Source organism: Vreelandella lionensis (assembly GCF_044543515.1).
GTDB lineage: Bacteria > Pseudomonadota > Gammaproteobacteria > Pseudomonadales > Halomonadaceae > Vreelandella > Vreelandella lionensis.
The window spans coordinates 113,677-171,347 of sequence record NZ_JBITWC010000005.1; the positions used below are offsets into that span (position 1 = coordinate 113,677).

A 57,671-nucleotide genomic window follows, 5' to 3' on the forward strand; every position below is an offset into this window, starting at 1 on the left:
CATGGGCTGAGAGCCCGTGGCCACGAAAATCGATCGCCACGATTCGAATATCCAGCGCGTTCACCAACTGCGGGGCTAAGCGTGAAAAGCTGGCGGCGTTATCCAGCCAGCCATGCAGCGCTAGCCATGTGGGCGCGTCACTACGCCCCCAGCTCAGCGCCGCTAGCCGCCCATCAGACAAGGAAAGCGGCTGAGGGGTCGTGCCCGCTCGGGAAGAGTCATTCATAAATGGTTATCTCACAGCGAAAATCCGGCGCGTCAGATGACGCTCTTAGGCGCAAACGTTACCATGCTCAGCGCAGCGCTTGTGCTGCTTTTACGCGGCCATGGGCCACAACGCTTTTCTTATTCTGATTGGAGAGATTGCCATGAAACCTCACCGCGATACCCGCGCCCGCAACCTTGTGTTCTTTATTACTGTCGTGAGCGCCCTAGTCGTGGGGCTATGGTTAGCCCGCTGAGGGCAGCGCTTGCAATTTCTCCCCCATGAATAAATACTGTTTAAATATACTGTACATAAACACACTATTTATTCATGAGGATGCCGACGATGCCGTCTCAACCCATCCATCTTGCAACAACCGTGGTTGCGACAGCCTTGCCGTTAACTTCTCAGCCGCTGCCTTTTCCTCTGCTCACAGGCCGTGCAGGTTTTAGCGGCTTTCCCTCTCCTGCCCAAGATTACGAGCCGCGCACTCTCGACCTCAATGCGCGGCTGATCAAGCACCCTACCCAAACGTTTTACCTCACCGCGACAGGGGACAGCATGGAGGGTTGGGGCATCTTTGACGGTGATTTACTGGTCGTCGACCGCAGCGTCACGCCGCGCCTAGGGCATATTTTGGTCGCCATGCTGGATGAAGAAGTGCTAATCAAACGCTATGCGCTGCATCGCGGCACGCCGCACCTCTGCTCGGCCCATCCCCACTATCCGCCGCTGCCCCTGGAAGGTACCGACTGCCAGCTATGGGGCGTGGTGCGCGCGGTGATTCACGAGTATCTGCCGTGATCGGGCTGGTGGATGCCAATAATTTTTACGTCTCCTGTGAGCGGGTGTTCAATCCGGCGTTGGAAGGCAAACCCGTTGGTGTGATGTCGAATAACGACGGCTGCGTGATTGCACGCTCGGCCGAGATGAAAACCATGGAGATCGCCATGGGCACGCCCGCATACCAGTTAGAGGGGCTACGCCGCCGCGGGGTAATCCACCTGCTCTCTTCTAACTACGAGCTGTACGGCGATATGTCAGCGAGGCTTGCCCAGCTGCTGCGCGATGCGTGCCCCGAAGTGGCCCCCTACTCGATTGATGAGATGTTTATTTATCTGGATGGCCTCAGTGATACCCAGTGCCAAGCGCTGGGCACAGCACTGCGCCGCCGCATTCGTCGCTATTTGGGGCTTCCGGTGTGTATCGGGCTGGCCCCTACGCATACGCTGGCGAAGCTCGCCAATCACCTAGCCAAAAAACAGCCTCACTACGCAGGAGTGTGTTTACTCCACGGTGAAAGCGCTACCACCCAGGCAGTGCTGAAACAGCTGCCGGTAAGCGATGTGTGGGGAGTGGGCAGGCGCCTTGCCGAACGATTAGCGGTCAGCGGCATTCGCACCGCCTGGGATTTGCGGGAGCACGACCCCAAACGGCTACGCAAACGCTTCTCGGTGGTTCTAGCCCGCACCGCCTTAGAGCTGCGCGGTACGCCCTGCCTAGAGTTGAATGCCGTTGAGCAACCCCGCCAGCGCATCATGACCTCACGCTCGTTTGGTAAAACCACCGGCGTGAAAGAGGAGCTTCACGCGGCGCTGCGCCGCCACACCCAGCGCAGTGCCGAAAAATTGCGCCAGCAAGGCAGCCTTGCCCGCGCCGTCCTACTGTTTTTAAACACCAACCGCCACCGCAAGGACCAACCCCAGCTGTCGCCTAGCGCGATGATTCCGCTTGAAGCGCCCACCGACGATACTCGCGTCATTCTGGAAGCCGTTCGCGAAGGGCTCGACCAGATGTATCGCCCTGGCTTTCAGTTTATGAAGGCAGGCGTGATGCTGCTGGACTTGGTGGATGCACAGCAGTATCAGCTCTCTCTGCTACAGCCAACCACCAAGGCGCACCCTCACTTGATGAAGGCGGTAGACGAGATTAATCAGAAGATGGGGCAAGGCACGCTGCGCTTTGGGATGACTGACGCCGACGCGCCTTGGCAGCTGCGCTGTGAGCACCGCTCAAGACGCTACACCACCTGTTGGGATGAGTTAATGGAGGCAGGCACTCACCCTGGCGCGCTTGCCGCCGCCAGGGTGAAGCGTGAACAGCAGCGCTTAGCGGGCGGAAAGCGCTTGGCGAAGGCGCGGGCTAATGGCTTCGCCCACCACTGCCACCAGGACCAGCAGCGCTAGCAGCACCGGCCAGTGGGCAGCAAAAGAGACTTGGTACAGGCCAAGGGCATCGATAAAAATCACCAAAATACCCAGCGGACTCACGTAGCGCACCATGGCTAGCCACAGCGTATAGGGCAGCGGCGCCAGCCCCAGCTCGTCGCGAAAGGTTTCGCTTTTCAGCACAAAACCGGCCAGTAGTACCATGCCCAGGCCACCCAGCGGCATCATCCAACGGGAGGTGAGGTAGTCCAGCCAATCAAAGAAGTTCTTGCCTGCCAGCGTCCAATCAGCGCCCAGGTTGAACGACAGCATCGCCAGCGTGCTGATCAGCCACAGCACAATACCGGTGGCCCACGAGGCGGATTTACGGCTCATGCCTTTGTTATCGCACAACCAAGAGACCGTTGCTTCCACCATGGAAATTGAGGAGGTTAGTGCGGCCATGGAGAGCATTAAGAAGAACAGCGCTCCGAACAGCGTGCCCAACGGCATCGCTTGGAACGCTAACGGCAGGCTCATAAACAGTAGCCCTGGGCCTTCACCGGGGTCCATGCCGTTGGCAAAAATCACTGGAAAAATCGCCAGCCCTGCCATCAGCGCTACCACGGTGTCCGCCACGGCCACGCTCAGCGTCGTGCGGCCAATGGAGGCACCTTTAGGCAGGTAGCTGCCGTAAGTCAGGATGGCACCCGACGCCAATGAGAGCGTAAAGAAAGCGTGGCCCAAGGCCGCCAGCATCCCTTCACTAGAGAGGCTGCCCGCCTTAAAAGAGAACAGGAAATCAACCGCGTCGCCGAAACCGCCGGAAAACATGCCGAATCCAATCAGCAACACCAGCATGAGGACCAGCCCCGGCATCATCCAGCTAACGCTTTTCTCGATGCCTTCTTGAACGCCTTTGCCGACAATGACCATGGTCAGCAGCGTGACCAGGGTACTCCAGCCCCCCAGCGTGATGGGGTTAGCGTTATTGGCCCCAAACACAGCAGCCATATCGTCAACGCTGGTGCCCGCCAAACCACCGGAGAGCATTTTCCATAAGTAAGAGAAGGACCAGCCGGCCACCACGACGTAAAACGATAGCACCATAAAGCCACACAGCATGGCCATCCAGCCAATCAGCGACCACATAGAGGAGCGGCCAGACTCATTCACTACACGGCGAATAGCATCAATGGGGCTACCACGCCCCCGGCGACCAAACGCAATTTCGGTCATCATTACCGGTACGCCCACCGCTAAGATGCACGCTAAATAGACCAGTACGAAGGCACCACCGCCATACTCCCCAGTGATATAAGGGAATTTCCAAATATTGCCTAGCCCCACCGCCGAGCCGGTGGCTGCCAACATAAAGCCCCAGCGGCCTAGCCACTGAATGCGAGGTTGCCCAGAAGACGCCATGACCTTCCACCCTGTCAGAAAAAAGCGCCTATCCTAGTGGATTTTGCTGCGAAAGCCCACGTATCACGGCGTGGCATAGCTTGCTTTTGCCTCGGCATCTAGCCGCTGGGCGGTTTGATCCACTCTGCGCAACCACGCCAACAGCAGCGCCCCGGCCCCTACAAAGCCACCAGCCAGCCATAGGCCCACATAATAATGACCAGAGGCTTCCGCGAGCATGCCGGTGAGCGCAGGAGCCACAATCTGCGCTGCGCCGTAGGCCAACGTCATTTGTCCCATCAAGCGGGCGGGGCTGGCGGGGTACAGCCTACCCGCCATGGTCAGCACTAAACTGACGCAGCCCAGGAACGTGCCGCCGTAGAGCACCGCGCTAATCAACACGCCCGGCAGCGTTGGGCTGATCGCAGGCAGCACAATGCCTACTACCTGCACCAGCATGGCCACAATCAGCGCGCCTAAGTAACCAATCCGCCGCGCGATTAAATCCCATAGCATCACGGCGGGTGCTGCGGCCAGCCCCACCAACGCAAAGGCCCAGTTTCCAGCTCCGGCCAGCAGCGGTTCGCGCTCCACAATCGCGACCAAAAACGTTGCGCTGATCACATAGCCATAGCCCGCACAAAAGTAGGCGGGCAGCATAAGACGCATAAAGGTGCGGCTAGGCGGCGTTGCAGGTGCTTGATGACTGGCAGCGCTGCCTACCACCGGTTTCACCGGGCGCGGTAACCAGCACCAGGCAGGCACCAGCAGCACCGCCCCCAACGCGCTAAAGCCCCACCACTGCGCTTGCCAGTTCATTGCCAGCACCAGCATCAGTTCTACCGCTAAAGCCGCCACCACAATGCCAATTCCGACACCTGCAAAGTGGATGCCCAGCTCGCCCCGCTGACGGTGCTGAATCAGCCAGTGCAAAATCAGCCCTGATGCCAACAGCATCGAGCCACTGCTGGAAAGCCCCGCCAAAAAGCGCAGCCCCGCCCATACCCAAAAGTGCTCGGTCAGCGCCATACCGCGGTGGTTAATACGGCCAGCACTAAGCCAATGCGAAACAGCGTGTCTTTGAGATAAATCGTGCGAATCGAGGCCGCCAGCACCGCTCCTAGCATATAGCCTGCGTAGTTCAACGCCGCTAGCCAGCCGCCATCGGCGTCGCTAATCCAGCTCTGCTGCTGCATCACCGGCAGTAGCGGCGTATAGGCAAACCGCGCAATGCCGATACATAAAATTTGGCTAAATACCCCCGCCAACAGCACTTTAAAGCGCTGGGCCTGAACGCTTGCAGTAGGCATGGACACTCCCTCGTCGTCACTATTTTTGTTGTGGTAGTGTGGCTTCAATGGATAGCCAGCTATCTTCCATCATACGCGGAAACCAGCGCCGTACTATCGGCTAAACGTGGCATGTGGAAGCAGCGCATTAGTGCTCGGAATCTGGCAGACTAACTCTCACGTTTCACCACCGTCATAAGCGAGTAAGCACGATGAGCGATACTGCAAAACCCTGGACGCAACCGATGCCCGACGCGCAGTTCAAACTGATGCGCGATATTTTGGCGGCCCCCAGCCCTGTTGGCCTGGAAGGAGCGATGACCTACGGCGTGCTGAAGCCCTACTTCGAGAGCTTCGCTCCCAGCGACTGGCATTTGCACCAGTTTAAAGGCAATGCGGGCGTGGTGCTGGATACCCACCCAGGCCGCGATGATATGTTCAAGCTAATGATCATCGGCCATGCGGACAAAATCCGCATGCAGGTTCGCTCGATTGGTGAAGATGGCAAAATCTGGATCAACACCGATTCCTTCCTGCCCGGCGTATTGATCGGCCATGAAGTCACGCTGTTCAGCGAAGACCCGGAAGCCCCCGGCAGCTACCGCAGCATTGAAGGCGGCACGGTGGAAGCGCTGGGTGCTATCCACTTTTCTGACCCCGCCCAGCGCGATGGCAGCAAAGGCATTAAGAAAGAGCAGATCTATCTCGACCTGCAAATTCACGGCGAGAACAAGAAGCAGCAGGTGCTGAACCTGGGCGTGCGTCCGGGCGACTCGATCATCTTCAACCGCCCCATTCGCCCTGGCTTTAGCCCGAACACCTTCTACGGCGCGTATCTGGATAACGGCCTGGGATGCTTTGTGACGGCGGAAGTCGCGCGCTTGATCGCCGAAGCGGGCGGTACCGAAAAAGTGCGGGTGATGTTTGCCATTGCCAGCTACGAAGAGATTGGCCGCTTCGGCAGCCGCGTGCTGGCCGGTGAACTCAAGCCCGATGCGCTGATTGGCGTGGATGTAAATCACGACTACGTCGCCGCCCCTGGCATTGGCGACAAGCGCATGCAATCGCTGGAGATGGGCAAAGGCTTTACGCTGTCGGTGGGTTCTATTGCCAGCGAGCAGCTCAACCGCATCATCGCCAGCGCCGCGAAAACGCAGGACATCCCCATGCAGCGAGACATTGTGGGTGTGGATACCGGCACCGACGGCATGGCTGGCGTGCTGGCCTCCATTGATAGCGCAGCAACCTCCATGGGTTTCCCGATCCGCAACATGCACACCATTTCGGAAACCGGTAACACCCAGGACGTGCTGGCTGCCGTTCATGCGTTGCACCACACCATTCAAGCGCTGGACGCCGTGCCGGATCTCAAACGGGAGTTCTTGGATAACCACCCCCGTTTAGACCAAGCCAGCCCACTTGCCCACCAAGGCAGCGACAAGCCCGAAAGCGACGAAGAAGCCTCCGCTTAAACGGCATAAAAAAACCCCGGCCATGCTTGGCCGGGGTAGTAGTAACTCCTCCGTAATCCTTCTTCACGAACCTCCTGTTCGTGCATCCCTGGTCTTGCAAGCGTTCCGTGCTTGCTCCTGCTCCTTAACACCTCTCCTTGTGTTACTACCCACCTTGAACCTTATATGTGTCAAATACATTAACCTGAGATAGAAATAGCAGCACTTTGATTAATTTTTTTGGTCTGTGCATTTTCAAGGGAAAACACCACCCAGGGATGCTTTTTGTAGCGCTCTGCTAGGTTGCTGCCTATACTTTTTTGGCACCCATAGTGATGCATTTCTACACGGACGTTACCACGCCTGAACCCATTCACCCCCTAGCGGTAGGAGGTCAGCGTGCGACATATCATGATTAGCTCGACAGTCCATGGTGTGGATATTATGTGCCGCCACTGCGGTAATGCAGAATCAGCCACCACACCATACTTAAATCGGTTTCGTCTTGAAGGCACCGGTAAAGACAGCGTGGTGCTGCGCTGTTTAAGTTGCCAAACGTCGGTATCGGCCCCCATGAGCCAGCTAAGCGCCCTGTTCTATCACCACGCCTGTTAATGGCCCTTGTCAACGCAGCAGAGAGTGCTCCGCTTGCCCATAAAAAAACCCCGGCCACTGCTGGCCGGGGTTTCATCAGGTCCTCCATAATCCTACTTCACGAACTTCCTGTTCATGCTTCCTTGTGCGCCGCAAGCACTCCCTGCTTGCACTTCCTTGTAACGCCGTCCCTGCGTTATGTGCACACAGTGCGCCCTATAGCCGTTGAGTTATCTAACATAGGATATGAAACGCTAAAAGTTTTTGCTTTATCGGCGGATAAACACACGACACCTTGCAGTTGCTTCAATCAAAAACATACAATCATGCACGTTTGCAACTTATAAGGACATACCCGTGACGACGAGCCACTCCCCTTTGACAACCACCACGGCAAAACGCCTCGCCCCCTGGCTAGCGGCTGCGCTGGGCATCGCCTTGGCCACACCAGCGTTAGCTGATAACTGGGAAGGCACCTTTGGTGCTGGCGCCACCTACGCCCCGGATTACCTGGGTAGCGACGATTACGATATCCAAGCGCTGCCAGTGCTCAACCTTACCTACGGTGACCAGCTCTCCATCAACCTGCGCGACGGTATTGCTTGGCACGCAATTCGCCAGGGCAACTGGACCGCTTCTCCGTTTATCGGCTATACCTTCGGGCGCGATAACGAAGGCGACATCAGCCGCTTTGAGAAAGTCGATGGCGGTGCCACTCTTGGCCTGCGCTTGAGCTATCAACAAGGCCTTTGGCGTTACAGCGTCTCGGGCAGTACGGCGGTGACGGGGGATGTCGAAGGCGCTAACTTCACAGGTGAAGCAGCCCTGCGCCTGCCCATGAGCGAACGCACGCTCTTCACTCTGACACCGAGTGTGAGCTACTCCAATGAAAAATGGACAGAATCGTTCTTTGGCGTCTCGGCACAAGACAGCGCCCGCAGCGGCATAGCGGCTTACACACCTGATGGCGGCTACTGGCGGGCAGGCATTAACGCAACGCTTAGCTACGCGTTAACGCCGGAATGGACCGCCACAGGATTTGTGGGCACCACTTATCTCACCGGCAACGCCTCTGATAGCCCGATTGTGGAAGACCTAGGCAGCGATTGGCAGGCATTAACCGGCGTATCGTTGACCTACCGCTTCTAAGTTGCAATATAAGGTGGCAAAACGGCGGGCCCACCACCCGCCGTTTTTACTATCGAGCCGCTCGTTTAGCGTGTCAGCCACGCCATCAGCGCTTCAGCTGTAGGTGCTGAAGAAGGCGGGTTCTGGCCGGTAATTAGCTGGCCATCTTCACGTACATAGGGCGTAAAGATACCGGCTTTGCTATAGATACCGCCACACTTCTGCAGCGCATCTTCTACCAAGTGCGGCACCACATCCGTGAGGCCGACAGCATCTTCTTCACCGTTGGTGAAGCCAGTAACTTGACGACCTTTCACCAGCGGTTCGCCGTTACTGTCTTTGGCATTTACTAGCACGATTGGCGCGTGACAAACAGACGCCACCGGCTTGCCCTGGGCAATGAAGGTTTCAATCAGTTTGATGGAGTCTTTGTCATCCACTAAATCCCACAGCGGACCGTGGCCTCCGGGGTAGAAGACTGCATCGAAATCGTCCGCTTTCATCTCGCTCAGCAGGTGCGTATTGGCAAGCTCTGCTTGGGCGGCATCGTCTTGCTTAAAACGACGCGTTTCGTCGGTTTGGCTATCTTCTGCATCGCTTTTAGGGTCCAGCGGCGGCTGGCCGCCTTTCGGTGATGCCAGCGTGACCACAGCTCCCGCGTCTTTAAACACGTAGTAAGGCGCTGCAAACTCTTCCAACCAGAAACCGGTCTTCTCGCCAGTATCGCCTAGCTGATCATGTGAGGTTAGTACCACTAGAATACGCTTGCTCATCTCGATGCTCCTGATAGTGAAGAGTGGGATAGCGTTGTGCGTTACTTTAATTACTTTGGGGCGCTCATCTAAGGTTACAAGCCCTATCTACCATCCGTGTATAAAAAACAATATTCTTTAGATTCATCGTTAACTCTTTGTTTTAATATGGGTAGTTAACATAAACCATCATTTACGTACTATTTAAGTACAATAAACATACAATATTATCTTGTACATCATTTAACCCTACCCTATAGTTAAAAAGGTTCGCGGCAGGGATACCGCGTCACAAGGGAATGTACGCTAAGGATCAGCGAATATTACCCACGGAAGGAGTCAGCTCAGGATGAGCGACGTGACACCACGGAAGGCTAGGTACTAGAAGCATTGGTGCTTAAAAAAGCGTCCTCATTTATGAGGGCGCTTTTTCATGGGTGCAAGGCTGGCTCATCACACCTTGGCCGCGTATCACAAGGCCATTCATGCAGACAGCAATAGGTAGAGAGTGAGTTTTCACGAACGAACATTTTTCCGCAACGGCCCTGCGCACCGCTTGGAATCGGCCAGCAGTTTTGGCTTGATTCGTCGCCAATTTGATTTTCGCTCCATCGAGATTGGCCGCTGGGTGACGAGCGCCGAGCGAGACCGAGCAGCGGAGCTATTTCACGATGCGTTTTGCGACCTAATGCTAATTCTCCAAGGTACCGAAACGCTGATTTCACTAAGGGGCTCTCTCGCGCTGCAATACGGTACTGGTGGCAGACCCGGTGTTTCCGCCCACTACGACCCTAGCCAGCGTAGCTTCGCGCTGGCCAAAAACGCAGGCCCTGGCAGTATTGCCCATGAGTGGTTTCACGCCTTCGACCACTACATTGCGCCCAAATGTTTTCACGCCGTACCTAACAGCGCCTTTGCTTCCGCTGCCTGGTTGGCCGACGCCAAGCCTATTCACCACACGTTAAATCAGCGGTTAATCGCCTGCTTTCGGGCCATTATGCTTCAGCCAGATGGCCAGCAGCCCAGCCCTCTGTTTCACCACTCTGCGGCGATGGATAAAGTGTTAGGCCAGCTCTACTACAGCAAGCCAGAAGAGCTATGCGCCCGAGCCTTTGAGGCTTTTGTGCAGGATGCCCCGCTCAAAAATCACTTTTTGGTGAAAGGCACCAAAAGCTCGCCAGAAGCCGAACGCGGCTTATACCCACAAGGGGAACAACGCGAACAAATTAATAGCGCGTTTAGCGACTACTTCACAGCGCTAGGCACAGCGCTGAACCACGCACGCGGATAAAAATGTGCGAAACCGCTAGCCAGCAGCTAGGCTTAAGGTACACTTATTTCTCAGAGGAAGAGAACATGCCGTCTACCACTACCATTGTTGTTGTCGTTGTTGTGATTGCCGTGGCAATTTTTGGCTTTAGCGGCGGGCTACCGTTTTAAAAGTTACCGTTTTAAAGTCAGTAGCTTTACTAACGCGAACGACGCCTTTTCATTCGGTACATTTTCACGTCTGCATAATTCAGTAGCGTATCGGCATCTTTGCCGTCTTCTGGGTAGGTGGCCACACCCACACTGCAAGACGGCATGCCGATACCGAGCATATTTCCCCCTCCCACCTCCGCCGCGAGCGGTTCAGAGAGCACCTCTAGTATTTGGGCAGCCTTTTCGATGGCGGCCTCTTTAGAGTGAACGTCGGTTAATATCACCGTAAATTCATCGCCCCCCATACGTGCCACCGTATCAGTCTCACGCACGCAGCCACTCAAACGGCGAGCTACCTCGCAAAGCACCGCATCTCCCACCGCGTGGCCATGCACATCGTTAATTCGTTTGAAGTCGTTTACATCTAAAAACAGCAGCGCAAAACGGTTTTGATAGCGCCTTGCCGTACTTAACGCCGCCTCCAAACGATCGTAAAACAGTGAACGATTGGTCAGTTTGGTGAGCGGATCGTGATGTGCCAGAAAGCGCAGGTCGTCTTCCGCTTGCATCTGTGCGGTTACATCTCGAGCAACGCCAATTCGTACTTGCTCTTCATCCGACCAACGGGCCGACCAAAGCACATGCACCACGCTGCCGTTCTTATGTAGGTAGCGGTTACGAAAATCGAGATGGGGCTGCCCATTCATCACCCGCTTAATGGAGGCTTTGGTTATAGCCAAATCTTCCGGGTGCATATAGTGAGTAATTAGCGTGCCTACCAGCTCATCGGCACGGTAGCCCAGCAGCGATTCGCAGGCATCGCTGATAAAAAGAATCTGATGATCCGCATCCACGACGAACACAGTGTCGAGCATCAAGTGAATCAGCTTAGGATAGAGCGCCTGCAAATCAACGGACATGGACAGCCTAGTTGGGTGGCTTTTCTCGAGTATAGACGGATCGTGGGTCGTCAGGGCAACTCTTGTGTTGGTGGGGGAGGCATTCTGCACGCTAAGGCATGAGCGCTGTTTGTTTATTCGCGAAAATCTCAGACACAAAAAAGCCCGCTGATTGCTCAGCGGGCTTTTTTAAATTCTGTGGCGGAGAGGGAGGGATTCGAACCCTCGAAGCCTTTCGACTTACACACTTTCCAGGCGTGCTCCTTCGACCACTCGGACACCTCTCCACATTTTAGCTCTGCTGTTAGGCGCTGCCTTTCTCAACAGAACGGCGCATATTCTATGGTCTAAGCCGTGAAATAGCAAGCCTTTTTCCTGCCTAGGCGTTTGGCAGCACGGCGTAGCGGCCTGTGGCTTCTAGGCAGAGCGAATCACCGCAGTAGAGCTGATGCGTTAGCTCGATGCTGCCTTTGCCTCGTTCGCTGAGTTTTACAGCAAGCTGTGCAGGGCCATCCGGATGGCTGGGGGCACAGGTCATGCGGTAGTCACCCGTGACCGGGGCAAGAAAGCGTTGGCTGGCCTCCGCGACCACCACATCCTGTGCCCTGCCCTGCTGGCGTAGCCAGAGGGTGACCCAGCACCAGCCTTGTAGCGTGGCTTGTGCACTTAGGGCGCCGCCAAAGCCGGTGCCTTTGTCGTTGAGGTTAGGTGTAATCGCTAGTTGCCACGTGAGCGCGCCGTTTGCTTGGCTCATGCAAGTAATGCCCAGCGCCTCTACCATAGGAATGGCTGCCTCCAGCCAATGCTGAAAAGCAGCCAGATCTTCCTCATCTTCCGGCAGCGGTAGGCGAGGATGTGGAATACCTAGTTGGCGAGGCTGGTTCATGGCGAACTCCTTGGCATCACAATTGGCAGTCGCTTAATCCCAGCGCTCGACAAAATCAGCGCTATTGTGGGTCGCAACCGATTTGTGGCGGCCCGCTAGGCTGCCCAGGTAGATAAACGCCACCACTTCATCGTCTTCTTCTAACCCTAACCCTTTGCGCACGACAGGATCAAACGCGTATTTTCCGCTGCGCCACATTGCCCCGAGGCCTAGCGCGTGGGCAGCCAGCAAAATGCCGTGAGCGGCACAGCCAGCGGAAATCACCTGCTCGATTTTAGGCACTTTGGGAAGGTCCGGCGTCACCTTGGCAATCACCGCGATAATCATCGGTGCGCGCAGGGGCTTTTTGCGCGCGGAGTTTAGCGTGTCGTCGCTGGCGTGGGGATCTTCCTGGAACTCAGCTTCGGCAAACAGCTCACCCAGGCGCTCCCGGCCTTCGCCGGAGAACTCGATAAAGCGCCACGGGCGCAGCTCTTTGTGATCGGGCGCGCGCAGGGCCGCTTGGTATATGGCGCTGAGCTGGTCGGCGCTGGGGGCAGGCTCAGCGAGCTTGCCCATGGAGCTACGTTCGTGAAGCAGCGTGAGGGCGTCCATGGTGACTCCTTATCCGTTATGGTGAGCGTTACTGGCGCGCCAGGCGCAGCGGGCTAGGGGGTGCTAAGCCCGGTGTGGCACGCCAAGGGCTGATGTCCAAGCCGCCACGGCGAACGTAGCGCGCCAACACCAGCAACTCTTCCGGCTTCGCTTGCTGCATTATGTCAGTAAAAATATGCTCGACGCAGTGCTCGTGAAAATCCTGGTGCTGGCGGTAGCCAATCAGGTAGCGCAGTAGCCCTTCTCGGTCGAGCTTGGGGCCTTTATAGCGAATCAAGACGCTTCCCCAATCCGGCTGACCGGTCACCGGGCAGTTGGATTTTAGCAGATGCGAATGCAGCGTCTCTTCGACGATCTCATCACTGGCAGTAAGGTGCGTGGCACTTGGCGTGTAGTCGCTAACCTCGATATCCAGGTCGTCTAAGCACTCTCCTGGCAGGCGCTGAGGGGCCAGTTCACTATCGTCCACCCCCAGCAGCTCAACGCTTACGCTGGCACCGGCAGCGCCGCTGAGGTCGCGCACTAGCGTCTCTTCTACCTCAGTTTGGCTGGCAAAGCGGGTTTGGTTGAGGCTGTTGAGGTAGAGCTTCCAAGATTTGGATTCAATCAAATGCGGGGAGCTGGCTGGCAGACGGAAGCGTGCCACGGCGACGATCGGTTTACCGCGGCCGTTGAGCCAGGACACCTCAAACGCGTGCCACTCGTCTTCGCCGACAAACGGCAGCGCGCCCTCTTCAATACCAAGCGGCGCGCGGTTGGCAGCACGGGGAATCGGATACAACAACCCCGCATCGTACTGCTCTGGGTAAGCGGAATCGCGCCCCAGGGGCGCGTGTTCTAAAGTGTCGGGGCGATGTGCCATGGAAACTCTCTCAGTCGTGCTAGTTCAATAAGCGCATTGCAGTCAGGCCATGAATCAGCTGCGAATGCCTTTGCCGCGTTCCAGCATGGTCAGTGCAACCATAAACAGTACGACGATAAAGGCGAAAATAGCCGCTAATGCCCAGCCTACCGGAATATCAGAAACGCCCAAAAAGCCGTAGCGGAAGACGTTCACCATATACAGAATCGGGTTGAGCATCGAGACGCCCTGCCAGAAATCCGGCAGCATCGAAATCGAGTAGAACACACCGCCCAAGTAGGTCAGCGGGGTCAGAATGAACGTCGGCACAATGGAGATATCGTCAAACTTATTCGCCAGCAGCGCGTTGATAAAGCCGCCGATGGAGAATAGCGCCGAAGTCAGCACCACTACCAATATCGTGAGCAGCGGATGCTCGATCGTTAAGCGGGTGAAGAACAGCGATACCAGCGTCACGATCAGCCCGACGCCTAAGCCTCGTGCCATGCCACCCAGAATAAATCCGGAAAGGATCACGCCATTGGGCATGGGTGACACCATCATCTCTTCGATGGAGCGCTGAAACTTATTGGAGAAGAAGCTGGACGCCACGTTGGAGTAACTGTTGGTGATCACCGACATCATGATCAGCCCTGGCACGATAAAGTCCATGTAGCTGAAGCCGTCCATATCACCAATGCGCGACCCAATCAGGTTGCCAAAAATGATGAAATACATGGCCATGGTGATGGACGGCGGTAGCAGGGTTTGCGGCCAGATTCGGGTGAAGCGCTTAATTTCTTTGAGCACCAGCGTCCATAAAGCCACGAGGGTTTGCATTGCATTCATGCGCGGGCCTCCTGCTTTTCACGCTGGTCGATGGCCTGCTGACTGCTCTCTACCATGGAAACAAACATCTCCTCTAAGCGGTTGGCACGGTTACGCATGGATACCACCTGAATACCCTGCGCGCTTAACGCACTAAACACATCGTTCAACTGCTGGCCACGGTGAATCACCAGCGCCAGCTGAGAGGGCTCGATTTGCTGCAGCTCAAAGCCTTCAATCACAGGCACTTGCGCAACCGGCTCGGCGAGATCCAGCAGGAAGGTTTCGGTATCCAGCTCCGCCAGCAGCTCGCGCACGCTGGTGTTCCGCACGATTTCACCATGGTTGATAATGGCGATATTACGGCAAAGGCTCTCGGCTTCTTCGAGGTAGTGCGTGGTCAGAATGATCGTGGTGCCTTCATCCTGATTAATACGCCGCATGTACTCCCACATGCTGCGGCGGAGCTCGATATCGACCCCCGCGGTAGGCTCGTCGAGAATCAGCAGCTTGGGGCGGTGCATCAGCGCGCGAGCTATCATTAGGCGGCGCTTCATGCCGCCTGAGAGCATCCGCGCACTGCCGTTGCGCTTTTCCCACAGCCCTAAATCGGTTAGCAGCTGTTTGGCGCGAGGCAGCGCTTCGCTGCGCTTCATGCCGTAGTAACCCGCCTGAGCCAGCACGATATCCAGCACTTTCTCAAACTGGTTGAAGTTGAATTCCTGCGGCACCACGCCGAGCTGATATTTCGCTTTGGCGAAGTCTTTATCAATATCGATACCGAAGATGGAGACTTTGCCCGCCGTTTTCTGCACTAACGAGCACACAACGCCCAGGGTGGTGGACTTTCCTGCGCCGTTGGGGCCCAACAGCGCAAAAAAATCGCCCTGCTGGACGTCTAAATCAATACCTTTTAACGCTTGGAAGCCGTTGCCATACACCTTGGTAAGGCCACGGATCGACAATGCCGGTTCGGCCATGAATATGTCCTGTCAGCAAGTGGGGAGCACAAAGAGCTAGAAAGGAGGATATCGGGGCAGGCGCATATTTTTTCAAGTTAGCGGCTTATAACGCTTGAACACCTACCGCCATGCCCCTAATTTCCCTCTATTTCGCACTACATTAAGTGACACTTTGCCACGCTATTACTGAGGCAACTCACCATTTAATACTTTAGTATTAGTTGCGCACCGCTCCTCCCCCTCCTCCTAGCGGCACCCCAAGAAGCACCCTTTTTAATAAGAGAACTCAATCAATAATGAGCACTACTACTATTACTCCGTCTTTAGGCATGAATGCCTATACCTCAACGCCATCTTCATCAGGAAATGCTCATAAAGGGCTTGCCGCTTTGCCACTGCGCCGACAGCGGCTGCTAGGCATCGCCATCTTGTGGCTGATCCTTGCCGTTATGATCGCGATCAACGCGTTTCAAAGCCGTGCGCTGCTCTACACCGAACGCGAACAGCGCATGGTGACCGCTGTCGATATCGCCATCTCAACCCTGGAGCACTTTCACCAGCTAGCCGAACAAGGCCAGCTCTCCAACCAGGAAGCACAGCGACAAGCCTTTAACACGCTGCGCGACGTGCGTTTTGGCGAAGAGGACAATTACCTATTCGCTTTTAATGACAGTCTACACATACTTGCCCACCCTAAACGGGAAGTGGGTGAGGATGTTTCCCAGGTAAAAGACCCGGAAGGCACGCTGATATTCCAAACCATGCTGGAGAATACCCAGGCAACGGGCAGCGGCTTTACCGAGTATTTCTCTAACTTCGCTCGGGGCGGTGATGCCCAACCGCAGGTTCGCGCCTACTCTGCCGCCTTTACCCCGTGGGATGCCTACGTTGCCAGCAGCGTTTTTGTGGGCGATGTGAGCAGCACCATCCTGAAACAGCTAATCGAGAGCGTCCTGGTCGGCATTTTGGCGGGAGCGCTGGTTACGCTAGCCTTCTGGGGCATGGTCTCGTTAATTCTGCGACGCTTAGGTGGCGAGCCCAGCTACGCCGCTAGCGTGGTATCGCGCATTGCCCAAGGCGATTTAACCGCCCCCGTGATACTGCAGCAAAACGACACCAACAGCCTGCTGTATGATATTCGCCACATGCGCGATAAGCTGCGCGATTCCATGCAAGAAATCCAAACGACTAGCGCTGCGGTTGACCACAACGCAGCGGATATTGCCGCTGGCAACCAGGAACTCTCGTCGCGCACCGAACAGCAGGCTGCCGCACTGCAGCAAACCTCCTCCAGCATGGAAGAAGTAACCGCGACAGTGCGCCAGACCGCCGATAGCGTAGAGCAAGCGAAAGAGCTGGTACGCAGCGCGGGGGAAACGTCTCAAGCGGGCCAGAAAGCCATTGGCGATGCGGTAGCCTCTATGCAAGAGATCACTGCGGAAGCAGACAAAATCACCGATATCGTCACGCTGATCGATAGCATCGCCTTCCAGACCAATATCCTGGCCCTTAATGCATCGGTTGAAGCGGCTCGCGCTGGGGAACATGGCCGCGGTTTCGCAGTGGTGGCCGGGGAGGTTCGCCAGTTAGCCAACCGCTCGGCCAGCGCTGCTAACGAAATCAAAGGGTTGATTAACGCCTCAAATGCGCAGGTCAGCAATGGTGCCGCCTTGGTAGATACCGCCAAGCAGCGTATGCAGGATATTGATCAGCGAATTCAGCGCGTAAACGACCTGTTCTCAGACATTACCGCCGCCACCCACGAGCAAACCCGTGGCATTGAGCAAATTAATGTGGCCATCGCCCAGTTGGATCGGCGACCCAAGACAACGCCTCGATGGTGCAGCAAACAGCCACAGCCGCCCAAGACCTTAAGCAGCGCTCACGGTCACTTAACAGCGTGGTAGGCCACTTCACGTTGGTGGATTAACCCTACAGCGCTCAGGCCTTACGCCTGGGCGCTATCATTAGCGCCGCCCAAACGGCACGCACGCAAAAACGCCGCTATTGATAAGCGGTGGATAGCAATAACTAAATTAGGGATCAGGCAATAAGGATTTCAGACTTCAGAAAAGAGGTTTGCATGGAGCGGGAAAAGAGATTCGAACTCTCGACCCTCGCCTTGGCAAGGCGATGCTCTACCACTGAGCTATTCCCGCAACGCAAACAGTACTGCGATGTTTTGTAAAGTGAGTGGCGTCCCATAAGGGGTTCGAACCCTTGTTACCGCCGTGAAAGGGCGGTGTCCTAGACCACTAGACGAATGGGACGTATCTGCTGTTTGGAGCGGGAAAAGAGATTCGAACTCTCGACCCTCGCCTTGGCAAGGCGATGCTCTACCACTGAGCTATTCCCGCTTAACAAGCTGTCACTCTACAAACTTCTCACTATCGGAATGGCGTCCCATAAGGGGTTCGAACCCTTGTTACCGCCGTGAAAGGGCGGTGTCCTAGACCACTAGACGAATGGGACGTACTGGAGCGGGAAAAGAGATTCGAACTCTCGACCCTCGCCTTGGCAAGGCGATGCTCTACCACTGAGCTATTCCCGCAACTCCGATACCTTAACGATTTAAGTGGCGTCCCATAAGGGGTTCGAACCCTTGTTACCGCCGTGAAAGGGCGGTGTCCTAGACCACTAGACGAATGGGACGTTTCATTGCCTCGTCGAGGTGGCGCGTATGTTACCCAGACCTCATCTAGCTGTCAAGCACTCTGATATCAAAACGTTGATTGGATGACGATTTGAGGATTTATCATCGCGCGCCTTGCGTGCGCAATCATAGTGCCGGGCGCTGCTTTTTCACCTCTATCTCGCATCATTGCGGTGCATCGGCTTTTTCCAATGTCAGCTGCGGTTAGGTAATCCCCTCTCTAAAGTAACGACAAACCGCTAAAAATCTTTCATTTTGAATAAAATCGATTTTTTGGCACACCCCTTGCAACTTCGTTAGTGAACAAACGACGTGCCTTATTTGCTAACCCTCGTTTACTCCTGACTGCTTGAGGTGCCTTATGTCCTTTACCCGTCGCAAATTCCTCACCACCGCTGCGCTCACCTCCACCGCTAGCTTGGTGCTGGGCGCACCCTCTATTGCGAAAGCCCAGTCTTCCGAACGGTTTAACTGGCGCATGACCAACGCCTACAGCCCCGGCTCACCTTTCTATGTAGAAGGCCCCGGCAGCCCCACCGATGTGATTGCCAAAATTAACGCCATGTCTGGCGGGCGTTTAAACATTCAGCACTTTTCTGCGGGTGAACTGATTCCTGCATTGGAAGGGTTCGAGGCGGTGCAAAGCGGCACCATTCAAATGAACGCGGCCAACAGCTACTTCTGGTCGGGCACTACGTTCGCTGCCCAGTACTTCACCACCGTGCCCTTCGGCATGAGTTTTATGGGCCACATGGCATGGCTGTACCACGGCGGCGGCTTGGAGCTATGGGAAGAGGTCTACGCGCCCTACGGCATGATCGCTCTGCCGCTCAACAACACCGGCGTGCAGATGACCGGCTGGTTCCGCGAGCCGATTGAAGACATCGGCCAATTGAACGGCCTGCGCATGCGCGTACCCGGCCTGGCAGGCAAGGTGTACTCAGCGCTAGGTGTCGATGCCCGTGTACTGCCCGGCGGTGAAATTTTCCCGGCGCTGGAGCGTGGCGTGATTGACGCCGCTGAATTCGTTGGCCCTTACCAGGACCGCCGTATGGGGCTGCAAAATGCGGCCAAGTTCTACCACACCACCGGCTGGCACGAACCCTCCACCACCGGCGAGCTGCTGATTTCCAAGCAGCACTGGGACGAACTGCCTGATGACCTGAAGATGATCGTGAAGAGCGCCTGTATGGCGGCCTGCCTGGAAAGCGTGACGTGGTCAGAAGCGGTGAACGGCGAAGCGATGACCGACCTTGTTGATAACCACGGCGTGACCGCCAGCATGCTCCCGGAACCCGTAGTGAGCGCCCTGCGCGAAGCCACCATGGACACACTGGCCACTGAAGCCAACGCCGACCCACTAGTGCGCAAAGTACACGATAGCTACATGGCCTTTAAGGCCAACCATGACCGCTGGGCAGGCGCCAGCGAACGTGCTTGGTTAAACGACATTATCGGGGTGTGATATGCAAGCCGTGGAACGTGTTGTCCACGGGATCGAGGCGGTGGTCCGGCTGTTTGGCTGGATCGCCGCTTGGACCTGCGTGGTACTAGTGGCCCTGGTCGCGGGCGATGTGGTGATGCGCTACTTTTTCAGCATTGGTGCCGTATGGCTTCAAGAGCTGCAGTGGCACTTAATCTCCCCCATTGCTCTGTTTGGTATGTCGTATCTGCTGTTTATGGGCGAACAGGTGCGGGTCGATGTGTTTTATGAGCGCTTCCCAGTGGCGCTACAGCGGGTAATTGAAGTGATTGGTGGCCTGCTGCTGCTCGCCATGGGGCTGTATATCGCTTGGCTCACGCTGCCCTGGGTGGAACAGTCCTACCTACGTAACGAAGCTTCCCCCAACCCTGGCGGCCTACCGCTTCGCTGGGTGCTCAAAGCCCTGATCCCCTTTGGCTTTCTCTTATTGGCAATGCAGGGCTTGGCCCACGCGCTGCGCCAAGGGTTTGCCCTATCAAGCCGAGGTGAATAACGCATGTCTCCTAATGAGTGGCTCGCGATCGGTATGATCGCCGCCTTTTTTGTGCTGCTGATCATTGGTATACCGGTGGCCATCAGCATTGCCGTCACCGCCTTTGTCTTTGGCTACTTGGGCTTCGGCCCGATGCTGTTCAACCTGTTGCCGTCACGTATTTATGGGGTAGTGACTAACTACACCTTTATGGCGATACCGCTATTTGTGTTTATGGGGGTCATGCTAGAGAAGTCGAAACTGGCCGAAGAGTTGATCGATGTGATTGGCCACCTGTTCGGCGGGATTTCCGGCGGCATGGGCGTGGCGATTATTTTCGTGGGTGTACTGTTAGGAGCGGCCACCGGTATCGTGGGTGCCACCATCGTCACACTTGGCCTGCTCACCCTGCCAACCCTGCTGCGCCGAGGCTATCCCAAAACCTTGGCCACCGGCATGATCTGCGCATCAGGTACGCTGGGGCAAATTATCCCTCCTAGTTTGGTACTGATTCTCTTAGCAGAAATCCTCGGCGAATCTGTTGGTACTATGTTTGCCGCCGCGATGGTGCCTGGCTTGGCGCTGGCAGGCATCTACATCGTGGCAATTTTAGTGGTAGCCCAACTCTACCCTGGCATGATGCCACCCATTCCCGCTGAAGAGCGGGCCCAGCTCAGCAAGAAACGGCTGCTGTATAAAGTGATCACCGTGGTCGGCCCACCGGTAGGGCTAGTATTTGCGGTCTTGGGCTCCATCATTGGCGGTATTGCCGCCCCAACCGAAGCTGCGGCGATGGGCGCGCTAGGGGCGCTTGTGTTTGTTGCCTGCTCGGGACGCTTAACCGTATCGCTGTTAAGCGAAGTGGCCAAAGCCACCTTGGTGATCTCCGCCATGGTGTTCTTTATTTTGATCAGCGCTCAGGTGTTCGGCCTCGCGTTTCGGGGCTTGGGTGGCGAGCATTTGGTCGCACGGATGTTTGAGTGGGTGCCCGGTGGAGAAGTCAGTGCCCTGCTATTCATGCTGCTGCTGATGTTTGTACTTGGCTTTTTCCTGGAGTGGATTGAGATTAGCTATATCGCCCTGCCGCTCTTTTTACCCTTCTTCGTGCAGATGGGCGTGGATATGGTGTGGCTAGGCATTTTGGTGGGGCTGGTGCTACAAACGTCGTTTCTTACTCCACCGTTTGGCTGGTCGCTGTTTTTCTTGAAAGGCGTGGCGCCTAAAGAAGTCTCCACCCTAGATATCTACAAAGGGGCGCTGCCGTTTATCGGGCTACAGTTTTTAGCCGTGGCGCTGGTGTTTATCTTTCCAAGCATTGCCACGTGGCTACCTAACGCCATTGGCTGGTAACCACAACCAATAACAAAGGACTTTTCAATGCTCCATACCCAACGTAGTTACGGCGGCAGCTGTGTCGCGCCACACCACCTTGCCGCGAGCGCCGGTCGCGATGTATTAAAGCAAGGCGGCAATGCCGTCGAAGCCATGATCGCCGCGGCGGCGGCCATCGCCGTGGTCTACCCGCATATGAATGCCTTGGGGGGCGATGGCTTTTGGCTGATTCACGAGCCGGGCAAAGCGCCAGTGGCCATCGACGCCTGCGGGCCCGCTGCACAGCTCGCCAACCGTGATTTTTACGCAGGCGAGTCGCAGATCCCTGAACGTGGGCCAAAAGCCGCGCTTACCATGGCGGGCACGATTAGCGGCTGGCAGGAAGCGCTCAACGTAGCGGCAGGCTGGGGTAAAGCACTGCCGCTGCCCACGCTGCTGGCCGATGCCATTCGCCATGCCGATGAGGGCATTGCTGTTTCTCAAAGCCAGGAAACGCTCACCGCCAAACACCTGGAACGCCTGAGCCAAAGCCCCGGCTTTAGCGATGCGCTGTTGCTTAACGGCCAAGTTCCCCGTGAAGGCGAGCGCCTGCGCCAGCCGCGCTTGGCCAATACGTTAAAGCGCTTGGCCAATGCTGGCCTAGATGATTTCTACCGCGGCGAGCTTGCCGCCAGCATGGCGAAGGATTTAGAGGCACTCGGCAGCCCGCTGCGCCTAGCTGATTTTCACGCTTACCGCGCTCAGCAAGTCACACCGTTGCACGTACAACTCAATGACGCTACGCTGTATAACCTGCCCGCACCGACGCAAGGCATGGCGTCGCTGATGATTTTGGGCATTTACGAGCGTATTAAAGCCGCCGAGCCCAACGGCTTTGACCACCTGCACGGGTTAATTGAAGCCACCAAACGCGCCTTTATGCTGCGTGACCGCTACGTCACCGACCCACACCGAGTGCCCACGCCGTTGCAGGAGCTGCTCAGCGAAGAGCGCATTGGTGCAGAAGCCGCCGAAATTAACCCTACCCAGGCGCTGCCTTGGCCCTATGAACCCGCGCCCGGCGACACTATTTGGATGGGCACTGTCGACAGCGAAGGCCGCTCGGTGAGCTTTATTCAGAGCATCTACTGGGAGTTTGGTAGCGGCGTGGTGCTGCCTGAAAGCGGCGTGCTGTGGCAAAACCGAGGCATTAGCTTTTCTCTCAACCCAGACGATTTACGCGGCTTAGCCCCTGGTCGCAAGCCCTTCCATACGCTTAACCCGGCGCTGGCGCTGTTTAACGATGGACGCACCATGGTGTACGGCACCATGGGCGGCGAAGGCCAGCCGCAAACCCAGGCAGCGGTGTTCTCCCGCTACGCGCTGCATGGCATGCCGCTGCAGCAGGCAGTTACCGCACCGCGCTGGCTATTAGGCCGCACCTGGGGGGAGTCCAGCACCAACCTGAAGTTAGAAGAGCGCTTTGATGACCGCTTAGTGAGCGCACTTGCCACCGCAGGCCACGACGTAGAAGTACTACCAGAGGCCTTCAGCGACACCATGGGCCACGCAGGCGGCATTGTGCGCCACCCAGACGGGCTGATTGAGAGCGCTCACGACCCTCGCAGCAACGGCGGTGCTGCGAGCGTATAAAGCCCACTGGCGGATTTTGCCACTTTCGCACATGCTGAACTTGGGCAGGCAGCCTATTGTCATTAGCCATACGACGGCCTAACGGTGATAGGCTAGTCTGCCAAGTAAGCCTCTGATTAACGGTAACCAGAGGGAGAGGAGACCCCCATGGCGAAAATAGACAAATCCCCCGACGAATGGCGCAAGCAGCTCACCCCAGAGCAGTACCGGGTTGCACGGGAGAAAGGCACCGAACGGCCGTTTACCGGTGACTACCAAGTGAGCGATGCCCAAGGTATCTATCACTGTGTTTGCTGCCACGCGCCGCTATTTGAAAACGAGCACAAATTCGATGCGGGCTGCGGTTGGCCAAGCTTTGACCGCCCGTTAGGTGCCCGCAGCGTAGAAGAGAACCGCGACACCACCCACGGCATGATTCGTACCGAAGTGGTGTGTTCCCACTGCGATGCCCACCTAGGCCACGTATTTCCCGATGGACCGCCAGACACCACCGGCTTGCGCTACTGCATCAACTCGGTCTCGTTAGAGTTTCACCCTGACGAGTAACCCCTGAAAGGAAGCACGGCAAGGCGGGCACCATCTGCTAGAATGGTCGCCCGCTTTTTTATGCTTGTATTTTTGTGCTTGTAGGAGAAACCCATGCTCGGCTGGTTCCCCGGACATATGAACAAGGCCCGCCGCCAGATCAAGGACGCGCTGCCGGAAATTGATGTGGTGATCGAGGTGCTCGATGCGCGCCTGCCCTACTCCAGCGCAAATCCCATGCTGGCCGAGCTGACCCGCCATAAGCCGGTGCTGAAAATTCTTTCCCGCGCCGACTTGGCAGACCCCGCCCGTACCGACGAGTGGGTGGCCTTTTTTGACGCCCAGGAAGACACTCGCGCCCTGGCGATTACCACCACCAATACCCGCGAGCTTAAGAAGATTCCTAAGCTTTGCCACGAGCTGGCAGGGGCGGTGCGCGCCGACCGCGACGTGCGCGTAATGGTGATGGGCATTCCCAACGTAGGGAAATCGACGCTGATTAACGGCCTGGCCGGGCGCAAAATTGCCAAAACCGGCAACGAGCCTGCGGTGACCAAGCGCCAGCAAAAAGTGCGTATTGATGGCCGAGTAGCGCTGATCGACACCCCTGGGGTGCTCTGGCCCAAAATCGAAGACCAGGCCAGCGCCTACCGCTTGGCGGCCAGCGGCGCGATTCGTGATACCGCCATTGAGTATACCGATGTGGCTATTGTTGCCAGCGCGGAGCTCGCCAAACGCTATCCTACCGAGCTCACCGCCCGCTACAAGCTGAAAGAACTGCCCACCTACGAAGCCCCCGTGGTGGAGGAAGTCGATGCTGATGGCCCGAAGAAGCCTGATTTTCTTGCCATTGCCGGGTTTGACGGCCACGCCATTCTCAAAGAGATCGCCGGAAAACGCGGCGGCCTGCGCCCTGGCGGCGAAGTAGACCTGCACCGCGGCGCGGAAGTACTGCTGCATGAGTTACGCGATGGCAAGCTTGGCCGCGTCACGCTGGAAACCCCGGCAGATATTCCACCGCCGCCAGCGCAAAACGACCAAGACAGCCCGGCCTCATCCGACGCATAATGAGCCACACGTCAAACACTTCCACGGCACTGGACACTTTTGGATAACGCACCCCATGGACACCCCGCAGCCTAGAGAATCACACACGCTGAAAAAATCACACAAACTGCACAACGTTTGCTACGACATTCGCGGCCCGGTACTCGACCACGCCAAGCGCCTGGAAGAGGAAGGCCAGCGAATCTTGAAGCTCAACATTGGCAACCCGGCACCGTTTGGCTTCGAAGCGCCGGAAGAGATTCTGCAGGATGTGATGCGCAATCTGCCCACCGCCCAGGGCTACTGTGATTCCAAAGGCCTCTACTCCGCCCGTAAGGCGATTATGCAGGAGTGCCAGCGTAAGCAGATTCCTGGGGTGGGTATCGAAGATATCTATATTGGTAACGGTGTTTCCGAGCTAATCGTCATGGCCATGCAGGCGCTGTTAAACGACGGCGACGAAGTGCTGATCCCCGCGCCGGATTACCCGCTCTGGACCGCAGCCGCTCACCTTTCCGGCGGCCATGGCGTGCATTATCTGTGCGACGAGCAGGCCGACTGGGCACCGGATATGGCCGATATTCGTGCCAAAGTCACCAGCCGTACCCGCGCCATTGTGATCATCAACCCCAATAACCCCACCGGTGCGGTCTACCCACCGGAAGTAGTGCGGGAAGTGCTGGATATCGCCCAAGAGCACAATCTAGTGGTGTTCTCCGATGAGATCTACGACAAGATTCTCTACGACGGGGTTGAACACACCGCTACCGGCGCGCTGGCCGACGATGACCAGCTGGTGATCACCATGAACGGGCTGTCTAAAAGCTACCGCTGCGCGGGCTTTCGCTCTGGCTGGATGACGATTTCCGGCACTCTAGCGAAACAGCGGGCGAAGGACTTTATTCAGGGCCTGACCATGCTGGCCTCGATGCGACTATGCGCCAACGTTCCTGCCCAGCACGCCATTCAAACGGCGCTAGGCGGTTATCAGTCGATCAACGATTTAATTCTGCCGGGCGGGCGTTTGCTGGCTCAGCGCGACATTACCGTTGAGAAGCTCAACGCAATTCCTGGGGTCTCCTGCGTAACGCCCAAAGGCGCGCTCTACGCGTTCCCGCGTTTAGACCCCAAAGTGTTCAATATTAAAGATGACCAGCAGTTGGTGCTGGACTTGCTCTTGCAGGAAAAAATTCTGCTGGTACAGGGCACCGCCTTTAACTGGCCAGAACCCGACCACGTGCGCATTGTCACGCTGCCCTGGGCCGACCAGCTCGGCGACGCGCTTGACCGCTTTGCCAATTTCTTGTCTCGCTATCGCCAGTAGTTATAGGCACGCAACCAGCGACTTGAAACTGACATGAAATGCACGTATCTAAGCCATCATTCCATTAACACTTGTTATGACCTTGAGGGAGATCTTCATCCATGATGCGAATCGTGCTGTTTTTAGCCACTAACTTAGCGGTGTTGCTGGTCGCCAGCATTACGCTGCGGCTGTTTGGCGTTGAGAGCTATCTCAACAGCCAGGGTATTAACTTCACCAGCCTGCTGATCTTCTGCTTTGTGTTTGGCATGGCGGGCTCGCTGGTATCGCTGTTTATCTCTAAATGGATGGCGAAGCGCTCAACCGGCACGGTGATTATCGAAAACCCGTCGAACTCCACCGAGCAGTGGCTGGTGGATACCGTGGCCGAGCTGTCTCGGGAAGCGGGCATCAAAACCCCAGAAGTGGGCATCTTTCCCGCCCAGCAGTCCAACGCTTTTGCCACCGGCTGGAATAAGAACGATGCCCTGGTAGCGGTATCGGCGGGCTTGCTCAACCGCATGCGTCCTGAAGAAGTCCGCGCGGTGCTGGCGCACGAAATTGGCCACGTGGCTAACGGCGACATGGTGACGTTGGCGCTGATTCAGGGCGTAGTGAACACCTTTGTTATGTTCTTTGCCCGCGTTGTCGCCCACTTGGTCGATAGCTTCCTGAAAAGCCGCAGCGACGGCGAAGGTGGCCTGGGCTTTATAGGCTATTTTGCAGTGGTGATGGTGGCAGAAATTGTGTTTGGCATCGTCGCTTCCGCGATTGTGGCTTGGTTCTCCCGCTACCGCGAGTACCGGGCTGATGAAGCGGGTGCTCGCTTGGCAGGCACCGGTGCGATGGTCAACGCCCTGGCACGCCTGAAGGCTGAAACCGAGATGCCCGACCAAATGCCGGACACCCTGCGCGCGATGGCGATCACTAAAGGCCAAACCCGCTCGCTAGTGGAGCAGCTGTTCGCCAGCCACCCGCCGCTGGATGACCGTATCCGCGCCCTAAAAGAAGCCGCTTACCGTCAGTAAACTGTAAAGCGCTTGATAAAGCACTTGATAAAGTACGCCAAGGCCCGCCAATGCGGGCCTTGTGCGTTTAGCCGTTTATGTGTGTTAGCCGCAGCGCACCTGAAAGCCTGCCGCCTGAAGCGACGGCTGCAATGACACCGCATCGTTCTCCAGGTAAATGGTCAGCGTGGCGAACTCGCGGCGCAGCGGGTAGTTGGCGCGGCAGCTATCAAAGCCCTTGGCAATCCCCTGGTGCATCACCTGACGCTGCAACGCATCGTGGTCACGGCGCACGTCATACACTGCCCGCACACACAGCCGAAGTGCCTCTTCCACCGGCAGTGCGCTCTGCAACGTTAGCGTGGCCAGGGCTGGTGACGGGCAAAGCTCGCTAAACGGCATACCGCTGGGCAGGTTTAACTGCGCTGCCAACGCCTGTTGAATCATCCAGGTGCCGCGCAGCTTACCATCCAGACTATGCCCGGCAATATGCGGCGTTGCTAAAGCGACCAAATCACGCAGCCCCGCATCAATGCCCGGCTCGTCTTCCCAAACGTCTAACACAGCGGTGATATCGCCCTTCCCCGCCAAACGGCTGCGCAGCGCTAGGCCATCAATGCAGTCGCCTCGCCCGGCGTTTAACAGCAGCGTGCCAGGGGCCAGCTCGTTGATGCGCTGAGCATTCAGCAGTTGATAGGTGGCGTGAGGGCCAGCCTTCACCAGCGGGGTGTGCAGGCAAATCACGTCGCACTCATCAATCAGCATATCGAGTGATACAAAGCCACTTGCGCCCTCTTGTTCCGCCCTGGGGGGGTCACACACCCGCACCGCCACACCGAGCGCCTTTAAGCGACGCTGCAAACGGCTACCCACATTGCCTGCCCCAACAATACCCACGGTTCGCTCCAGCAGCGGCCAGCTTTCTCGCTCGCTCACAGCCAGCAGGCTGCTGAGCACATAATCGACCACCGCCTCCGCATTGCACCCTGGCGCGCTGGCAAAGCCAATATTGCGCTCTTTGAGATAATCAAGATCAATGTGGTCGGTGCCAATGGTGCAGGTGCCCACAAAACGCACCGGGCTATCGGTAAGTAAAGCGCGATTCACCTGAGTGATGGAGCGCACGATCAGCGCATCGGCGTTTTGCAGGTCAGCCGCTCGGATCTCGCGGCCCGGCAGGCGGTGCAACGTACCCACGCCCCCAAAACAGGCGTCGGCGGCGGGGATATTAGCGTCGATAACAAGTTTCATAGGCGTTTTGGTATCCGGGCTTTACAATACGCCCGCAATGGCTTGCTGTGCAGGCATGATCAAGAAGTTGTTAAGGAGATGGGTGTGATCGTACGCTGGGAAACCGACCATGACTATGTGTTGGTGCATATTCACCAGGATATGTTCGGCGACTGGATTTTCAGCCGCGCCTGGGGGCAAATCGGCACCCAGTTTGGCGGGCTGAAACACCAGTTGGCGGATAGCCTGGAGCAAGCACAGATGTGGTTGGAGGATGAAACAACGATTCAATCCTCCCGCGGATTCCGCAAGGTGCTGGAAGCCGCCGACCACACACCGGAAGGCCAGGAAGCGATGCGCCAGCTGTCGCTATTAGACGCACTCTGACGCATCACCTGTTAGCCGGATTCGCCCGTTTCGTTAACCTAAGAAGCGCCGCCCATTGCGCTGATGCACCCCCACGGGGGGCGCTTGTTCCGGCGGCTTGGTGAGCGCGGCAAGTGCCGCCTCATCCAACCAGCCCCGCTCGTTCAACCAGTGGCTTAAACGCGCCACATCGAAGCCGCGATCCAGCTCAACCCCGTTGGCATCCACCAGTACCGGAATCCGCGTGCCGTATTGCTCCACCAGCGCGTCGTCGTCGCTGATTTCGATGTGGTGCAACCTCACTTCTTGATTAGCCAGTGTGGCCACCAGAGCCTCTAGCTGGGCGCACAGATGGCACCCAAGCGTGGTATAAATCGATAGTTCAATCATCGCCCTTGCTCTTTATCGGCTCAGGAGGAGTGGCTCACGAAGGGTGGCGCAGCAAAAACACGTGGTGCAGATTGGTGCGCCGCTGGAAATCCGGGTCGAAGGTGCGCGTGGTGATCTCCTCTACCGCGTAGCGCTCGCTCAGCGCTTCATCCAGCTTAAAGCGCCGCTGGTTGTTGGAGAACACCAGCGTACCGCCGGGGGCCAGGCGTGCCATGGCCAGTTCCACTAAGCGCGGATGGTCGCGCTGCACATCCAGCGTGTCGCGCATCTTCTTCGAGTTCGAGAAGGTCGGCGGGTCCATAAAGATCAGATCAAACTGCGCGTTGGCGGTTTCCAGCCAGCGGAAGCAGTCATCACGCACCACGCGGTGCAGCCTTGGGTCGAGCTTGTTGAGCGCAAAGTTGTCTCGCGCCCACTCCAGGTAGGTGTTAGACATATCCACGCTAACGCTGTCGCTGGCCCCGCCCAGCGCGGCTTGCACAGTGGCCGTCGCGGTATAGCAGAATAAGTTGAGAAAGCGCTTGCCGCTGGCCATCTCGCCGAGCATCCGACGTACCGGACGGTGGTCCAGAAACAGGCCGGTATCCAGATAATCGCGCAGGTTGACCCATAGCCGAGCGCTGCCCTCCTGCACTTCAAAACGCTCGCCGCTGGCTTCGCGCTTTTGGTACTGGGCCGCACCGGTTTGGCGCTCGCGGCGTTTGACGTAAATCTTACTAGGGTCGACACCCAGCGCCTCGGGCAGCACTTCCAGGGCATCAAACAGCCGTTTTTGCGCCTGCGCTGGGTTAATAGAGCTGGGCGCGGCGTACTCCTGCACATGCACGCGGTCGCCGTAACGATCCACCGCCAGCGCGTATTCAGGCATATCGGCATCGTAAATGCGGTAGCAGGTCTCACCGCTCTGCTTCAGCCACTTTTTCAGGCGTTTCTGGTTTTTCGCTAGACGATTGGCAAACATCTGCGCATTTTCCGACACCGCCGGTTTTGCAGTACTGCTTGCCTGGGGCGCCACGCCCGCTTCTGACGGCTCACTGCTCTCCTGAGGCGCAGGACGAACACTGCCAATCTCCATTAACAGCAGTTTGGCATCCAGCGCGCCGTTTTTTAGCGCGTACTGTTTGTGGGCACGCAGGCCTAAGCGGTGGCCGAGGTCCGGGTTGCCGGTAAACATCGCTAGCGTCCAGCCAGGGAACAGCGCCTTGGCTTTTTCACCTAGCTGGGCGTAAAGCCGCACCAGCTCAGGCAGCTCACCTAAGCGTTCGCCGTAGGGCGGGTTGGTGATCAATAGCCCCTGCTCGGCGGTCAGGGTCTCTGGCCGGGTCAGTTGGGCAAGGCTCTGGCCGTGGAGTGTTATCAGCGCAGGAATGCCCGCCCGCATGGCGTTAGATTTCGCGGCGGTCAGCGCTGCCGGGCTTTGATCAAAGCCCATCAGTTCCGTTTTGCAGCGTTTGCGGCCAATCGAGGCGCGTGCTTCAGCTTCGCGTTTTAATTCACTCCACACCGCGTCTTGATGGCCTGCCCAGCCGTGAAAGCCAAACCGCTCACGGTTCAGGTTAGGGGCTTGGTCAGCCGCCATCAGCGCCGCCTCGATCAGCAGCGTACCCGCACCGCACAGCGGGTCAATCAGTGGCTCGCCCGCTTTAGCCCGCTCTGGCCAGCCGGCCCGCACTAGTAGTGCTGCCGCTAGGTTCTCTTTAAGCGGCGCGTGGCCCACATCGCGGCGGTAGCCACGGCGGTGCAGGCTCTCGCCAGAGAGATCAATCCCCAGACTCAGGTTGGCCCGGTGCAGGTGGGCGTAAATACGCAGGTCGGGGGTTTTAGTATCGACATTGGGCCGTTCTTGACCGGCCAGCTGCAGCGCATCCACCACGCCATCTTTCACCGTTTGTGCGCCAAACCGCGTGTGGCGAATGTGGTCGCTGCGGCCATGAAAATCCACGGCCAGCGTCTTGCCAGTGGCAAGGTGATGGCTCCAGGAGATGCGTGCAACCACATCGCGCACCTGCTCTGCGGTCTCTATCATCGCTTCACGCGCCAATAGCAAAATCACGCGGTTTGCTAAGCGAGACCACAAACATACCCGGTAGGCGGTGGCTTGGTCGGCAGAAAAATAGACCCCTGCCACGGTGGTTTTACCCGGCGCGGCGCCCAGGGCTGTCAGTTCGTCCGCTAGCAGGCCTTCAATGCCTTTAGGGCAGGTCGCCAGGAGGTTTAGGGGGGCAGTTTGGCTCAGCTCGGTCATGGTGATCGCCGCGCGTAACCGCGCGTTATTCCTATATATGGCAAATGAGTTTACGTCTTATGACAATTTGATGGTCGACAAGTGACCCCATCATGGTCTAACAATAAGAGGGTAGCTACTAAAAAACGCATGCGTTGCTTGTCTAGGTCATTATTGTGCATGTTTCACAACACCGGTAACGACCTATGGCTTGTTTGAGTTTGCCGCTTCGCCCGTTCAGCACGTGAGTGCTAGGCATTAGCGCTGAGGCAGCAGCTCTCTCTTGAACTTGAAGTCACCTCTCGAAGCAGAGTTGGCTAACGCTGGTGGAGCGCGCTCTTACAGGCATGCTTATACCACGTCGCCTTATGCCCTGTTTCTTATCAAAAGGCTTTCATGAAAAGAGGTTAGCCAATGAAACGACAAAAACGTGATCGCTTCCAACGGGCTTATGTTCACGGCTATAAAGCGGGCATTACGGGTCGCTCCCGTGATGATTGTCCCAGTCAAGATGTCAATTTACGCGAATATTGGATGAGCGGTTGGCGTGAAGGTCGCGGCGATCAGTGGGATGGGATGACCGGCGTTTCCGGTATCCATAAAAACCCCATGGTCATGACCTAGTTAGTTTACCTTTTACCCAAACATTTGGAGAACGGAGCCCGCTGCCAAGCGGGCTTTTTATTGCCTCGACGTATTGCTGCCTCGACAGATCGTTTCAAATCACCCTTCTAGCTCGACGCTCAATCGCCCTGCTTTAGCGCTTTGGCACACTGCTGCACGAGTGCCGGACCTTGATAGATTAAGCCTGAATAAAGCTGAACCAAGTCCGCCCCAGCGGCTATTTTCGCCTTCGCCGTTTCACCGCTATCAATACCGCCTACCCCAATGATCGGCAGCGTAGGGAGATGCGATCGCAGCAGACGAATCACCGTGTTGGACGCTTCAAACACCGGCTTGCCGGAAAGCCCACCCGCTTCTTGAGCCTGGGGGTCATCGCTCACAGCGTCCCGGGAAACGGTGGTATTGGTGGCAATCACGCCATCTAGCTCGTTACGGGCAATGCTGCCTGCCACTAACGCCACTTCCTCTTCGCTCATGTCCGGCGCAATTTTCACCAGCAACGGCACGTTGCGGCCTGCTTGGGCATCCAGCTCGCGGCTTTTAGCGCGAATGGGGCCTAACAGCGCGTCTAACTGTTCGCCAAACTGCAGCGTACGCAGCCCCGGCGTATTAGGTGAGGAGATATTCACCGCAATATAGTCCGCCGCGCCGTGTACCGCGTTGAGGCAGGCCAGGTAATCGTCCAGGGCGTGTTCTACAGAGGTACTCAGGTTCTTGCCGATATTAATGCCCACAATACCGTTGTAGTGACGCTTTTTAACCTGGGCAACAAGATGCTCCACCCCTTTGTTGTTAAACCCAAAGCGGTTGATGATCGCCTCGTGCCCAGCTAGCCGAAACAGACGCGGTTTGGGGTTACCCGGCTGTGCTTTAGGGGTCACGGTGCCCACTTCTACAAAGCCAAACCCCAGCTCGCCCAGCGCATCGAGGTGGTCGGCGTTTTTGTCCAGCCCGGCAGCCAGCCCGACCCGGTTAGGAAAACGCAGCCCCATGAGTTCGACAGGATCACTTACCGGCTCGCCATACACACGCTTAATGCCGCCCACCTTGTGCAGCGCGTCAAGCGCATTCAACGCCATGCCATGGGTGGTTTCGGGGTCCAGGCGGAACAGCAGCGAGCGGGCAATTGGGTACATCAGCAAGACTCTCCTGAGCGTGGGCAAAGTGCGGGGCGGGCGCAGTATAGCGCACATCGCCCCCTCTTCGCAGGATGAAAAAAAGCCGCGCCCTGGTCTCCCAGGGCGCGGCTTTTCGTTAGAACGTAGCTTTCATAGAACCCGTCAGGGCTTATGCTTCGCTATCGCTCTCCGCTAAATCCACCAGCTCACGAACCGCGACGGCAAACAGCGCGAATCCGCCTTCGCTTCCGCCTCGCACTTCGTCGATCAAGCGGCACCAGCGGCGGTGCAGCTCAGCGTGCTGCTCCAACCACTGGGCAACCCGCTCCTGGGTATCGCGACTGCCCGCCTCCAGCTTCAAGACACTTGTCGTCAGCGCCAGCTGCTGGCGGTCGATATCATCGCGGAAGGTTTCCCGCGCCTGGGCCTGCCAGGAGTCGCGTACTTCCAGATGTGTGACCTGCTGGATCATCCAAGGAAGCTCTAAGCGGCTGCCGATTTCATAGAACACCTCGGCGACTCGTTGGGGCTTCTCGTTGGTGATGCGGGCCGCTTGAATGATCCCCAGGCCAGCGTAGAGGCTCGGTGCCGCTGCCACGGTAGCAGCCAATGCTTCTGGCACACCAGCGGCTTGCAGCTCGTCGCAGCGCTTGCGCCATGCGGCCTGCTCTTCACCGCTAAGCAACTCGCCAATGCTCTCCTGCAGCTGCGCTAAGCGCGGACCAAAGTACTCAATGGTGTCCTGGGTCGAAAGCCCCAGGTGCTGACGCAGGAACCAGCGTGTTGCACGACGAATCATGCGCATCAGATCCAGCATCATGGAGTACTGCACGCGACTGGGCACTTGGTTATCCAGTGCTTCAATCTGTGCCCACAAATCGGTCAGGTTGAAGGCATCCCGGGCGACGACGTAAGCGCGGGCAATATCGGCTCGACCAGCACCGGTCGAATCCATCAAGCGGCGTACGAACACAATGCCCATGTGATCAACGAGGTCATTAGCCACCTGCGTTGCCACGATTTCCCGCTTCAGGCGGTGGTCGTACATCTCGGTTTGATAGCGCTCGGTGAGCACGGCGGGGAACAGGCGCTCCAGATGACGGTGAATATAGAGATCGTCCGGCACGTCAGAGTTGATCAAGTCGCCCTTCAGGGTGCTTTTGGCATAGGAGATCAGTACCGACAGCTCCGGCAGGCGCATGCCCTGGTTGTTGCTGGCACGCTCTTTCAGGACATCATCGGCAGGCAGGAACTCAAGCTCGCGATCAATTTGGCCAGCTGACTCCAGCTCGCTGATAAAGTGACGGTAAGGCCCCATACCCTGATGGGAGAGAATTTCCGACAGATCCAGCGCCTGGGTCTGGCGGTAGTTATCCAGAATAACCAGATCGGCGACTTCTTCGGTCATATCGGCCAGCAGCTGGTTACGTTGCTTGTCGGTCATATCGCCACGCTTGACCACTTCATCAATCAATATCTTGATATTGACCTCGTGGTCCGAGCAGTTCACGCCGCCCGCATTGTCGATAAAGTCGGTGTAGACGCGCACGCCGTTGGCGGCGGCTTCCATCCGGCCACGCTGGGTCAGGCCCAGGTTACCGCCCTCGCCGACCACACGGCAGTTCAGCTCTTTACCGTTGATGCGCAGCGCGTCGTTGGCTTTATCGCCCACGTCCGCATCGGTCTCTTCTGAGCTTTTCACGTAGGTGCCGATACCGCCGTTCCAAATCAGATCCACCTTCGCCTTGAGCATGGCGCGAATCAGATCGTTAGGAGACAGGCGGGGTTCTTCGATACCAAACACCTGCTGCATTTCTGGCGTGATGGTGATCGATTTAGCACTACGGTTAAACACACCGCCACCCTGGGAAATCAGCTCGGCGCTGTAGTCTTCCCAGCTGGAGCGCGGCAGATCAAACAAACGCTTACGCTCGGCAAAGGCCGCCGCGGCATCAGGGTTCGGGTCGACGAAGATGTGCAGGTGGTTAAACGCACCGACCAGTTGGATCTTGTCGGAGAGCAGCATGCCGTTGCCGAACACGTCACCCGCCATATCGCCCACACCTACCACGGTGAACAGGTCTTCCTGGGTATTCACGTCCAGGTTTTTGAAGTGACGCTTCACGGATTCCCATGCGCCGCGGGCCGTGATCGCCATCTTCTTATGGTCGTAGCCGTTTGCGCCGCCTGAGGCAAAGGCGTCGCCCAGCCAGTGGCCATACTCCACGGAAATCGCGTTGGCGATATCGGAGAAGGTCGCGGTGCCTTTATCCGCGGCAACCACTAAGTAGGTGTCGTCTTCATCGTGACGCACCACGTTTTGCGGCGGTACCACCTCGCCACCCACGAGATTATCGGTGACATCCAGCAGCGCGCGAATGAAGATTTGGTAGCACGCGATGCCTTCTTTCTGCTGGGTTTCGCGGTCGGCGTTTTCCGGCATGCGTTTGCACACAAAGCCGCCTTTCGCACCAACGGGCACGATTACCGCGTTTTTCACCTGCTGCGCTTTAACGAGGCCCAGCACTTCGGTACGGAAATCTTCAAGACGGTCCGACCAGCGCAGGCCGCCACGCGCCACTTTGCCACCGCGCAGGTGAACGCCTTCGACACGCGGCGAGCAGACAAAGATTTCAAACGCCGGGCGCGGTTTGGGCATACCCGTTACTTTCGACGGTTCAAGCTTGTAGGAGATGTAATCCTTAAAGCGGCCATCGTCAGTTTTCTGGTAATAGTTGGTGCGCAGGGTCGCTTGGATCAGCTCCATAAAGCGGCGCAGCAGCTGGTCGTCATTGAGGCTGGCAACGCCTTCCAGGTGCTCGTTAAGGCGTGCTAAGCAGTCGTCTAGGTTACTGGGCTGTTGGGCCGGGTCGAAACGTAAGCGGAACAGCTCAACCAGGGTTTGGGTGATGGCCGGATAGTTGGCCAGCGTTGCGGCGATGTAGTCCTGGGACATGCCGAAGCGGATCTGTTTCAAATAGCGGGCATAGCCGCGCAGCATAGCCACTTCACGCCAGTCCAGGCCAGCACCGATAATCAGACGGTTAAAGGCGTCATTATCGGCCTCGCCTGCCCAAATGCGCTTGAACGCTTCGCTGAAGGTGTCGCGCATTTCGCTCAGGTTGACGCCTTCGCGGCTATGTTCCAGCTCAAAGTCGTGAATCCAATAGCGCTGCTGCGGCGCATTGATATCGTAGGGGCGCTCGCCAATCACGCGCAGGCCGAGATTTTCCATCATCGGCAACACATCAGAGAGCGGAATTTGCGATTCGCGGTGGAACAGTTTCAGGTTCATGCCGCCTGCCTGCTCTTCCAGCGGGCGGTAGAGCGATAGCGACAGGTCATCGCCACTATCCAAGGTTAACAGGTGGTGAACGTCAAATACCGCCGTGCGGGCATTGAAGTCTTCCCGGTAACTAGCGGAGAACGCATCGTGGAACTGATCGATCAGGTGGTTAGCACGCTCTTCGCCAAAACCTTCGACCATGGCTGCCTGCAGCTCGTCGCGCCAGCTGCGCGCCAAGCGGGCGACTTTGCTCTCCAGACGCTTCAGGTCGTACTGGCTGGGGGCATCGCCGTTGAAACGTAGAATGAGCTGGATACGCGCCAGCACCGACTCAGACAAGTAAGTATTGAAGTCGCCAAAGTGGGCATCCAACTCATCACACAGCATGCCCTGAATGCGCTGGCGCAGGTCGGTGGAGAACACATCCCGTGGTACAAACACTAAGCAGGAGTAGAACTTACCGCTGACATCGGCGCGGATGAACAGGCGCACCTGACGGCGTTCACGAATATTGAGAATACCCAACGCGGTGCTGGCCAGGGATTCGGTGCTGATCTGGAACAGGTCATCACGGGGGTACACTTCCAGCACCTGCAGCAGCTGCTTGCCGTTGTGGCCCTGGGGGTTGAAGCCAGCGATATCCATCACGGCTTTGAGTTTGCGGCGCAGCAGCGGAATATTGCGCGGCGACTCGTTGTATACCGTGGCCGTAAACAAGCCAAAGAAACGACGCTCGCCGATCACATTGCCGTCATCGTCGTAGCGGTCGACGGTGATGTAGTCTGGATAAGTGGGGCGATGCACGCGGGAGTGGTGCGCGCTTTTGGCGAACGAGAGCAGTTGCGGCACCAGCACGTAGTCGTCGTGCTCGTCGATGCCCTCTTCGGTGCGGATACGCTCACGGTAGCGCGGCTGATCTAGGCGGAATACGCCCAGCACGCTGTTAGGATCGCGCTGCAGCTCGTTACCGTCCAGCAGGTACTCGTCGTAGCCTAGGAAGGTGAAGTTATCCTTCAACAGCCACTCTAGGAAGGCAATGGCTTCTTCGTGGTCATCCGGGTCAATTTGCGGTGGGCAGTTCTTTTCCAGCTCTTGAATGGCGGAAGTAATCTGACCGCACATGGCATCAAAATCGCCCACGGCGGTGCGCACATCGCGCAGCACTTCATGCAGATTGCGCTCAATTTTCGCCAGGGACTCGGCGTCGGTGTGGCGATCTACTTCGATCACAATCAGCGATTCACGGGCATCCGGTGCGTTCTCATCTTTGGGAGAGGTCAGCGCCTTCAATTGATGCTGGCTATCACGCGCCACGGCGAACACAGCGTTTTGAATGGCGTGTACCGTTAGGCCGCGACGGTTGAGTTCAATGCGTACGGAGTCGACCAAAAACGGCATATCTTCATGGAGCACCGCCACAAAGGTGTGGGTCGACTGCCAACCATGCTCTTCAAAGTCCGGGTTAAAAATACGCACTTTGGGGCTTTGCGGGTCATGGTGCTGTAAAAACTGCCAGATGGAGAGCGTCGCGCCGTAAAGGTCATCCAACCGACGGTCTACCAGGTCTTCCACTGGTACCGTGGCGTAAAAGTGGCGCGCAAAGGCTTCGATGGCGGCCGCCCGTGCTGGCTCCAGTCGCGCTTCCAATCGCTCTTGTAGCTGCTTTAAAAGATCCCGCCGACTCTCTTCAATCGCAACGTAATGCATCCATCACCTCGACTGCCTGGGGCCACTACATAGGCCAAAAAAACGAAGGACAATAGGCCTTTAGGCCACTCTACCTGTTAGCTTACGCTACCCAGGACCGCCACCCTAACCATCTGACAGGTTATTCATGGAGTATGCCGCTTGTGCATCATAAGCACTATTGACAAGTTCAGCGTATCAGCTTTGTGAGGCCACTTGTGGCTGCCGACGGGTCAGCAACACACCACACTCACAGTGGTGGGTAAACGGGAACTGGTCAAATAGCGCAAAACGCTCAATATCGTGGGTCTTAGTCAGTAGCGTTAAGTTTTCGGCAAGCGTGGCCGGGTTGCATGAAATATAGACGATTTGAGCGTATTCGCTGATTTGATGGCAGCTTTGCTCATCCAGCCCTGCCCGGGGTGGGTCTACCAGCACGGTGGAGAAGTCGTACTCCTCCAGCGCCATCTCGGCTACTCGACGGCCCGCCTTTTCGCCTTTCAGCGCCAGGGCAAACTCTTCCGCCGACATGCGCGCCACGTGGGCATTGGTCACGCCGTTAGCTTCTAGGTTGACGTTGGCGCTAGCGACGGAGGTACGCGAAATCTCGGTGGCCAGCACGCGGCGGAAGTTCTCAGCCAGCGCAATGGTAAAGTTGCCGTTGCCGCAATACAGCTCTACCAGATCTTCTGCCTGGCGGCCTTGCGTGGCTTCTTTGGCCCAGCTCAGCATGGTTTGGCAAATATGCGCGTTGGGCTGGGTAAAGCTGTTTTCTACCTGCTGGTAGTGCAGCGTGCGGCCATCCACCGTGAGCCGCTCCCATACGTGATCCTGGGTCACTACCAGGCGTTGTTTACGAGAGCGGCCTATGATCATGATATCTAGAGATTTTTCCAGAACGCGGGCTTCGGCTTCCCAGGCATCGCCCAGCGGGCGATGGTAGATCAACGTGACCAGCGCTTGCCCCGAGAGCGTGGTTAAAAACTCCACCTGGAACAGGCGACGGCGCAACTCGTCGCTGGCGAGAAAGGCGTCGCGCAGCTTAGGCATTAGCTCATTGATATGGGCGCTGGCCACCGGAAACTGATCTAACCGAACCACTCGTTTGTTTTTGGAGTTTTCCGGGTCGACCTCAAACATGGCGTAAAAGAGGTCGTTCTCTTCATGCCAAATGCGAAACTCGCAACGCTGGCGATAATGGCTGGGTGGCGAAGGGTACACCTCCAGGGCAGGCGTATCGAACGCGGCAAAGGTGCTTTCCACATAGGCTTGCTTCTCAGCCAGCTGTTCGTCGTAGCGTGCTGGATCTACTGTAGGGATCGCCAAGGTGGCTCCTCATCACTAAGTATTAAAATAGGAAAAAAGACGTTTATTCACCGCCGCCTAGCGGGCGCCGGGCAGTACGAGCGGCCGTGGTTCATGAAAGCCGTAGCGGGCGAAGCCATCGGTAAGCGCCTGAGCAGGCGCCGTGGTGAAGCAACGGCCATCGTGTGCACTGCTCACCAGGGTAGTGGCCACCTGCCCCACCCGGCGGGCAATGGCATCACCGGAGTCTACCCATGTGATAGGCGCTGGTGCCAGCGTGACTAATAGTGGTTGCAGCAACGGAAAGTGGGTGCAGCCAAGCACGACAGTATCTAGCGCGGGGCTCTCTAGGGTGGCTTGCCATAGCGGCGCTAGCGCTTGCTGAATGCGCGGTGCGTTGAGCGGCGTTCCGGCTAGCCACGCTTCAGCTTCGGTAACCAGGGCATCTGCCGCTATTTTGGTCACCACGCAGTCGCTGGCAAAGCTGTCGATTAGCCCCTGGGTATAGGGGCGATTCACCGTAGCCGTCGTCGCCAACAGGCCAATATGGCGCGATGTGCTCATCAGCGCTGCCGGTTTAATCGCGGGCACGGTACCAATCACAGGAATTGAGAGCGTTTGGCGCAGCCCTTCTAGGGCAAGGGTGCTGGCAGTATTACAGGCAACCACCAGCACGCTGGCTTGGCACGCTTGGACTGCCGCCTGGCAAACCATCACAATCCGCTTAGCGAGGGTCGCATCGTCGCGCAGGCCGTAAGGTAGCCAAGCGTTGTCGCAAGCGTAGCACAGGGCAGCCGATGGATAGTGCTGGCGCAGCGCACGGGCAACGGAAAGCCCGCCCACGCCGGAATCAAAAATCAGTATAGGCCCTGACATCACCCTTCACCTGCACAGTCCGCTATGTTGAAACCCACCCCATTAAATAGTGGCACTACTGGCAACGGCCACCACGCAATGACTCAGCTTTTCAGCCGCCCAATAAAAATGGGGCGCCAGTTTAACACGCCCCGTTCGGCTCTGAAGGATTCACATTTGACAGGAGTTACAGTGCTGGAACTTCCGCACCGCATAGTTCAGCGTAAAGCTCTGGGTAGGCGAGTTGCAGACGCTCCAGCTCTTTTTCGGCCCCTTCGGGCAGGGCCTGACGTAGCTCTTCCATATCCTCTTCGCTGAAGTGCTTATCGATCAGCGGGAAAAGCCCCTCGCGCTCGTGACGCAGATAGCCGCGGTGGGCTTCCAGGTACGCTTTGAGATCTTCGGCAAAGCGATCCATGGGCAGGATGTTGTCCATCAGGATCATATCGATATCTTGGGACAGACGCATTAAGCGCGGCTTTAGCTCGCGATAGTCGTTAGCCATTTGCTCCATCAGCGGGAGGTGCTCTGGAGCCTGGGTTTTGAGCCGTTCAACGCAGATGCGCTCAAGGGGCGTAGCAAAACCATCCATGTAGGACAAAATGTAATCGACCACCTCACGCATCAGTTGAAAGTCGGGCCGCTCGCCGTTGGCCAAGGTTTTATGCTTTAGCTGCAGCACATGGAGCATTCGCGCCATGTTGGCATGATCTAGACGCAGTTGGTTTAACATCGTGCCGTCTCCTTCGTAAGTGTCATGCCTGCCGCTCTCCCTACGGAGCATTAGGCACGCGATCATGAGCTGGGTTCTACTACACTAGCGTTAATCCTTGCCTTGCGCCTCTAAGATTACTAACGCTGGCGGGCGCTTCTTATTGTTATGCCACAAGGTAGTCTGACGTTACCCTATTTACCACAGACACTTATTAAGCGTTAGTTGTTCAACGCCTCGATTTACAACGGAAGTTTATATGGATCTTTTTGAAGCCACTCCAGGTGAAGACGCTCCGCTTGCCTTTCGCATGCGCCCTTTGACGCTTGATGACTACATTGGCCAGCAGGCGCTTGTGGGGCCGGACAAACCGCTGCGCCGCATGGCGGAGTCGGGCGTAGTGCGCTCTATGATCTTGTGGGGGCCACCGGGCGTAGGCAAGACCACCCTGGCAGAGCTGTTAGCACGTGCGTCTGAAGCGCATCTTGAGCACCTAAGTGCGGTGATGGCTGGCGTAAAAGAGATTCGTGCGGTGGTAGAGCGCGCTCGCCAGCGCTCCTCGCCCACGCTTCTCTTTTTAGATGAGATTCACCGTTTGAACAAGAGCCAACAGGACGCCCTGCTGCCTCATGTGGAGTCCGGCCTGTTAACGCTGATTGGCGCCACCACTGAAAATCCCTCCTTCGAGGTGAACTCAGCGCTGCTCTCACGCGCGCGTGTTTATGTGCTAAATCCACTGACCCAGCAAGAGCTCATTCAGGTGATGCAGCAAGCATTGGCACATGACCAGCGCGGCCTGGGCAAGCGACCAATTGACATAGAGCCTGGCGTACTGGAAGCCCTCGCCCACGCTAGCGCGGGGGATGCCCGGAGAGCCTTAGGGCTACTGGAAACGGCTTGTGATTTTACCGAACAGCAAGATGGTCGCGAGGTGCTACGCAAAGCGGTACTGGCGGATGTAGTCGGCCATCAGTCCAGCGCGTTTGATAAGCAGGGCGATGCTTACTATGACCTGCTATCCGCCATCCATAAATCGATCCGATCGTCGCGCCCTGATGCCGCACTTTTGTATATGGCGCGCTTTATCCAGGGCGGCGGCGACCCATTGGATATCGTGCGGCGCTTAACCGCCATTGCCTCGGAAGACGTGGGCAATGCCGACCCGCGCGCCCTGCCGCTCGTCATCGCCGCCTGGGATGCCTATTTGCGCCTGGGCGATTATGAGGGCCAACGGGCGATTGCCCATGCGGCGATTCATCTGGCAGTGGCACCTAAAAGTAACCGCATTGACCGGGCCTGGAAAAGCGCCCAGCAGTTTGTCCAGCAGCAGCCCCAGGTGGAAGTACCCACCTACCTGCGCAACGCACCTACCAAACTGATGGAGCAGCTAGGCCATGGCGAGGGCTACCGATATGCTCATAACGAAGCGGATGGCTATCCAGCGGGCAGCGCTCACGACTGTTGGCCGGAAGGCGTGCCGAAAACACGCTTTTACGAGCCGAGTCCGTTTGGCCAGGAGAAGCGGTTTGGGGAAATCATGGCGTGGCGGGAGCAGCGGGATCAGGAAGCAGATCAGGCACCCTAAAGTGCCTGATAAACTGCGTTAACACGGTGAAGTAACCGCCAGAGATTTAAAGCTCTTCGCGGATAACGTCGGTGCCTTCAGGAATCTGGAAATCAAATAGGCCACGATCAATGCTGCCATTGCGAATAATGTCGCTGAAGGTGATGGCGGTGCGCTGGCCAGTGCTGTCCATCATCCACAGCTCGGTCAGGGTCTGGCCTTCAAAGACCATGCTCAACTCTTCAAATAGCGTGTCTGCCAGCGTAGGAATCAGCGTAAACACGTCATCGCCGTCCTGCTGCTCGTAAAACACATCGTAACTGGCGGTTAGCTCATCGGCGCTACCTGACAGCAATAGCGCGGGCGTGTGGGTAACACGGTCATCCATCGCTTGCACGGTCACTTGCTCAAGATCTGGATCGTAAAGGTAGACATCTTCACCATCAGAGACCACGGTTTGCGAATACGGAGCTTCAACTTCCCAACGCAGCATACCCGGGCGCGATAACCACATTTCCCCACGGGCACTCTGAAGACGCTCACCGCCACCATCCAGAATCTGCTGTTCAAAAGTCGCGTGGTAGTTTTCCAGAGGATCCAAGCGCTCGGTAAGCCGCTCTGCGGCCTCATTGGCCCACGCTGTCATCGGTGCAGCAAAGGTTAACCCGAGCGCACTGGCGGCAAGTACCAAAGCAGGTGAGCGACGGTTAGAGGGTTCGCGCATGTTCTTTCTCCCTAGGCATTCATTGCCGAATAGCGGACGAGGCAAGGAGCGATAAGACGTTCCGTATGCCTCTCAGACGTAAAAAGCGCCGCAGGGTTTCGCCTGCGGCGCGACTTTCACGCTTATTGCATGATTGGTGAGGCCACGCTTAGTGACCAACCGGTGGCGGTGCCAGCACTTCGCGAGCGCCGTTGGTGCCCATAGAGGAGACAACGCCTGCGCCCTCCATGGCTTCAACTAAGCGTGCCGCTCGGTTATAGCCAATTTTAAATCGCCGCTGCACGGCAGAAATCGAGGCCTTACGGGTCTCGGTCACAAACTGCACCGCTTCATCGTAAAGCGCATCCTGCTCGGCATCGTCGCCATCGCTCCCTTCCGCTTCAAGCCCAGTCAGTGCATCCGCAGAAACACCGCCGGAAAGAATCTCCTCAATGTACTCAGGCTCGCCGCGACGCTTCCAATCATCGACCACCCGATGGACTTCATCGTCGTCCACGAAGGCACCGTGAACCCGGTTAGGCGGCCCGGAACCGGCGGGCAGGTAGAGCATATCCCCGTGTCCCAGCAGGCTCTCTGCCCCACCTTGATCCAGAATGGTACGCGAATCGATTCGCGAGGAGACCTGGAAGGCCATTCGCGAAGGAATGTTCGCCTTGATCAAACCAGTCACCACATCCACCGATGGACGCTGGGTGGCAAGAATCAGGTGAATACCGGCAGCCCGCGCTTTTTGTGCCAGACGTGCGATCAGCTCTTCGACCTTTTTGCCGACGATCATAAACATATCGGCAAACTCATCGATGACCACCACGATGTAGGGCAGCTTCTCCAGCACCGGCGGCGTTTGGTGCATCTCCCAGGGCTGCGGCTCCCATAATGGGTCGGCCACCTGGGCACCGGCACGCTCGGCTTCGTCTAGGCGGGCGTTAAAGCCGGCAATATTACGTACGCCCATCGCCGCCATCAGCTTATAGCGACGCTCCATTTCCGCCACGCACCAGCGCAGGCTGTTGGCCGCCTCTTTCATATCGGTGACCACCGGCGCCAGCAGGTGCGGAATACCGTCATACACCGATAGCTCCAGCATCTTGGGGTCAACCATGATCAGCTTGAGCTCATCGGGTTTAGCCTTGAGCAGCATGGAGATCAGCATCGCGTTGACCCCCACCGATTTACCCGAACCGGTCGTACCGGCCACCAGCAGGTGGGGCATTTTGCCTAGGTTCGCGACCACCGGCCCACCGCCAATATCTTGGCCCAGCGCCATCGTCAGCGGTGAGCTCTCCTGCTGATAGCGGTCAGAGTCGATCACTTCACGCAGGCGAATCATCGCGCGGTGCGGGTTAGGAATTTCGATCCCCACCGTTGGTCGACCGGGAATGACCTCTACTACGCGAACGCTTTTCACCATCAGCGAGCGGGCAAGGTCTTTCGCCAAATTGCTGATCTTAGAAACTTTCACCCCAGCGGCCGGCTTAATCTCAAAGCGCGTAATCACCGGGCCAGGCCAAGTATCCACCACTTCAGCTTTGACGCCGTACTCCCTTAGCCGCACTTCCAGTAGCTCTGCCATATCGGCGAGCTGCTCATCAGTGTAGTTAGGCTGATGCGGCTCCGGCGGCGTTAATAGCTGCAGGCTGGGCACATCGCCTTCGGGCTCTGACAACGTTTCAAACGCCGGGCGCTGACTCTGCAGATGCTCCACCGTCCACAGCGTGGGGCCGCTATCTGTCTCTTCTTCTACGGGCTCGGTAGAGAAGGTTGGCTCATGGCGCGAGCTAGCAGTAGTAGATGCGACAGGCCTGACGGGTAACTCATCGTCATCTTCGTCATCCCACACTGGCTCTGGCACTACTTCCGGCACTCGCTCTCGACGCGGTTCAGCCGCTATGGGGGGGGCTTGGTAGGCTGGCTGGCTGTCTTCACTGCGCAGCGTTACTGGTTCGGGGTGCTCTGACTCCGGCTCTGGGCGGCTCGTAAACGCGGTGGGTGCTGATGGCTCAGTAGCTTCCGGTTCCCGCTCATCGCGCGTTGCACGCAGCGGTACAGAAGCCGCATAGAGCTCACGCTCCTGCTCATCTTCAACCCGCAGCGGCTTATCGCTACTCAATCCCTTGGTAGGCTCATTGGTAGGCACCGGCTCGGGTGTTTCAGTTGGCGCGGGTGTTTCAGGCTTAGGCGCTGGAACTTTTTCAACTGCAGACTCTGGCTGTTGCGTTGGCTCCGGCTCTTTAGCGGATAACGACATTAGTGGTTCACTGGGCGCTTCTGGCTCCTGCGTCTTGGCAGGCGCTGGCGGAGTCGCTTCTGGCGCGGCCGTCCGAGGCTCTGAGGTGCTTTGCGGCTTCGCTCCATGGCGTTCGCTCAGTACAGCGGCTGCCTCCCAAGGAATGGAGGTATCCGTAGTAGATGTCTCTTCTTGCGTCTCTTCTGTAGGTGCTGAGAAGCTTGGCTCACGCCGCTCGCGACGACTTGATGGTGAACGCTCACTAACGGCAGGGCGCTCCTGCGGCGCAGGCGATTCACTGGCGCGAGGTGCAGCATTGACGGCTGGCGTCTCTTCTTTCTCATCTACAGCGTCCGTACTGGTATCGCTAGGCTCTGCCCAGGAGCGCTGCTTCACTTTTTTAGACGCCGCTTTAGCAGCCGCACGCACGGCAGCGCGCTCAGCACGCTTTTCGCGACCTTTAGCACGGCGAGCGCTAAACCATCCGCCGATACGGCACAGCTTGCGTCCAACTTCATCGGCCACCTGTAACCACGACATGCCGCTGAACAACGGGAAGCCAATCAGAATTAGCGCGGCGGCAATCAAGCCTACACCACCGCTACTCACCAACGGTTTCAGCGTACCGACGAGCCCTTCGCCTAAAATACCGCCTGAGGCATAGGGCAGAATGCTATCTGGATGATAAAAGTGCAGTGCGCCCAGCATGGTCGTACCGAACATTAGCAACACCAAACCGCCTGCGCGCACGGCAATAGCGACGGGGTCTAACTCAAAGCGCACCTGGCGTGAGCGCATCAGCCACCAAGCGGCATAGCCAAACATTCCCGGCCACCACAGGGCACTTGCCCCGAGCAGTGAATAGAGCACGTCGGCCAGCCATGCACCAACCGGGCCCATCCAGTTACGCACATCGGTTTCAGGCCCTTGGTACGACCAGCCGGGGTCGGCTGGATGGTAGCTAAACAGCGCCAATAGCAAAAAGACGCAGAGCGCCAGCATCACAACCACCACCCCTTCACGGGCGGATCCTTGCAGGCGCAAGCCAAACCGGCGCGCCTTATCCTTTGCGGCATTCACCCGCGTCGATGAATTAGAACTAGATGGTGACTGACGCGACTGTCGCTGCGTTCGCTTGTCTACCGCCTTATTTACTTTCAAGCGATTCTCCCTTTACACCACACGGTGTCTTTAATCCACTTGCGAGTTTGCATCATACCGAGCATCCTTCCGCCGTCACAGCGCTTCTATAGAAGCTATCAGCAACAGGAGCAAGCGATGCTACCTTGGCTCTCATCGCCACACCCTTCATTTCCATCTACCGAACAGGCATTAGAGTCTCCCAACGGCCTCCTAGCCGCCGGTGGAGAGCTTACACCAGCCTGGCTGGTAGACGCTTACCGGAAAGGGATATTTCCTTGGTATAGCGACGAGGACCCCATTTTATGGTGGAGCCCTGACCCGCGCATGATACTGCTGCCTGCTCAGTTTAAACGACGCCGCAGTCTAGCTAAACGGCTGCGACATGGTGGCTTTAGCGTGACACTAGATCAACAGTTCACCCAGGTCGTTGAGGCATGTGCTGCTCCCCGTAAAAATGAACCGGGCACTTGGATTAACCCGGATATGCGTCGCGCCTATCAGCGCCTTCACGAACTTGGCATCGCCCACAGCATTGAGGTACACCGTGACGGCGAGCTGGTCGGCGGGCTGTATGGGCTGGCCATGGGGCCAGTGTTCTTTGGTGAGTCGATGTTTTCACGTCAACCCGATGCTTCCAAAATTGCGCTGGCCTACTTGGCAGGCGCCATGCAACGCCATGGTGGTGAACTCATCGACTGCCAAATGCACACGCCGCATTTAGCCAGCCTGGGTGCGACAACAGTCGCCCGTAGCACGTTCATCAACTATCTTGAACAATGGTTGCCAGAAAAGGCTTTTCGCTTACCACCACCTGCTCATCAGACGCCATCCGTGCCTGCCTCACCATGGCTGGCGGCGATACCTTCAGGCGCTGAAGCAGAGTGACCGCGCCGTTTTTCACCAAGGAGGCAAGCCGTGAGTAGTAACGCTCCTCGCCGCCCTGTGCGGGATTTGCGCTTCTTCCTAACCGTTCCTCATGCCTGCAGCTATCTTCCTGGCAAAGAGGCAACAACACTATTTCTGGATCCTCAGGAGTCGCCGGTGCCTGGGGTGTACGACTCACTGTCTCTGCTTGGCTTTCGACGCAGCGGACGCCACTTATACCGCCCTCACTGCGAGGGTTGCAATGCCTGCCGTTCGGTACGCATTCCAGTAGACGAATTTAGCGCCAACCGCACCCAGCGCAAACTTTGGCGACGCAATGCCGATATTGAGACCCGAGTGATTGCCGCACGCTTCGATGCGGCCCACTATGCGCTGTACGCCGACTATATTCGTCAGCGTCATGCCGATGGCGATATGTACCCTCCTAGCCGCGACCAATACCGTACCTTCTTAACGCTAGAAGAGCCCTATGCACACCTACTGGAGATGTATCTAGAGGGCGAACTGGTGGCCGTGGCAGCGTTTGACCAGCTAGAGCATGGTCTTTCGGCCATTTATACGTTTTTCAAAGTGGATGAGTCGCTTGAAAAGCGCTCGCTGGGCACCTTTGCTATCTTAAAGTTGATTGCGCTCTGCCAAGAAAAAGCGCTGCCGCACCTTTATCTCGGGTACTGGATTGAGGAGTGTCGTAAGATGCGCTACAAGCAAGCTTTTTCACCGATTGAACTGCTGGATGGGCGACACTGGCGACCTATAATTCGTTAAACTGGTCAGCTTTTTTGCCTTGACGGCGGGCTTACGGCACAATATAGCGCTGTTTCTTAGGCGAGCAGGTTTGTGCCAACGCTTATTGAAACAATCATTCGACCAACCACGATGTAAAATAAGTGAGGATCTGCCTATATGGCACGCGAAGATCATATTGAAATGGAAGGCGTTATTGTTGATACCCTTCCCAACACCATGTTCCGGGTTGAGCTGGAAAACGGTCACGTTGTGACTGCCCATATCTCTGGCAAAATGCGTAAAAACTACATCCGCATTCTGACCGGCGATAAGGTTAAGGTAGAGCTGACGCCTTACGATCTCTCCAAAGGCCGTATTGTTTACCGCTCGCGCTAAGCCTTGAAACACCTTCAAGCAATGAACGTCTGTTCGCGCGTGTACGTCTGATGGCTGGCTGTGAATAGTGCGTAATTACGGCGCCGCTCCCTGAAAACGACAACGCCCCGTCGAAGACAGGGCGCTGTGCGTTAGCGGGTAATTGAGTCAGAGCTTGCGGGTACTTAGCGCCCTTCTCAGGGCGCGTCTGCCATTTCCGACTCAGTTGTCAGGTGTAACTCACCCTCCTCTAAGCTGACATGCACAATCCCACCTTGCTCCGCTAATTCACCGAACAGAATCATCTCTGCTAGCGGCTTCTTGAGCTTCTCTTGGATCAGGCGAGCCATTGGCCTTGCGCCCATATCCGGGTCGTAGCCTTTCTCTGCCAGCCAGTCTCGCGCCGTGTCGTCTACATCTAGCTGTACTCGCTTCTCGTCTAGCTGTGCCTGTAGCTCGATCAGGAACTTATCGACAACGTTACGCACCACCGTGGTGGGCAGCGCATGGAACTGGATAATGCCGTCCAAGCGGTTGCGGAACTCTGGCGAGAAGGTGCGGCGAATCACTTCCATGGCATCGGTAGAGTGATCCTGATTCTGGAAGCCAATAGAGCGACGTGATACCTGCTCTGCCCCTGCGTTAGAGGTCATAATCAGAATCACGTGACGGAAGTCCGCTTCGCGGCCGTTATTATCGGTCAGGCGGCCATGATCCATGACCTGCAGCAGCAGGTTAAAGACTTCCGGGTGGGCCTTCTCGATTTCGTCAAGCAGCAGTACACAGTGCGGCTGCTTGGTGACTGCTTCTGTTAACAGACCGCCTTGGTCATACCCAACATAGCCAGGAGGCGCACCGATCAAGCGTGATACGGTGTGACGCTCCATGTACTCAGACATATCAAAGCGGACGAGCTCAATGCCCATGATATGCGCAAGCTGTTTGGCGACTTCCGTTTTACCCACACCGGTTGGCCCGGCAAACAAGAAGTTACCCACGGGTTTGTCTGGCGACTTCAGGCCCGCACGGGAGAGCTTGATGGCGGCAGACAGGGAGTCAATGGCTTCATCCTGCCCAAACACCAGCATTTTCAGATCGCGGTCTAGCTTTTCAAGCTGCTTGCGATCCGAGCTCGACACGCTCTTCGGTGGAATGCGGGCAATAGAGGCCACTACCGCTTCTACCTGCTCCACATCAATCGTGTTAGTGCGCACTTCCGGTGGCAGCATGCGCTGATGGGCGCCTGCTTCATCAATGACATCAATCGCCTTATCGGGCAGGAAGCGATCATTGATATAGCGATCCGCCAAGCGAGCAGCACTTTCTAGTGCACCATCGGTGTACTTAAGCTCGTGGTGCTCTTCAAAGCGCGAGCGCAGCCCTTTGAGGATCTTGATGGTGTCTTCAACAGACGGTGCAAGCACATCGACTTTTTGGAAACGACGCGCCAGCGCACGATCTTTTTCGAAGATACCGCGAAACTCTTGGAACGTCGTCGAACCGATGCAGCGCAGCTCGCCAGATGACAATAGTGGCTTCAGCAGGTTAGAGGCGTCCATTACGCCACCCGATGCAGCGCCCGCACCAATCACGGTGTGAATCTCATCAATAAACAGCACAGCATTGGGCTGTTTACGCAGCTCGCTTAGCAGGCTCTTGAGGCGTTTTTCAAAATCGCCTCGGTACTTGGTGCCTGCCAGCAGTGCGCCCATATCCAGTGAGTAAACCACCGCGTCGGCAATGACTTCCGGCACGTCTTCTTCGACGATGCGCTTGGCTAAGCCTTCGGCAATAGCGGTTTTACCCACACCCGCTTCACCCACCAGTAGTGGGTTATTTTTACGACGGCGGGCCAGAATTTGCACAACGCGCTCAAGCTCATGGTCGCGGCCAATCAGAGGGTCGATTTTACCCTGACGTGCCTGCTCATTGAGGTTGGTGGCGTAGCCGGTCAGCGGGTGAGCAGCGCCTTCAGCGCTCCCCTCTTCTGCGTCGTCACTCTCTTGAGAGGAAGGTGATGGCGACGGGCCATGACCAGAGACTTTAGAAATTCCGTGGGCGATGTAGTTCACCGCGTCTACCCGCGCCACGCTTTGTTGTTTAAGGAAGTAAACCGCTTGACTCTCTTGCTCGGAAAAGATGGCCACCAGCACATTAGCGCCAGTCACTTCGCTTTTACCGGAAGATTGAACATGGAATACAGCACGTTGCAGCACGCGCTGGAAGCCCAGCGTTGGCTGCGTTTCACGGTCACCCTGACCTTCTGGGATCAGCGGTGTGGTCGAGTTAATGAAATCCTGCAGATCGGACCGCAGCTTGTCGAGGTTTGCCCCACACGCCTTCAGCACATCCACCGCAGAGGCATTGTCTAGCAGCGCCAGAAGCAGATGCTCTACGGTCATGAATTCGTGGCGCTTTGAGCGAGCCACGGTGAAGGCCGTGTTCAGGGTCAGTTCAAGTTCTTTGCTCAGCATGGCAGTCCCCTTTTCGCTACTACCTAGGGCATATCGCCACCTAGGGCTTGCGTCGGATCAGTTTAATCGACCGGCACTTTCAACATCGGGTACAAATGGTGTGGTTGCAAGCCCCTGTGCTACTTTTTTTCAACGCTACTCATTTTAAATAGGCTTAATCAGCAGCTTCGATGTCACTCATTAGCGGGTGCTCGCATTCACGGGCATACTCATTCACTTGATAACTTTTAGTTTCAGCAATATCCCGGGTAAAAATGCCGCAAGTGGCTTTCCCCTGGGTGTGTACCGCCAACATCACCTGCACGGCTTTTTCGCTATCCATATTAAAAAAGCCTTGCAGCACTTCGACAACAAACTCCATGGGAGTGTAGTCGTCATTATGCAATACCACCTTGTACAGCGGCGGCTGTGCCACTGCTGGCTCAGCTGACTGTACTGCTAGGTCATCGTCATGCTCAGGCATGCCAGGGCGTGTCATGCCTGCATTTAAGGTGGCCACCATATATAGGCTTTCTGTATTAGGCATAAGCAACAAGGATCATCTTCTCTCGGCTGACAGGCGATGTCTTACACAAAGGTATTACAGCACTGTGCTCACCCAACATTATGCTTGGCTAATACTAAAGCTCAGGCAACACTAGGTGCTGTTAACACTGGGCTCGGTTGTACACACATAATCTGCTGTATAAGACGCGCGCCATCAACAAGGGTTCATGAAAAACTCAAAATTATCACACTGGGCCAAACAAAAAACCCCTGCCCGCAAAGCAGGCAGGGGGTGTAGCAGCACTCAATTTACGATTGAGTGGGGCAATTAGCCCTTGGCAACCATCGCCAGTGCGTCGTTCAGCGTTTTGCTCGGACGCATGGCTTGGCTGGCCAGCTCGCCACTCGGGCGGAAATAGCCTTGAATATCCACCGACTGCCCCTGAACGCTGTTGAGTTCGTCCACGATAGCGGCTTCGTTGGCTTTCAGCGTTTCGGCCAGGCGGGCGAACAGCGTCTTCATTTCGGCGTCTTGGTCTTGAGCAGCCAGGGCTTCGGCCCAGTAGAGCGCCAGATAGAAGTGGCTACCACGGTTATCCAACTCGCCCACTTTACGCGACGGTGACTTGTTGCTGTCGAGGAATTGGCCGTTGGCTTCATCCAGTGCTTTGGCTAGCAGCGTAGCACGGGCGTTACCGAAGGTGCTGCCCAGGTGCTCAAGCGACGCCGCCAGGGCCAGGAACTCACCCAGCGAATCCCAACGCAGGTGGTTCTCTTCCAGGAACTGCTGAACGTGCTTAGGTGCAGAACCGCCAGCGCCCGTTTCAAACAGGCCGCCACCGTTCATCAGCGGTACGATGGAGAGCATCTTGGCACTGGTGCCCAGTTCCATGATCGGGAACAGGTCGGTCAAGTAGTCGCGCAGTACGTTACCAGTGACGGAGATGGTGTCTTCGCCTTTACGGATACGCTCCAAAGAAACCTTCATCGCATCGACCGGCGCGAGAATTCGGATATCCAGGCCAGCGGTGTCGTGATCTTTCAGGTACGTTTCGACCTTTTTGATCAGTTGCGCGTCGTGGGCGCGATTAGCGTCCAGCCAGAACAGCGCCGGGGCACCGCTATCGCGAGCGCGAGTCACGGCCAGCTTCACCCAATCTTGAATCGGCGCGTCTTTGGTCTGGCACATACGCCAGATATCGCCTGCTTCTACCGTATGGCTAAACACAGTTTGGCCTGAATCGTCGGTGACCACGACAGTCCCGTCGGCAGGCATTTGGAAGGTTTTATCGTGAGAGCCGTACTCTTCGGCTTTCTGCGCCATCAGGCCCACGTTAGGTACGCTGCCCATGGTGGTCGGGTCGAAGGCACCGTGCTGTTTGCAGTCTTCGATTACCGCCTGGTAAATGGTGGCGTAGCAGCGGTCAGGAATGACGGCTTTGGCATCCTGCAGCTCGTCATTCGCGTTCCACATCTTGCCGGAATCACGAATCATCGCTGGCATAGAGGCGTCGATGATCACGTCGCTGGGCACATGCAGGTTGGTGATGCCTTTATGGGAGTTCACCATCGCCATGGCCGGGCGAGTTTGATAAAGGGCCTCTACATCGCCTTTGATCGCCTCTTGCTGGTCGCTGGGCAACTTCTCAATAGCGCTGTAAAGGTCGCCGATACCGCTGTTCGGGTTGAAGCCAGCACTCTTCAGCACGTCAGCGTGCTTCTCCAGCACCTCTTTATAGAACTCTTCTACCACGATACCGAACATGATTGGGTCGGAGACCTTCATCATGGTGGCTTTCAAGTGCAGCGAGAACAGCACGCCGCTCTCTTTGGCATCGCTGATTTGGCTGTCAATAAAGCTGCGCAGACGGCGGCTACTCATGCTGGCGGCGTCAATGACTTCGCCTGCTTGTACCGCAAGGCCCTCTTTTAGCACCACGTTGGTGCCATCTTTTTGCTGCAGCTCAATCTTCAGCGTGCCGGCTTTTTCCATCACCGCCGACTGTTCGCTGCCGTAGAAGTCGCCTTCGCTCATATGAGCCACGTGGGACTTAGAGTCAGCGCTCCACTCACCCATGCGGTGCGGGTATTTGCGAGCGTAGTTTTTGACCGATTTCGGCGCGCGGCGGTCGGAGTTACCTTCGCGCAGCACCGGGTTTACCGCACTGCCCTTGGCTTTGTCGTAACGCGCTTTAACGGAGGCTTCTTCGTCGTTTTTCGGCTCTTCCGGGTAGTCAGGCAGCGGGTAACCTTGGCTTTGCAGCTCTTTGATGGTTGCTTTTAGCTGCGGGCCAGAGGCGCTGATATTGGGTAGTTTGATAATGTTGGCTTCAGGCGTCTTCGCCAGCTGACCAAGCTCCGCCAAGTCATCGCTAACGCGCTGCTCGTCGCTCAGAATATCCGGGAATTGTGCTAATACGCGGGCAGCAAGAGAAATATCGCGGGTCTCTACTTCGACACCGGCAGAGTCGGTAAAAGCATCAATGATGGGTAACAAAGAGTAGGTAGCGAGCGCAGGAGCTTCATCGGTGAGCGTATAAATGATCTTCGGCGTTTTAGACATTTTTGCGTTAACCTCTTTTTTTCGGTCGCTGTGATTATAAAAAATCCTGAGCTACGCGGCTCATTCAACGATTAGCCATGCCGCGAAGCGGGTGGAGCATCCTGTATGCGCTGCCCCTTTGGTCAGTCGGTGGTACTACTGGTCACTCGGTGGTTATTGCGGTAACGATGACGACAGATGAAAACGGTGGTCATTACGCTGCCAACGGTTCATCTCAAACAGCTGCGCCAGATTATACCAGCGCTGCACTTTAACCGCATGAGCGATTGTCGACAAATCCTCCACCTCTAGTTCTTGAGACAGCTTGTGAGACGATGAGCACCTTATATTTACTGCACAAACCCTACCGTATGCTCTCCCAGTTTACCGATAGCCAGGGCAGAGCCACCTTGGCAGAGGTGATTCGCGCCCCAGGGGTGTACGCCGCTGGCCGCCTTGATTTTGATTCTGAAGGCCTGCTGCTACTCAGTGATGACGGGGCCCTTATTCACCGCATTGCCCACCCCCAACACAAGCAGCCAAAAACATATTGGGTGCAGCTTGAAGGCCACATTACCGATGAAGCCATCCGCGCGCTCAAAGCAGGCATTACGTTAAAAGATGGCCCGACCCTACCCGCCAAAGCGCGCCGTATAGCGCCGCCTGCTATTGCTGAACGTGACCCGCCGATCGACCCCAAGCGCCACCCTCTCACCAGCTGGCTAGAACTCACTATTAGCGAAGGCCGCAACCGCCAGGTGCGCCGCATGACTGCCCACGTAGGCTTTCCTACCCTGCGCCTGATTCGTGCGGCCATTGGCCCCTGGCAGCTTGGCGACCTGGCACCCGGAGAATGGCGTAAAGAAACCCTGCACGCACCGCGCCCGGACAACGCCAAGCAGCCTCGCGCCGTGCCAAAAAAGGCTAAGCCAAAAAACGCCAAGCCGAAAAGCGCCTCACCAAAAGGCTCAGGTACCAATAAAGCGCGTGCCGCAAAAGCAGCTCCCAAACGAAGCACCAAATCCAGAGGCCCTAAAAAATGAACACTCCTTCTCCTACTGTTCGGCCAACCATACGCAGCACGGTGGCCTGTGTGATTCAGCAGGGCGAGCATTTTTTAATGGTGGAAGAGGATAAAGGTGGTGCCCACACGCTCTTTAATCAGCCCGCCGGGCATGTGGAACTTGGCGAAGGGCCGGTAGCCGCTATACAGCGCGAGGTGCAAGAGGAAACGGCGTGGCAGGTATCGCTCACCGGCTATTTAGGGTTGTACGTTTTTCACACCCCAGAGGGAGAAACGTTTCATAGTCATGGATTTACCGGCGTCCCTGAACAGCCGCTCACCACGGCGATTGACCCGGCCATTGTGGCTACCCATTGGTTAACACGCGATGAGATCGTCGCAGTCGCGGCCGCGCAGCGGTTAAGAAGCCCGCTGGTGCTGAGGCGGATTGACGATGCCCTGAACCACCGTCACTTCCCGCTTTCGGTGATCCAAGAGTGAAGCACTCGAAGCATCGAGCCCCCATCGTGTATAATCGCTGCCCAATTGCACACCACTTCAACTGAGGATGCCAATGACATCCACCGATGGCACAGCCACCCAGGACGCGTCAGACACCCACACCGCTGCCACTGGTAAAGTGATTGTCGGCATGTCCGGCGGCGTCGACTCCTCCGTTTCTGCTCTCCTTCTGCTCCAACAGGGGTACGAGGTCGAGGGCCTGTTTATGAAAAACTGGGATGAAGACGACGGCACCGAATACTGCACGGCCAAAGAGGATCTGGCCGATGCGGAAGCCGTGTGCGCCAAACTGGGCATTAAGCTGCACACGGCTAACTTCGCTGCCGAGTATTGGGACAACGTATTCGAGCACTTCTTGGCGGAGTACAAAGCGGGCCGTACGCCCAACCCTGACATCCTGTGCAACCGGGAGATCAAGTTCAAGGTATTCCTGGAGTATGCCGAGATGCTGGGTGCCGACAAAATCGCCACCGGCCACTACGTGCGCCAAGGCATCCGTGACGGTCACCCGCGCCTGCTGAAAGGCCTGGATGGCAATAAAGACCAAAGCTACTTCCTGCACGCGGTGCCAGAAGCGGCGATTGCCCGCACGCTGTTCCCGGTCGGTGAGCTTGAAAAACCCGAAGTACGCGCTCTGGCAGAGCAGCACGACCTCATCACCGCGAAGAAAAAGGACTCCACCGGCATCTGCTTTATCGGTGAGCGTCGTTTCCGCGACTTCCTGCAGCAGTACCTGCCCGCCCAGCCGGGCACCATCGAGACCCCTGAAGGCGATGAAATTGGCCAGCACATGGGCTTGATGTACTACACCCTGGGGCAGCGTCAAGGGTTAGGTATTGGCGGTTTGGCCAACTACTCCGAAGACCCCTGGTACGTGGCAGCAAAAGATCTCGAGCGCAACGTGCTGATCGTGGTGCAAGGCAAGCATCATCCGCTGCTTTACACCAATGCACTCGCCACCGAGGCGATGGACTGGGTCGCCGGAAAGCCGCCGGTTCAGCAAGGCCGCTTTACCGCCAAAACCCGCTACCGCCAAAGCGACTGCCCCTGCGAAATTGTCGCCCAGGCCGATGGCAGCGTTGAGGTAATTTTTGACGACCCGCAGTGGGCGGTCACGCCCGGCCAGTCGCTGGTGCTTTACGATAACGACATCTGCTTAGGCGGCGGCGTTATTCGCGCCACCTGGAATGCCTCGGAGACCGCTGCATGAGCGCAACCCCTATTCACCGCGCGCCCGACACCCCCGCTGCCCGTCAAGCCCTCGCGCTAGCGGGAGTATTCCAAGCAGCAAGCCTCGTCGATGAACTCGCCCGTACGGGGCAAGTGGATGCACGCGCGTGGGAAACGCTGATCAACGCGACGGTAGACACCAACCCGGAAAGTTTTGAAGCCATCTACGGCGGCCATCCGAACAACCTACGCCGCGGGCTGGATACGCTGGAAGCGCTCGTCGGCCGTAAGCAGGCCAACCCGGTGGTATTGCGCTACGGATTTTCGCTGCTGCTGCTAATGAATAAGCTGCGCACCGACCGCCAAATGATGGACGTGTTAGGCCAAAAACTGACCCATGTACAAGGTCAAGCAGAACACTTTGGAACGACTCACGAAAACGTCATTGCCAGCCTTGGTGAAACTTACCAAGAGACCATCTCAACATTTAAAACGCGCATTGTGGTGCAGGGCGACCCCTCGCTACTGCAAACCCGCATGATGCCGGAACGAGTACGCGCTTGCTTAATGGCCGGTATTCGCTTTGCGCTGTTGTGGCATCAGCAGGGCGGCCGCCGCTGGAAGCTGGTGTTTCAACGCAAGGCGCTACGCCGAGCGCTGGATAACTTTAGCTAGCCGCCAAGATACCTTACTTTCGACCTCCGACTTTGACCACTCTGGAAACCAAGCCATGCAACTCTCTGCTCTGACCGCCCTTTCTCCCGTTGACGGCCGCTACGGCGCCAAAGCCGCCGCGCTACGTGAACACTTCAGTGAATTCGGCCTGATCCGTGCGCGCGTGATTGTGGAAGTGCGCTGGCTGCAGCGTCTTGCTGAGCACGGCCAGATTGTCGAAGTCCCGCCGCTTTCCGCAGAAGCCACCGCGTTTCTAGAGCAGCTTATTCGTGACTTCTCAGTCGATGACGCGGAGCGCATCAAAGAGATTGAGCGCACCACCAACCACGACGTTAAAGCGGTGGAGTACTTCCTAAAAGAGAAGATTGCAGGCCAAGCAGAGCTAAACGCCGTTACCGAATTTATCCACTTTGCCTGCACCAGTGAAGACATCAACAACCTCTCCTACGGCGTGATGCTGGCAGACGGCCTGAAAGCTATGCTGCCGACAATGCATGAAGTCG

Annotated in this window: 49 protein-coding genes, 7 tRNA genes and 1 pseudogene (2 of these 57 only partly in view); 26 read left to right on the forward strand and 31 right to left on the reverse strand. The window is 56.9% G+C overall.

Translation table 11 applies throughout. The annotated features are described in order from the left end of the window. Nucleotides 1-226 carry the start of an alpha/beta fold hydrolase gene (locus tag ACIGG6_RS04525; RefSeq protein WP_399842619.1) on the reverse strand. Its footprint begins 665 nt before the window's first position, so the window shows 226 of its 891 coding nt (coding positions 1-226); the start codon lies at nt 224-226; its stop codon lies beyond the left edge, outside the window. Nucleotides 227-550: 324 nt separating this feature from the next. Here ACIGG6_RS04525 and ACIGG6_RS04530 point away from each other — a divergent pair, with 324 nt between their 5' ends. Together ACIGG6_RS04530 and ACIGG6_RS04535 are read left to right on the forward strand one after the other, a co-directional pair. After that, the gene (locus ACIGG6_RS04530) at nt 551-1,009 is read left to right on the forward strand and encodes a LexA family protein (protein WP_213262259.1); all 459 of its coding nucleotides are present in this window, start codon (nt 551-553) and stop codon (nt 1,007-1,009) included. After that, nucleotides 1,006-2,391 carry a Y-family DNA polymerase gene (locus tag ACIGG6_RS04535; RefSeq protein ID WP_399842719.1) on the forward strand — a complete coding sequence of 462 codons (1,386 nt, stop codon included), beginning with the start codon at nt 1,006-1,008 and terminating at the stop codon, nt 2,389-2,391. Before ACIGG6_RS04530 ends, ACIGG6_RS04535 begins: the two co-directional genes overlap by 4 nt. Here the strand turns inward: ACIGG6_RS04535 and ACIGG6_RS04540 are convergent. Together ACIGG6_RS04540 and ACIGG6_RS04545 are read right to left on the reverse strand one after the other, a co-directional pair. Next, entirely contained in the window at nt 2,314-3,777 is a 1,464-nt protein-coding gene (locus ACIGG6_RS04540; RefSeq protein WP_399842621.1) for a sodium-dependent transporter, read from the reverse strand. The genes ACIGG6_RS04535 and ACIGG6_RS04540 overlap by 78 nt on opposite strands. A 63-nt stretch (nt 3,778-3,840) precedes the next feature. After that, nucleotides 3,841-5,066: pseudogene (locus ACIGG6_RS04545) on the reverse strand (YbfB/YjiJ family MFS transporter). 191 nt (nt 5,067-5,257) lie between these two features. Between ACIGG6_RS04545 and ACIGG6_RS04550 the strand changes: the two are divergent. From ACIGG6_RS04550 to ACIGG6_RS04560, 3 genes are all read left to right on the forward strand, one after another. After that, nucleotides 5,258-6,517 carry a M20/M25/M40 family metallo-hydrolase gene (locus tag ACIGG6_RS04550; RefSeq protein WP_399842624.1) on the forward strand — a complete coding sequence of 420 codons (1,260 nt, stop codon included), beginning with the start codon at nt 5,258-5,260 and terminating at the stop codon, nt 6,515-6,517. A gap of 378 nt (nt 6,518-6,895) precedes the next feature. Continuing rightward, on the forward strand, nt 6,896-7,111 hold the full coding sequence (locus tag ACIGG6_RS04555) for a hypothetical protein (protein WP_399842627.1): 216 nt from the start codon (nt 6,896-6,898) through the stop codon (nt 7,109-7,111). A gap of 336 nt (nt 7,112-7,447) precedes the next feature. Next, nucleotides 7,448-8,239 (forward strand): MipA/OmpV family protein, encoded by a 792-nt coding sequence (locus ACIGG6_RS04560; protein WP_399842629.1) that lies wholly within the window; start codon nt 7,448-7,450, stop codon nt 8,237-8,239. A 65-nt stretch (nt 8,240-8,304) separates the two neighbouring features. On the opposite strand, the gene ACIGG6_RS04565 is transcribed toward ACIGG6_RS04560, so the two are convergent. After that, on the reverse strand, nt 8,305-8,991 hold the full coding sequence (locus ACIGG6_RS04565) for a type 1 glutamine amidotransferase domain-containing protein (protein WP_399842631.1): 687 nt from the start codon (nt 8,989-8,991) through the stop codon (nt 8,305-8,307). A 487-nt stretch (nt 8,992-9,478) separates the two neighbouring features. Between ACIGG6_RS04565 and ACIGG6_RS04570 the strand changes: the two genes are divergently transcribed. Beyond that, on the forward strand, nt 9,479-10,261 hold the full coding sequence (locus tag ACIGG6_RS04570; protein WP_399842634.1) for a CLCA_X family protein: 783 nt from the start codon (nt 9,479-9,481) through the stop codon (nt 10,259-10,261). 178 nt (nt 10,262-10,439) lie between these two features. On the opposite strand, the gene ACIGG6_RS04575 is transcribed toward ACIGG6_RS04570, so the two are convergent. The 7 genes from ACIGG6_RS04575 to ACIGG6_RS04605 form a co-directional block, all read right to left on the reverse strand. Then, nucleotides 10,440-11,312 carry a diguanylate cyclase domain-containing protein gene (locus ACIGG6_RS04575; protein ID WP_399842636.1) on the reverse strand — a complete coding sequence of 291 codons (873 nt, stop codon included), beginning with the start codon at nt 11,310-11,312 and terminating at the stop codon, nt 10,440-10,442. 178 nt (nt 11,313-11,490) lie between these two features. Further along, nucleotides 11,491-11,578 (reverse strand) — tRNA-Ser (locus tag ACIGG6_RS04580). Between the two features lie 92 nt (nt 11,579-11,670). Next, the gene (locus ACIGG6_RS04585; RefSeq protein WP_399842640.1) at nt 11,671-12,177 is read right to left on the reverse strand and encodes a YiiD C-terminal domain-containing protein; all 507 of its coding nucleotides are present in this window, start codon (nt 12,175-12,177) and stop codon (nt 11,671-11,673) included. Between the two features lie 33 nt (nt 12,178-12,210). Next, nucleotides 12,211-12,771, reverse strand: a complete 561-nt coding sequence (locus ACIGG6_RS04590; RefSeq protein ID WP_399842641.1) for a nitroreductase — start codon at nt 12,769-12,771, stop codon at nt 12,211-12,213. A gap of 28 nt (nt 12,772-12,799) precedes the next feature. Beyond that, the gene (gene queF / locus ACIGG6_RS04595; protein ID WP_399842645.1) at nt 12,800-13,633 is read right to left on the reverse strand and encodes an NADPH-dependent 7-cyano-7-deazaguanine reductase QueF; all 834 of its coding nucleotides are present in this window, start codon (nt 13,631-13,633) and stop codon (nt 12,800-12,802) included. Nucleotides 13,634-13,687: 54 nt separating this feature from the next. Next, nucleotides 13,688-14,461, reverse strand: a complete 774-nt coding sequence (locus tag ACIGG6_RS04600) for an ABC transporter permease (protein ID WP_399842647.1) — start codon at nt 14,459-14,461, stop codon at nt 13,688-13,690. Continuing rightward, entirely contained in the window at nt 14,458-15,420 is a 963-nt protein-coding gene (locus ACIGG6_RS04605; RefSeq protein ID WP_399842650.1) for an ABC transporter ATP-binding protein, read from the reverse strand. Before ACIGG6_RS04605 ends, ACIGG6_RS04600 begins: the two co-directional genes overlap by 4 nt. A 278-nt stretch (nt 15,421-15,698) precedes the next feature. On the opposite strand from ACIGG6_RS04605, the gene ACIGG6_RS04610 reads away from it, so the two are divergent. Further along, on the forward strand, nt 15,699-17,309 hold the full coding sequence (locus ACIGG6_RS04610) for a methyl-accepting chemotaxis protein (RefSeq protein WP_399842653.1): 1,611 nt from the start codon (nt 15,699-15,701) through the stop codon (nt 17,307-17,309). 177 nt (nt 17,310-17,486) lie between these two features. On the opposite strand, the gene ACIGG6_RS04615 is transcribed toward ACIGG6_RS04610, so the two are convergent. The 6 genes from ACIGG6_RS04615 to ACIGG6_RS04640 all read right to left on the reverse strand — a co-directional run bounded on the left by ACIGG6_RS04615 (nt 17,487) and on the right by ACIGG6_RS04640 (nt 18,054). Next, nucleotides 17,487-17,561: transfer RNA gene (locus ACIGG6_RS04615), tRNA-Gly, on the reverse strand. 35 nt (nt 17,562-17,596) lie between these two features. Continuing rightward, nucleotides 17,597-17,672, reverse strand: a tRNA-Glu gene (locus ACIGG6_RS04620). 12 nt (nt 17,673-17,684) lie between these two features. Then, nucleotides 17,685-17,759: transfer RNA gene (locus ACIGG6_RS04625), tRNA-Gly, on the reverse strand. 39 nt (nt 17,760-17,798) lie between these two features. Continuing rightward, nucleotides 17,799-17,874 (reverse strand) — tRNA-Glu (locus tag ACIGG6_RS04630). Between the two features lie 4 nt (nt 17,875-17,878). After that, nucleotides 17,879-17,953 (reverse strand) — tRNA-Gly (locus ACIGG6_RS04635). Between the two features lie 25 nt (nt 17,954-17,978). Continuing rightward, nucleotides 17,979-18,054: transfer RNA gene (locus ACIGG6_RS04640), tRNA-Glu, on the reverse strand. A gap of 362 nt (nt 18,055-18,416) precedes the next feature. Between ACIGG6_RS04640 and ACIGG6_RS04645 the strand changes: the two genes are divergently transcribed. The 8 genes from ACIGG6_RS04645 to htpX all read left to right on the forward strand — a co-directional run bounded on the left by ACIGG6_RS04645 (nt 18,417) and on the right by htpX (nt 26,877). After that, nucleotides 18,417-19,520 (forward strand): TRAP transporter substrate-binding protein, encoded by a 1,104-nt coding sequence (locus ACIGG6_RS04645; RefSeq protein ID WP_399842655.1) that lies wholly within the window; start codon nt 18,417-18,419, stop codon nt 19,518-19,520. A 1-nt stretch (nt 19,521) separates the two neighbouring features. Continuing rightward, a complete protein-coding gene (locus ACIGG6_RS04650) occupies nt 19,522-20,031 on the forward strand; it encodes a TRAP transporter small permease subunit (RefSeq protein WP_062363644.1) in 510 nt (169 codons plus the stop codon). A gap of 3 nt (nt 20,032-20,034) precedes the next feature. Continuing rightward, nucleotides 20,035-21,360 (forward strand): TRAP transporter large permease subunit, encoded by a 1,326-nt coding sequence (locus ACIGG6_RS04655; RefSeq protein ID WP_399842658.1) that lies wholly within the window; start codon nt 20,035-20,037, stop codon nt 21,358-21,360. A 27-nt stretch (nt 21,361-21,387) separates the two neighbouring features. Further along, nucleotides 21,388-22,974: a gamma-glutamyltransferase family protein gene (locus tag ACIGG6_RS04660; protein WP_399842660.1), complete on the forward strand. Its 1,587-nt coding sequence runs from the start codon at nt 21,388-21,390 to the stop codon at nt 22,972-22,974. A 147-nt stretch (nt 22,975-23,121) separates the two neighbouring features. Then, entirely contained in the window at nt 23,122-23,520 is a 399-nt protein-coding gene (msrB, locus tag ACIGG6_RS04665) for a peptide-methionine (R)-S-oxide reductase MsrB (RefSeq protein WP_399842663.1), read from the forward strand. 93 nt (nt 23,521-23,613) lie between these two features. Next, on the forward strand, nt 23,614-24,567 hold the full coding sequence (ylqF, locus tag ACIGG6_RS04670; RefSeq protein WP_399842665.1) for a ribosome biogenesis GTPase YlqF: 954 nt from the start codon (nt 23,614-23,616) through the stop codon (nt 24,565-24,567). A 55-nt stretch (nt 24,568-24,622) separates the two neighbouring features. Next, nucleotides 24,623-25,870 (forward strand): pyridoxal phosphate-dependent aminotransferase, encoded by a 1,248-nt coding sequence (locus tag ACIGG6_RS04675; protein WP_253507456.1) that lies wholly within the window; start codon nt 24,623-24,625, stop codon nt 25,868-25,870. Between the two features lie 101 nt (nt 25,871-25,971). Further along, nucleotides 25,972-26,877 (forward strand): protease HtpX, encoded by a 906-nt coding sequence (gene htpX, locus ACIGG6_RS04680; RefSeq protein WP_399842668.1) that lies wholly within the window; start codon nt 25,972-25,974, stop codon nt 26,875-26,877. An 84-nt stretch (nt 26,878-26,961) separates the two neighbouring features. Here htpX and pdxB read toward each other — a convergent pair whose 3' ends face one another. Next, nucleotides 26,962-28,107, reverse strand: a complete 1,146-nt coding sequence (gene pdxB / locus ACIGG6_RS04685) for a 4-phosphoerythronate dehydrogenase PdxB (protein WP_399842671.1) — start codon at nt 28,105-28,107, stop codon at nt 26,962-26,964. An 84-nt stretch (nt 28,108-28,191) separates the two neighbouring features. Here pdxB and ACIGG6_RS04690 point away from each other — a divergent pair, with 84 nt between their 5' ends. Beyond that, nucleotides 28,192-28,473 (forward strand): WGR domain-containing protein, encoded by a 282-nt coding sequence (locus ACIGG6_RS04690; RefSeq protein WP_188638065.1) that lies wholly within the window; start codon nt 28,192-28,194, stop codon nt 28,471-28,473. A 33-nt stretch (nt 28,474-28,506) separates the two neighbouring features. Here the strand turns inward: ACIGG6_RS04690 and ACIGG6_RS04695 are convergent, their stop codons facing one another. Together ACIGG6_RS04695 and rlmKL are read right to left on the reverse strand one after the other, a co-directional pair. Further along, entirely contained in the window at nt 28,507-28,842 is a 336-nt protein-coding gene (locus tag ACIGG6_RS04695; protein ID WP_399842674.1) for a glutaredoxin family protein, read from the reverse strand. A 34-nt stretch (nt 28,843-28,876) separates the two neighbouring features. Further along, a complete protein-coding gene (rlmKL, locus tag ACIGG6_RS04700; RefSeq protein ID WP_399842676.1) occupies nt 28,877-31,087 on the reverse strand; it encodes a bifunctional 23S rRNA (guanine(2069)-N(7))-methyltransferase RlmK/23S rRNA (guanine(2445)-N(2))-methyltransferase RlmL in 2,211 nt (736 codons plus the stop codon). A 393-nt stretch (nt 31,088-31,480) separates the two neighbouring features. Between rlmKL and rmf the strand changes: the two genes are divergently transcribed. Further along, the gene (gene rmf / locus ACIGG6_RS04705) at nt 31,481-31,690 is read left to right on the forward strand and encodes a ribosome modulation factor (protein WP_009722578.1); all 210 of its coding nucleotides are present in this window, start codon (nt 31,481-31,483) and stop codon (nt 31,688-31,690) included. Between the two features lie 119 nt (nt 31,691-31,809). Here rmf and ACIGG6_RS04710 read toward each other — a convergent pair whose 3' ends face one another. From ACIGG6_RS04710 to ACIGG6_RS04730, 5 genes are all read right to left on the reverse strand, one after another. Further along, nucleotides 31,810-32,826, reverse strand: a complete 1,017-nt coding sequence (locus tag ACIGG6_RS04710; RefSeq protein ID WP_399842679.1) for a quinone-dependent dihydroorotate dehydrogenase — start codon at nt 32,824-32,826, stop codon at nt 31,810-31,812. A 151-nt stretch (nt 32,827-32,977) separates the two neighbouring features. Further along, nucleotides 32,978-37,801 (reverse strand): NAD-glutamate dehydrogenase, encoded by a 4,824-nt coding sequence (locus tag ACIGG6_RS04715; RefSeq protein ID WP_399842680.1) that lies wholly within the window; start codon nt 37,799-37,801, stop codon nt 32,978-32,980. A 177-nt stretch (nt 37,802-37,978) separates the two neighbouring features. Next, on the reverse strand, nt 37,979-39,106 hold the full coding sequence (gene trmA, locus ACIGG6_RS04720; protein ID WP_399842682.1) for a tRNA (uridine(54)-C5)-methyltransferase TrmA: 1,128 nt from the start codon (nt 39,104-39,106) through the stop codon (nt 37,979-37,981). Nucleotides 39,107-39,163: 57 nt separating this feature from the next. Then, nucleotides 39,164-39,961, reverse strand: coding sequence for a glutamate racemase (murI, locus tag ACIGG6_RS04725; protein WP_089675490.1), 798 nt, complete (start codon nt 39,959-39,961; stop codon nt 39,164-39,166). A 166-nt stretch (nt 39,962-40,127) separates the two neighbouring features. Next, nucleotides 40,128-40,673, reverse strand: a complete 546-nt coding sequence (locus ACIGG6_RS04730; RefSeq protein ID WP_083026580.1) for a hemerythrin domain-containing protein — start codon at nt 40,671-40,673, stop codon at nt 40,128-40,130. 238 nt (nt 40,674-40,911) lie between these two features. Between ACIGG6_RS04730 and ACIGG6_RS04735 the strand changes: the two genes are divergently transcribed. Then, nucleotides 40,912-42,237 carry a replication-associated recombination protein A gene (locus tag ACIGG6_RS04735; protein WP_399842684.1) on the forward strand — a complete coding sequence of 442 codons (1,326 nt, stop codon included), beginning with the start codon at nt 40,912-40,914 and terminating at the stop codon, nt 42,235-42,237. A gap of 46 nt (nt 42,238-42,283) precedes the next feature. Here ACIGG6_RS04735 and lolA read toward each other — a convergent pair whose 3' ends face one another. Together lolA and ACIGG6_RS04745 are read right to left on the reverse strand one after the other, a co-directional pair. Continuing rightward, on the reverse strand, nt 42,284-42,940 hold the full coding sequence (gene lolA, locus ACIGG6_RS04740; protein ID WP_399842687.1) for an outer membrane lipoprotein chaperone LolA: 657 nt from the start codon (nt 42,938-42,940) through the stop codon (nt 42,284-42,286). Between the two features lie 148 nt (nt 42,941-43,088). Then, complete coding sequence (locus ACIGG6_RS04745; RefSeq protein ID WP_399842689.1) at nt 43,089-46,328, reverse strand: DNA translocase FtsK; 3,240 nt, start codon at nt 46,326-46,328, stop codon at nt 43,089-43,091. Between the two features lie 117 nt (nt 46,329-46,445). On the opposite strand from ACIGG6_RS04745, the gene aat reads away from it, so the two are divergent. The 3 genes from aat to infA all read left to right on the forward strand — a co-directional run bounded on the left by aat (nt 46,446) and on the right by infA (nt 48,317). Then, nucleotides 46,446-47,195 carry a leucyl/phenylalanyl-tRNA--protein transferase gene (gene aat / locus ACIGG6_RS04750; RefSeq protein ID WP_399842691.1) on the forward strand — a complete coding sequence of 250 codons (750 nt, stop codon included), beginning with the start codon at nt 46,446-46,448 and terminating at the stop codon, nt 47,193-47,195. A gap of 30 nt (nt 47,196-47,225) precedes the next feature. Continuing rightward, a complete protein-coding gene (locus tag ACIGG6_RS04755; RefSeq protein WP_044627798.1) occupies nt 47,226-47,960 on the forward strand; it encodes an arginyltransferase in 735 nt (244 codons plus the stop codon). Nucleotides 47,961-48,098: 138 nt separating this feature from the next. Then, nucleotides 48,099-48,317 carry a translation initiation factor IF-1 gene (gene infA / locus ACIGG6_RS04760; RefSeq protein ID WP_007111068.1) on the forward strand — a complete coding sequence of 73 codons (219 nt, stop codon included), beginning with the start codon at nt 48,099-48,101 and terminating at the stop codon, nt 48,315-48,317. Nucleotides 48,318-48,493: 176 nt separating this feature from the next. Here infA and clpA read toward each other — a convergent pair whose 3' ends face one another. The 4 genes from clpA to ACIGG6_RS04780 all read right to left on the reverse strand — a co-directional run bounded on the left by clpA (nt 48,494) and on the right by ACIGG6_RS04780 (nt 54,095). Continuing rightward, nucleotides 48,494-50,770, reverse strand: coding sequence for an ATP-dependent Clp protease ATP-binding subunit ClpA (clpA, locus tag ACIGG6_RS04765; RefSeq protein WP_399842693.1), 2,277 nt, complete (start codon nt 50,768-50,770; stop codon nt 48,494-48,496). A 154-nt stretch (nt 50,771-50,924) separates the two neighbouring features. Continuing rightward, nucleotides 50,925-51,233, reverse strand: coding sequence for an ATP-dependent Clp protease adapter ClpS (clpS, locus tag ACIGG6_RS04770; protein ID WP_083026654.1), 309 nt, complete (start codon nt 51,231-51,233; stop codon nt 50,925-50,927). Nucleotides 51,234-51,584: 351 nt separating this feature from the next. Further along, complete coding sequence (locus tag ACIGG6_RS04775) at nt 51,585-53,819, reverse strand: NADP-dependent isocitrate dehydrogenase (RefSeq protein WP_399842696.1); 2,235 nt, start codon at nt 53,817-53,819, stop codon at nt 51,585-51,587. 153 nt (nt 53,820-53,972) lie between these two features. Then, a complete protein-coding gene (locus ACIGG6_RS04780; RefSeq protein ID WP_399842699.1) occupies nt 53,973-54,095 on the reverse strand; it encodes a hypothetical protein in 123 nt (40 codons plus the stop codon). Nucleotides 54,096-54,133: 38 nt separating this feature from the next. On the opposite strand from ACIGG6_RS04780, the gene ACIGG6_RS04785 reads away from it, so the two are divergent. From ACIGG6_RS04785 to purB, 5 genes are all read left to right on the forward strand, one after another. Further along, nucleotides 54,134-54,841: a pseudouridine synthase gene (locus tag ACIGG6_RS04785; RefSeq protein ID WP_399842702.1), complete on the forward strand. Its 708-nt coding sequence runs from the start codon at nt 54,134-54,136 to the stop codon at nt 54,839-54,841. Next, nucleotides 54,838-55,302 (forward strand): NUDIX domain-containing protein, encoded by a 465-nt coding sequence (locus ACIGG6_RS04790; protein WP_399842704.1) that lies wholly within the window; start codon nt 54,838-54,840, stop codon nt 55,300-55,302. The genes ACIGG6_RS04785 and ACIGG6_RS04790 overlap by 4 nt, the downstream gene beginning before the upstream one ends. 73 nt (nt 55,303-55,375) lie before the next feature. Continuing rightward, entirely contained in the window at nt 55,376-56,533 is a 1,158-nt protein-coding gene (mnmA, locus tag ACIGG6_RS04795) for a tRNA 2-thiouridine(34) synthase MnmA (RefSeq protein ID WP_399842707.1), read from the forward strand. After that, nucleotides 56,530-57,168, forward strand: a complete 639-nt coding sequence (gene hflD / locus ACIGG6_RS04800; RefSeq protein WP_399842709.1) for a high frequency lysogenization protein HflD — start codon at nt 56,530-56,532, stop codon at nt 57,166-57,168. The genes mnmA and hflD overlap by 4 nt, the downstream gene beginning before the upstream one ends. Nucleotides 57,169-57,223: 55 nt before the next feature. Beyond that, nucleotides 57,224-57,671: the 5' end (the start) of an adenylosuccinate lyase gene (gene purB / locus ACIGG6_RS04805; protein WP_399842711.1), read on the forward strand. 938 nt of this gene lie beyond the right edge of the window; 448 of the gene's 1,386 nt are visible here — the first part of the coding sequence; its start codon is at nt 57,224-57,226; its stop codon lies off the right edge, out of view.

Coding starts and splice junctions, on each gene's coding strand:
- ACIGG6_RS04540 (WP_399842621.1), bottom strand. CDS start 3,777: ATGGCGTCTTCTGGGCAACCTCGCATTCAGTGGCTAGGCCGCTGGGGC.
- clpA (WP_399842693.1), bottom strand. CDS start 50,770: ATGCTGAGCAAAGAACTTGAACTGACCCTGAACACGGCCTTCACCGTG.
- ACIGG6_RS04590 (WP_399842641.1), bottom strand. CDS start 12,771: ATGGACGCCCTCACGCTGCTTCACGAACGTAGCTCCATGGGCAAGCTC.
- infA (WP_007111068.1), top strand. CDS start 48,099: ATGGCACGCGAAGATCATATTGAAATGGAAGGCGTTATTGTTGATACC.
- htpX (WP_399842668.1), top strand. CDS start 25,972: ATGATGCGAATCGTGCTGTTTTTAGCCACTAACTTAGCGGTGTTGCTG.
- ACIGG6_RS04610 (WP_399842653.1), top strand. CDS start 15,699: ATGAGCACTACTACTATTACTCCGTCTTTAGGCATGAATGCCTATACC.
- rlmKL (WP_399842676.1), bottom strand. CDS start 31,087: ATGACCGAGCTGAGCCAAACTGCCCCCCTAAACCTCCTGGCGACCTGC.
- rmf (WP_009722578.1), top strand. CDS start 31,481: ATGAAACGACAAAAACGTGATCGCTTCCAACGGGCTTATGTTCACGGC.
- ACIGG6_RS04530 (WP_213262259.1), top strand. CDS start 551: ATGCCGTCTCAACCCATCCATCTTGCAACAACCGTGGTTGCGACAGCC.
- mnmA (WP_399842707.1), top strand. CDS start 55,376: ATGACATCCACCGATGGCACAGCCACCCAGGACGCGTCAGACACCCAC.
- clpS (WP_083026654.1), bottom strand. CDS start 51,233: ATGCCTGAGCATGACGATGACCTAGCAGTACAGTCAGCTGAGCCAGCA.
- lolA (WP_399842687.1), bottom strand. CDS start 42,940: ATGCGCGAACCCTCTAACCGTCGCTCACCTGCTTTGGTACTTGCCGCC.
- queF (WP_399842645.1), bottom strand. CDS start 13,633: ATGGCACATCGCCCCGACACTTTAGAACACGCGCCCCTGGGGCGCGAT.
- ACIGG6_RS04655 (WP_399842658.1), top strand. CDS start 20,035: ATGTCTCCTAATGAGTGGCTCGCGATCGGTATGATCGCCGCCTTTTTT.
- ACIGG6_RS04785 (WP_399842702.1), top strand. CDS start 54,134: ATGAGCACCTTATATTTACTGCACAAACCCTACCGTATGCTCTCCCAG.
- murI (WP_089675490.1), bottom strand. CDS start 39,961: ATGTCAGGGCCTATACTGATTTTTGATTCCGGCGTGGGCGGGCTTTCC.
- ACIGG6_RS04600 (WP_399842647.1), bottom strand. CDS start 14,461: ATGAATGCAATGCAAACCCTCGTGGCTTTATGGACGCTGGTGCTCAAA.
- ACIGG6_RS04730 (WP_083026580.1), bottom strand. CDS start 40,673: ATGTTAAACCAACTGCGTCTAGATCATGCCAACATGGCGCGAATGCTC.
- ACIGG6_RS04735 (WP_399842684.1), top strand. CDS start 40,912: ATGGATCTTTTTGAAGCCACTCCAGGTGAAGACGCTCCGCTTGCCTTT.
- ACIGG6_RS04695 (WP_399842674.1), bottom strand. CDS start 28,842: ATGATTGAACTATCGATTTATACCACGCTTGGGTGCCATCTGTGCGCC.
- ACIGG6_RS04645 (WP_399842655.1), top strand. CDS start 18,417: ATGTCCTTTACCCGTCGCAAATTCCTCACCACCGCTGCGCTCACCTCC.
- ACIGG6_RS04565 (WP_399842631.1), bottom strand. CDS start 8,991: ATGAGCAAGCGTATTCTAGTGGTACTAACCTCACATGATCAGCTAGGC.
- ACIGG6_RS04775 (WP_399842696.1), bottom strand. CDS start 53,819: ATGTCTAAAACGCCGAAGATCATTTATACGCTCACCGATGAAGCTCCT.
- ACIGG6_RS04710 (WP_399842679.1), bottom strand. CDS start 32,826: ATGTACCCAATTGCCCGCTCGCTGCTGTTCCGCCTGGACCCCGAAACC.
- pdxB (WP_399842671.1), bottom strand. CDS start 28,107: ATGAAACTTGTTATCGACGCTAATATCCCCGCCGCCGACGCCTGTTTT.
- hflD (WP_399842709.1), top strand. CDS start 56,530: ATGAGCGCAACCCCTATTCACCGCGCGCCCGACACCCCCGCTGCCCGT.
- ACIGG6_RS04650 (WP_062363644.1), top strand. CDS start 19,522: ATGCAAGCCGTGGAACGTGTTGTCCACGGGATCGAGGCGGTGGTCCGG.
- ACIGG6_RS04605 (WP_399842650.1), bottom strand. CDS start 15,420: ATGGCCGAACCGGCATTGTCGATCCGTGGCCTTACCAAGGTGTATGGC.
- ACIGG6_RS04660 (WP_399842660.1), top strand. CDS start 21,388: ATGCTCCATACCCAACGTAGTTACGGCGGCAGCTGTGTCGCGCCACAC.
- aat (WP_399842691.1), top strand. CDS start 46,446: ATGCTACCTTGGCTCTCATCGCCACACCCTTCATTTCCATCTACCGAA.
- ylqF (WP_399842665.1), top strand. CDS start 23,614: ATGCTCGGCTGGTTCCCCGGACATATGAACAAGGCCCGCCGCCAGATC.
- ACIGG6_RS04675 (WP_253507456.1), top strand. CDS start 24,623: ATGGACACCCCGCAGCCTAGAGAATCACACACGCTGAAAAAATCACAC.
- ACIGG6_RS04715 (WP_399842680.1), bottom strand. CDS start 37,801: ATGCATTACGTTGCGATTGAAGAGAGTCGGCGGGATCTTTTAAAGCAG.
- msrB (WP_399842663.1), top strand. CDS start 23,122: ATGGCGAAAATAGACAAATCCCCCGACGAATGGCGCAAGCAGCTCACC.
- ACIGG6_RS04550 (WP_399842624.1), top strand. CDS start 5,258: ATGAGCGATACTGCAAAACCCTGGACGCAACCGATGCCCGACGCGCAG.
- ACIGG6_RS04585 (WP_399842640.1), bottom strand. CDS start 12,177: ATGAACCAGCCTCGCCAACTAGGTATTCCACATCCTCGCCTACCGCTG.
- ACIGG6_RS04790 (WP_399842704.1), top strand. CDS start 54,838: ATGAACACTCCTTCTCCTACTGTTCGGCCAACCATACGCAGCACGGTG.
- ACIGG6_RS04575 (WP_399842636.1), bottom strand. CDS start 11,312: ATGTCCGTTGATTTGCAGGCGCTCTATCCTAAGCTGATTCACTTGATG.